At 65.4% G+C, this 56,355-nt stretch carries 51 protein-coding genes and 1 pseudogene (2 of these 52 cut by a window edge); 19 read left to right on the top strand and 33 right to left on the bottom strand.

Annotated features, from left to right (window positions below):
- Positions 1-269 carry the 3' portion of a GNAT family N-acetyltransferase gene (locus tag JJB99_RS29240; RefSeq protein ID WP_200495700.1) on the top strand. The gene continues 262 nt to the left of window position 1, outside the view, so only the last 269 of its 531 coding nucleotides appear in the window; the start codon falls outside the window, past its left edge; its stop codon occupies positions 267-269.
- A 97-nt stretch (positions 270-366) separates the two neighbouring features.
- On the opposite strand, the gene JJB99_RS29235 is transcribed toward JJB99_RS29240, so the two are convergent.
- The 6 genes from JJB99_RS29235 to JJB99_RS29210 all read right to left on the bottom strand — a co-directional run bounded on the left by JJB99_RS29235 (position 367) and on the right by JJB99_RS29210 (position 10,591).
- Positions 367-2,727, bottom strand: coding sequence for a TonB-dependent receptor (locus JJB99_RS29235; RefSeq protein ID WP_200495699.1), 2,361 nt, complete (start codon positions 2,725-2,727; stop codon positions 367-369).
- 145 nt (positions 2,728-2,872) lie between these two features.
- Complete coding sequence (locus JJB99_RS29230; RefSeq protein ID WP_200495698.1) at positions 2,873-3,277, bottom strand: DUF2946 domain-containing protein; 405 nt, start codon at positions 3,275-3,277, stop codon at positions 2,873-2,875.
- Positions 3,278-3,680: 403 nt separating this feature from the next.
- A complete protein-coding gene (locus JJB99_RS29225; RefSeq protein WP_200495697.1) occupies positions 3,681-5,744 on the bottom strand; it encodes a hypothetical protein in 2,064 nt (687 codons plus the stop codon).
- 94 nt (positions 5,745-5,838) lie between these two features.
- Positions 5,839-8,652, bottom strand: coding sequence for a DUF4159 domain-containing protein (locus JJB99_RS29220; protein ID WP_200495696.1), 2,814 nt, complete (start codon positions 8,650-8,652; stop codon positions 5,839-5,841).
- On the bottom strand, positions 8,649-9,593 hold the full coding sequence (locus JJB99_RS29215) for a DUF58 domain-containing protein (protein WP_200495695.1): 945 nt from the start codon (positions 9,591-9,593) through the stop codon (positions 8,649-8,651). Before JJB99_RS29215 ends, JJB99_RS29220 begins: the two co-directional genes overlap by 4 nt.
- Positions 9,593-10,591 carry an AAA family ATPase gene (locus JJB99_RS29210; protein WP_200495694.1) on the bottom strand — a complete coding sequence of 333 codons (999 nt, stop codon included), beginning with the start codon at positions 10,589-10,591 and terminating at the stop codon, positions 9,593-9,595. Before JJB99_RS29210 ends, JJB99_RS29215 begins: the two co-directional genes overlap by 1 nt.
- Before the next feature lie 301 nt (positions 10,592-10,892).
- On the opposite strand from JJB99_RS29210, the gene JJB99_RS29205 reads away from it, so the two are divergent.
- The 5 genes and pseudogenes from JJB99_RS29205 to JJB99_RS29185 all read left to right on the top strand — a co-directional run bounded on the left by JJB99_RS29205 (position 10,893) and on the right by JJB99_RS29185 (position 14,467).
- On the top strand, positions 10,893-11,504 hold the full coding sequence (locus tag JJB99_RS29205; protein WP_200495693.1) for a DUF1285 domain-containing protein: 612 nt from the start codon (positions 10,893-10,895) through the stop codon (positions 11,502-11,504).
- A complete protein-coding gene (locus JJB99_RS29200; RefSeq protein ID WP_200495692.1) occupies positions 11,501-12,172 on the top strand; it encodes a CoA pyrophosphatase in 672 nt (223 codons plus the stop codon). Before JJB99_RS29205 ends, JJB99_RS29200 begins: the two co-directional genes overlap by 4 nt.
- Positions 12,169-12,432, top strand: coding sequence for a DUF6111 family protein (locus JJB99_RS29195; RefSeq protein ID WP_200495691.1), 264 nt, complete (start codon positions 12,169-12,171; stop codon positions 12,430-12,432). Before JJB99_RS29200 ends, JJB99_RS29195 begins: the two co-directional genes overlap by 4 nt.
- 10 nt (positions 12,433-12,442) lie before the next feature.
- Positions 12,443-13,699: a CCA tRNA nucleotidyltransferase gene (locus JJB99_RS29190; protein ID WP_200495690.1), complete on the top strand. Its 1,257-nt coding sequence runs from the start codon at positions 12,443-12,445 to the stop codon at positions 13,697-13,699.
- Positions 13,696-14,467 (top strand): annotated as a pseudogene (locus JJB99_RS29185) (sulfite exporter TauE/SafE family protein). Before JJB99_RS29190 ends, JJB99_RS29185 begins: the two are co-directional and overlap by 4 nt.
- Positions 14,468-14,635: 168 nt before the next feature.
- Here JJB99_RS29185 and JJB99_RS29180 read toward each other — a convergent pair.
- Together JJB99_RS29180 and JJB99_RS29175 are read right to left on the bottom strand one after the other, a co-directional pair.
- Positions 14,636-15,202, bottom strand: a complete 567-nt coding sequence (locus tag JJB99_RS29180) for a hypothetical protein (RefSeq protein ID WP_200495689.1) — start codon at positions 15,200-15,202, stop codon at positions 14,636-14,638.
- Between the two features lie 33 nt (positions 15,203-15,235).
- Positions 15,236-16,837 carry a hypothetical protein gene (locus JJB99_RS29175; protein ID WP_200495688.1) on the bottom strand — a complete coding sequence of 534 codons (1,602 nt, stop codon included), beginning with the start codon at positions 16,835-16,837 and terminating at the stop codon, positions 15,236-15,238.
- A gap of 588 nt (positions 16,838-17,425) precedes the next feature.
- Between JJB99_RS29175 and dapD the strand changes: the two genes are divergently transcribed.
- Positions 17,426-18,397, top strand: coding sequence for a 2,3,4,5-tetrahydropyridine-2,6-dicarboxylate N-succinyltransferase (gene dapD, locus JJB99_RS29170; protein WP_200495687.1), 972 nt, complete (start codon positions 17,426-17,428; stop codon positions 18,395-18,397).
- Between the two features lie 250 nt (positions 18,398-18,647).
- On the opposite strand, the gene JJB99_RS29165 is transcribed toward dapD, so the two are convergent.
- From JJB99_RS29165 to JJB99_RS29135, 7 genes are all read right to left on the bottom strand, one after another.
- Positions 18,648-18,866: a YodC family protein gene (locus JJB99_RS29165; RefSeq protein ID WP_200495686.1), complete on the bottom strand. Its 219-nt coding sequence runs from the start codon at positions 18,864-18,866 to the stop codon at positions 18,648-18,650.
- A 124-nt stretch (positions 18,867-18,990) separates the two neighbouring features.
- Positions 18,991-19,896 carry a hypothetical protein gene (locus JJB99_RS29160; protein ID WP_200495685.1) on the bottom strand — a complete coding sequence of 302 codons (906 nt, stop codon included), beginning with the start codon at positions 19,894-19,896 and terminating at the stop codon, positions 18,991-18,993.
- 434 nt (positions 19,897-20,330) lie between these two features.
- Entirely contained in the window at positions 20,331-21,074 is a 744-nt protein-coding gene (locus tag JJB99_RS29155) for an HAD family hydrolase (protein WP_200495684.1), read from the bottom strand.
- A complete protein-coding gene (gene hemF / locus JJB99_RS29150) occupies positions 21,071-21,970 on the bottom strand; it encodes an oxygen-dependent coproporphyrinogen oxidase (RefSeq protein WP_200495683.1) in 900 nt (299 codons plus the stop codon). The genes JJB99_RS29155 and hemF overlap by 4 nt, the downstream gene beginning before the upstream one ends.
- Positions 21,971-21,974: 4 nt before the next feature.
- A complete protein-coding gene (locus JJB99_RS29145) occupies positions 21,975-22,340 on the bottom strand; it encodes a 6-pyruvoyl trahydropterin synthase family protein (RefSeq protein WP_200495682.1) in 366 nt (121 codons plus the stop codon).
- Positions 22,341-22,357: 17 nt separating this feature from the next.
- Positions 22,358-22,990 carry a 7-carboxy-7-deazaguanine synthase gene (gene queE / locus JJB99_RS29140; protein ID WP_200495681.1) on the bottom strand — a complete coding sequence of 211 codons (633 nt, stop codon included), beginning with the start codon at positions 22,988-22,990 and terminating at the stop codon, positions 22,358-22,360.
- A gap of 18 nt (positions 22,991-23,008) precedes the next feature.
- Complete coding sequence (locus JJB99_RS29135; RefSeq protein ID WP_200500344.1) at positions 23,009-23,467, bottom strand: tRNA (cytidine(34)-2'-O)-methyltransferase; 459 nt, start codon at positions 23,465-23,467, stop codon at positions 23,009-23,011.
- Between the two features lie 291 nt (positions 23,468-23,758).
- Here JJB99_RS29135 and petA point away from each other — a divergent pair, with 291 nt between their 5' ends.
- The 5 genes from petA to JJB99_RS29110 all read left to right on the top strand — a co-directional run bounded on the left by petA (position 23,759) and on the right by JJB99_RS29110 (position 30,188).
- The gene (gene petA / locus JJB99_RS29130; protein ID WP_200495680.1) at positions 23,759-24,289 is read left to right on the top strand and encodes a ubiquinol-cytochrome c reductase iron-sulfur subunit; all 531 of its coding nucleotides are present in this window, start codon (positions 23,759-23,761) and stop codon (positions 24,287-24,289) included.
- Between the two features lie 62 nt (positions 24,290-24,351).
- Positions 24,352-26,424, top strand: a complete 2,073-nt coding sequence (gene fbcH / locus JJB99_RS29125) for a cytochrome b/c1 (RefSeq protein WP_200495679.1) — start codon at positions 24,352-24,354, stop codon at positions 26,422-26,424.
- A 145-nt stretch (positions 26,425-26,569) separates the two neighbouring features.
- Entirely contained in the window at positions 26,570-27,244 is a 675-nt protein-coding gene (locus JJB99_RS29120; RefSeq protein ID WP_200495678.1) for a dienelactone hydrolase family protein, read from the top strand.
- Positions 27,245-27,473: 229 nt separating this feature from the next.
- Positions 27,474-29,639 (top strand): anthranilate synthase component I, encoded by a 2,166-nt coding sequence (locus tag JJB99_RS29115; RefSeq protein ID WP_200495677.1) that lies wholly within the window; start codon positions 27,474-27,476, stop codon positions 29,637-29,639.
- Positions 29,640-29,648: 9 nt separating this feature from the next.
- Positions 29,649-30,188, top strand: a complete 540-nt coding sequence (locus JJB99_RS29110) for an adenine phosphoribosyltransferase (RefSeq protein WP_200495676.1) — start codon at positions 29,649-29,651, stop codon at positions 30,186-30,188.
- 6 nt (positions 30,189-30,194) lie between these two features.
- On the opposite strand, the gene JJB99_RS29105 is transcribed toward JJB99_RS29110, so the two are convergent.
- The 9 genes from JJB99_RS29105 to JJB99_RS29065 all read right to left on the bottom strand — a co-directional run bounded on the left by JJB99_RS29105 (position 30,195) and on the right by JJB99_RS29065 (position 40,345).
- Positions 30,195-30,527, bottom strand: a complete 333-nt coding sequence (locus tag JJB99_RS29105; protein WP_200495675.1) for a GIY-YIG nuclease family protein — start codon at positions 30,525-30,527, stop codon at positions 30,195-30,197.
- Between the two features lie 89 nt (positions 30,528-30,616).
- Positions 30,617-31,285: a hypothetical protein gene (locus JJB99_RS29100; protein ID WP_200495674.1), complete on the bottom strand. Its 669-nt coding sequence runs from the start codon at positions 31,283-31,285 to the stop codon at positions 30,617-30,619.
- A 62-nt stretch (positions 31,286-31,347) separates the two neighbouring features.
- The gene (locus JJB99_RS29095; protein WP_200495673.1) at positions 31,348-32,100 is read right to left on the bottom strand and encodes a hypothetical protein; all 753 of its coding nucleotides are present in this window, start codon (positions 32,098-32,100) and stop codon (positions 31,348-31,350) included.
- A gap of 218 nt (positions 32,101-32,318) precedes the next feature.
- On the bottom strand, positions 32,319-33,524 hold the full coding sequence (locus tag JJB99_RS29090) for a M48 family metallopeptidase (protein WP_200495672.1): 1,206 nt from the start codon (positions 33,522-33,524) through the stop codon (positions 32,319-32,321).
- A gap of 32 nt (positions 33,525-33,556) precedes the next feature.
- Positions 33,557-34,117: a LemA family protein gene (locus tag JJB99_RS29085; protein ID WP_200495671.1), complete on the bottom strand. Its 561-nt coding sequence runs from the start codon at positions 34,115-34,117 to the stop codon at positions 33,557-33,559.
- Between the two features lie 139 nt (positions 34,118-34,256).
- Entirely contained in the window at positions 34,257-35,237 is a 981-nt protein-coding gene (locus JJB99_RS29080) for a small ribosomal subunit Rsm22 family protein (RefSeq protein ID WP_200495670.1), read from the bottom strand.
- Between the two features lie 129 nt (positions 35,238-35,366).
- Positions 35,367-38,831, bottom strand: coding sequence for a chromosome segregation protein SMC (gene smc, locus JJB99_RS29075; RefSeq protein ID WP_200495669.1), 3,465 nt, complete (start codon positions 38,829-38,831; stop codon positions 35,367-35,369).
- 217 nt (positions 38,832-39,048) lie between these two features.
- On the bottom strand, positions 39,049-39,720 hold the full coding sequence (locus JJB99_RS29070) for a DsbA family protein (protein ID WP_200495668.1): 672 nt from the start codon (positions 39,718-39,720) through the stop codon (positions 39,049-39,051).
- A 133-nt stretch (positions 39,721-39,853) separates the two neighbouring features.
- Positions 39,854-40,345, bottom strand: a complete 492-nt coding sequence (locus JJB99_RS29065) for a DUF721 domain-containing protein (RefSeq protein WP_200495667.1) — start codon at positions 40,343-40,345, stop codon at positions 39,854-39,856.
- A 106-nt stretch (positions 40,346-40,451) separates the two neighbouring features.
- Between JJB99_RS29065 and mutY the strand changes: the two genes are divergently transcribed.
- Together mutY and JJB99_RS29055 are read left to right on the top strand one after the other, a co-directional pair.
- Positions 40,452-41,570, top strand: coding sequence for an A/G-specific adenine glycosylase (gene mutY / locus JJB99_RS29060; protein WP_200495666.1), 1,119 nt, complete (start codon positions 40,452-40,454; stop codon positions 41,568-41,570).
- A 52-nt stretch (positions 41,571-41,622) separates the two neighbouring features.
- Positions 41,623-42,042 (top strand): PaaI family thioesterase, encoded by a 420-nt coding sequence (locus JJB99_RS29055; protein ID WP_200495665.1) that lies wholly within the window; start codon positions 41,623-41,625, stop codon positions 42,040-42,042.
- Positions 42,043-42,228: 186 nt separating this feature from the next.
- On the opposite strand, the gene JJB99_RS29050 is transcribed toward JJB99_RS29055, so the two are convergent.
- Complete coding sequence (locus JJB99_RS29050; protein WP_200495664.1) at positions 42,229-43,506, bottom strand: flavin-dependent oxidoreductase; 1,278 nt, start codon at positions 43,504-43,506, stop codon at positions 42,229-42,231.
- A gap of 139 nt (positions 43,507-43,645) precedes the next feature.
- On the opposite strand from JJB99_RS29050, the gene JJB99_RS29045 reads away from it, so the two are divergent.
- On the top strand, positions 43,646-44,266 hold the full coding sequence (locus JJB99_RS29045) for a glutathione S-transferase family protein (RefSeq protein ID WP_200495663.1): 621 nt from the start codon (positions 43,646-43,648) through the stop codon (positions 44,264-44,266).
- Positions 44,267-44,498: 232 nt separating this feature from the next.
- On the opposite strand, the gene JJB99_RS29040 is transcribed toward JJB99_RS29045, so the two are convergent.
- On the bottom strand, positions 44,499-45,413 hold the full coding sequence (locus tag JJB99_RS29040) for a LysR family transcriptional regulator (protein ID WP_200495662.1): 915 nt from the start codon (positions 45,411-45,413) through the stop codon (positions 44,499-44,501).
- Between the two features lie 91 nt (positions 45,414-45,504).
- Between JJB99_RS29040 and JJB99_RS29035 the strand changes: the two genes are divergently transcribed.
- Positions 45,505-45,948: a nuclear transport factor 2 family protein gene (locus JJB99_RS29035; protein WP_200495661.1), complete on the top strand. Its 444-nt coding sequence runs from the start codon at positions 45,505-45,507 to the stop codon at positions 45,946-45,948.
- A 326-nt stretch (positions 45,949-46,274) separates the two neighbouring features.
- Here the strand turns inward: JJB99_RS29035 and JJB99_RS29030 are convergent, their stop codons facing one another.
- From JJB99_RS29030 to JJB99_RS29020, 3 genes are all read right to left on the bottom strand, one after another.
- Complete coding sequence (locus JJB99_RS29030; protein WP_200495660.1) at positions 46,275-46,955, bottom strand: glutathione S-transferase family protein; 681 nt, start codon at positions 46,953-46,955, stop codon at positions 46,275-46,277.
- A gap of 130 nt (positions 46,956-47,085) precedes the next feature.
- Positions 47,086-47,412: a hypothetical protein gene (locus tag JJB99_RS29025; protein WP_200495659.1), complete on the bottom strand. Its 327-nt coding sequence runs from the start codon at positions 47,410-47,412 to the stop codon at positions 47,086-47,088.
- A gap of 174 nt (positions 47,413-47,586) precedes the next feature.
- Positions 47,587-48,717 (bottom strand): site-specific DNA-methyltransferase, encoded by a 1,131-nt coding sequence (locus JJB99_RS29020; RefSeq protein ID WP_283815998.1) that lies wholly within the window; start codon positions 48,715-48,717, stop codon positions 47,587-47,589.
- Positions 48,718-49,133: 416 nt separating this feature from the next.
- Between JJB99_RS29020 and ypfJ the strand changes: the two genes are divergently transcribed.
- Together ypfJ and moaB are read left to right on the top strand one after the other, a co-directional pair.
- Positions 49,134-50,072 carry a KPN_02809 family neutral zinc metallopeptidase gene (gene ypfJ / locus JJB99_RS29015; RefSeq protein ID WP_200495657.1) on the top strand — a complete coding sequence of 313 codons (939 nt, stop codon included), beginning with the start codon at positions 49,134-49,136 and terminating at the stop codon, positions 50,070-50,072.
- Between the two features lie 163 nt (positions 50,073-50,235).
- On the top strand, positions 50,236-50,799 hold the full coding sequence (moaB, locus tag JJB99_RS29010) for a molybdenum cofactor biosynthesis protein B (RefSeq protein WP_200495656.1): 564 nt from the start codon (positions 50,236-50,238) through the stop codon (positions 50,797-50,799).
- 190 nt (positions 50,800-50,989) lie between these two features.
- Here moaB and JJB99_RS29005 read toward each other — a convergent pair whose 3' ends face one another.
- Both JJB99_RS29005 and JJB99_RS29000 read right to left on the bottom strand, forming a co-directional pair.
- On the bottom strand, positions 50,990-51,919 hold the full coding sequence (locus JJB99_RS29005; RefSeq protein WP_200495655.1) for a bifunctional helix-turn-helix transcriptional regulator/GNAT family N-acetyltransferase: 930 nt from the start codon (positions 51,917-51,919) through the stop codon (positions 50,990-50,992).
- Between the two features lie 63 nt (positions 51,920-51,982).
- Entirely contained in the window at positions 51,983-52,558 is a 576-nt protein-coding gene (locus JJB99_RS29000) for a glycosyl transferase (RefSeq protein ID WP_200495654.1), read from the bottom strand.
- Positions 52,559-52,821: 263 nt separating this feature from the next.
- Between JJB99_RS29000 and JJB99_RS28995 the strand changes: the two genes are divergently transcribed.
- The gene (locus tag JJB99_RS28995) at positions 52,822-53,661 is read left to right on the top strand and encodes an RMD1 family protein (RefSeq protein WP_200495653.1); all 840 of its coding nucleotides are present in this window, start codon (positions 52,822-52,824) and stop codon (positions 53,659-53,661) included.
- Positions 53,662-53,947: 286 nt separating this feature from the next.
- Here the strand turns inward: JJB99_RS28995 and JJB99_RS28990 are convergent, their stop codons facing one another.
- Together JJB99_RS28990 and JJB99_RS28985 are read right to left on the bottom strand one after the other, a co-directional pair.
- Positions 53,948-55,132: an acetate/propionate family kinase gene (locus tag JJB99_RS28990; protein ID WP_200495652.1), complete on the bottom strand. Its 1,185-nt coding sequence runs from the start codon at positions 55,130-55,132 to the stop codon at positions 53,948-53,950.
- Between the two features lie 7 nt (positions 55,133-55,139).
- Positions 55,140-56,355 carry the 3' portion of a phosphoketolase family protein gene (locus JJB99_RS28985; protein WP_200495651.1) on the bottom strand. The gene runs 1,199 nt beyond the window's last position, so 1,216 of the gene's 2,415 nt are visible here — the last part of the coding sequence; its start codon lies beyond the right edge, outside the window; it ends in the stop codon at positions 55,140-55,142.

Here is a 56,355-nt window from a genome sequence, read left to right as displayed (position 1 = left end):
GCGGCCGCAGTATCGGCCGTCAGTTGATGGAGCGCGCGCTGAACGACGCCAGGGAGAAGGGCCACGCCATCGTGCTGCTGGTCGGTGACGCGGCCTATTACAGCCGCGTCGGTTTCAAGCCGGTCCCCAAGGGCCGCGTCACCATGCCCGGCCCGGTCGATCCGGCCCGCGTCCTGGTATTCGAGCTCGTCGACGGCGCCTTCGAAGGCGTGTCGGGGCAGGTCAGCCCGGACTGGAGCCAGGCGCGGAATCGGCGGTCAGGCCCGTAGCCCGGATTTCGCTTCGCTCCATCCGCGCTACGGCTCGCCACAGCTTGCGCGCTCAAGGTGAGAAAGCCGGGGCCCGCAGCCCCCGACAGAGTCGCGGCTAGAACTTGAAGTTCGCGAACGCCCGCACGCCGATGCCGGGCATCAACACCTCGTCCTTGGTGTAGGACACCGAATTGCGGATCTTCTCGTTGAGAAGATTGTTGCCGACGAGACCCGCATACATTTCGCGCGCGCCGAACATGTTCGGGTCGAGCTTGGTCTTGTAGGTGACCTCCGCCTTCAACAGGTTGTAGCCGGGCGTCGGGGTCTCGGCGATTTCCGCGATGTTGCCTTGCGGGAAGGCGTGCAGCAGGTTGATGCGTGTCAGCCAGTTGGCGTCGCGCCAGAACAGGCCGGCACCGATGCGCGCCGGCGGAATCCGGGGAACGTTGGTCCCGTCGGTGAAGGTGGCGCGAACGATGTCGAACTGGTCCTCAAAACCCCAGATGCCGCCGTAGAGCTGCCCGACATCGACCTGGCTCTGGAATTCGCCGCCGCGGAAGATCGCGTTTTTCTGCGAATAGACGGCCTGGTTGAGTTCGGCACCGGGCGCTCCGCAGGAGGCAAAGTCGCCGTCGCACATGACGCCGGTCAGCCGCCGGTAGATGAAATTGTCGAAGCGGGTGTAGTAGGCGGTCGCTTCGAAACGAAGCGGCCCTGTCGCGCGGCGCAGGCTGGCCTCGACCGTCTTGGCGGTCTCGATCGTCAGGTTCGGGTTGCCGATGTCGAAAGTGGCGGTCGCATCGTGCCCGCCGCGGGAGAACAACTCGGCCGGCTTCGGTGCGCGCTCGACATACTGCGCCGTGAGGCTGCCGACGAGGTCGTAGGGCAGATTCTGGATCAGGCCGACGCTGCCGCTCTTCGGCGTGAAATTCAGATTGCGGCCGACGCTGGTCTGAGGGGCGCCATTGGGCAGGAAATCGGCCGGAAAATCCGGCGTGGATCCGCTCAAATCGACATGCTCGATGCGGCCGGCGATCTGCGCCTTGGTCGTGTCGGTGAACTTCAGCTCATTGAAGACATAACCCGCTTCGCGCATGTTCCGGTTCGGGTCCCAGAGGCCGTTGAAGAGCGCGCCGGGATCGTCAGGACTCGGCGCGGTCAATTCCTGATGCGCGGCCTGCAGGCCGAACGCGGTGGTGACTTCGGCAAAGCGCGCGTTGAACGGCATCAGCTGGACTTCGACGCGGACTTCCTGCTCCTTGTTCGTAAAGGTCTGCCGCACGCCGTCGGTTGTCGGGTCGGCGGGATCGGCAAGTCCGATCTCATTGTGCCGGTAATCGGTCGCGCCCGCCCAGAAGCGGACGGCGTCGATCGCCGCCGCATCAGGCCGGTACTCGCCCTTCATCGTGATCTTGGTCTGATGGGCGTCGATCCGGGTGTGGTGATCGGCGCCGTCGATGCCGGGGATGTGGTAGAGCGAATCGTTCTGCGTGATCGCCGCGCCGATGTAGCCACCTGTGAAGAAGTACGAGCCGCCGATCGAGGCGCCGTCCGATTGGGTTGCCGAATTCGGCTGATGGCTGCCGACAGGACGCGTGTTGTCGAAGCGATAGGGATAGCCCGGAATGTAGTAGTCGGAGGTGTTGCGGCCGTAGGCGTCGGCGTGGATGGCGAAATTGTTGCTGCCGCCGTCGAGCAGAATGCCGCCTTCGACGCCGCGGTTGACCGAGTCGAACGAGGTGCGCGTCTCGGCGGTGACGCAAGGCGACGTCGCGGCGGTCGCGAGCGGCGCCTTGGTCGGCATGCCATAGGTCTGGAACGACGGCGCGCAGGCAGGCAGCGCATCCGGAATCCGGTTGTTGGTGGCGGCGACGACGCCGCCGATCGACTGCGATCCGTAGCGCAGCGCAGCAGGTCCGCGGATCACCTCGACCTGGTTGGTCGCGAGCGGATCGACGGGAACGAAATGATCCTCGCCGAGGTCGGAGGCGCCGCCGGCATTGGTGCCGTTCTCGACGATTCCGACGCGGTTGACGTCGAGGCCCCGGATGATCGGCCGGCTGGAGGCGCCCGGCGCAAAGCTCGAGCCGGTGATGCCCGGCTTGGAGAACAGGAGATCGCCGAGCTGGCCGCCGCCGGCGCGGCGGATCTCCTCGTTCGGCACCACGGTGACGGTGGCGAACTGGTCGGTCACGACAGGCAGCACGCCTTGCTGGGGGACGGGCGCCGCGGCCACCGCCGGAGCGGGTGCGGCGGCGGGTGCCCGCACGTGGCTGCGCGACCGCCCGGTGCGCGCGACCCGCACCGGGCTGCGGGTCGGCACCGCCCTGCGCACGATCGGGCTCGGGGCCGTCACGGTGACGGCCGGGATCTCGGTCGAAGACTTGTCTTCAGCGAATGCCGAGGTGGCGGCGGCGCCGAGCAGGAGCAAGCTCGCTCCGCTAAGGCGCTGCGCGCGTCGCAGTTGAAATGACATGGTCCTGATTCCAGTCAGGCGCCGTCCGGATGATTGTCTGTTGATCGGAGGCGGCCTGCCGTCGCGGCGCGACGGAATTCGACTTCAACTTCTCCCGGGCATTCGCCTGAAAGCGGCGCGCCCGGGCGTGATCAGACGTTGGAAGTCAGGATGCGGGAGGCGCGCGCGGCTGGAACGCCGTGCCAGCCGATTTCAAATGGATGAACTCGGCATCGGTGGTGCGATAAAGCAGCTCGATGGCCTGCGGCAGTTGCAACAGAGGCGGCGTCGCGAACAGAACGGTGCCTGCCATCGCGAAGACGGCGCAGATCGCGCAATTGTCCTCGCCTGGCTGCTCTCTGTGGGGGCTCGCTGGCGATTGCTTCTGGACCGCCGCGCGGTCGGTCGAAGCGCTTCTGTTGCTGCTATCCGTCTGCTGGAGCGAGGCTGCCGCGAGCGGCGTTGCCTGCGCGAACCAGTGGCTGTGGCCGAAGGTCAGCGCGAACTGCACCAGCATCGCGAACAACGCGAGCCGGGCGCCGTGCCTGATATTCGACCGGAACCACTTCATCTGGAAACGCCACCCCACATCGCGAGGCGCCAATTGCGGGCGGTCGCGATGTTATAGTGTAACATCGCAGGGTCGGGGAACGGATGTCAACGGCGTACGGCCCTGCGGGCGAAGGCAGCCGCCCCGATGTGTCGTTCGGGCAACTAGATCATTATGGGCTGAAGTCGATTCGAGTTGGGCCAACAGCGTTGCTCTCCCCGTTCCCTCCCCCCTTGTGGGGGAGGGGCAGGGAGGGGGGTGCCACACGGGGGTTCTTTCCGTCGCGCACCTACGTGTGATGCATCGCCAATAACCGGCACCACTTGCTGGGCCACCCCTCTCCCTAGCCCTCCCCCCACAAGGGGGGAGGGAACGCACCGCCGTTGCGGCGCTGGGCGAGCTCATCTCACCAAGCTCTAGGAATTCACCGCCCCTCGCGGACCCAGGTCGCGGCAAAGGCGCCGAGCAGCAGCAATAGCCCGATCAGGCCGGCGAAGATCGGCAGCACGCCGACGCCCTTGACGACGCTGGCGTCGCGCATCCGCACGCCCATCCAGCCGTCGCCGTGGAACACGCTCGCCGAACGCGACGGCACGATGCGCGGCAGCTCGACGCTGGAGCCACTCGCCACGCGCACGGCGTCGCCGCCGGTGGCCTGCGTCAGCGGCTTCAGGGTTTCGGTGGTCGAGGTGACTTCCGAAAACTCCTTCGGATTGGTCGGGCCGACATTGATCAGCGCCTTCAGCGTGCCGTCGGTCGCCTGCCACAGGCCGAGTTCGTTGGCCGGCAGGCTGGCGCGCCACTCGCCGGGATCGCCGGCGGCGAGCGTCAGATCGTGCGACACGCCCGACGGCGAGGTCACGCTCACAGGCGGAACGCTGTCGGCCATGGTCTGGCGCACCACGATGAGATCCTTGCCCTGCACCTGGAGGCGCAGCGCCTCCTCGTCGAGATCCGGCTGCTTCATCAGCCAGTGCGACATCCGCCTGAGCAGATCGAGATGCGGGCCGCCGCCCTCATAGCCGCGCGCCCACAGCCAGATGTGGTCGGAGAGCAGCAGCGCGACGCGGCCCTCGCCGAAGCGTGACAGGAACAGCAGCGGCTTGCCGTCGACGCCGGTCATGACAGGCGGGTTGACGGCATTGCGGGTGTCGACGGTGCGGAAGAAGCGGCTCCAATGCGGCGGCTCGCTGGCGGAGCCTTCCAGCCCGCGCGTGACGGGATGGCGTTTGCCCAGGTCGGACAGGTGCGCATAGAATGGCTTTTCGGTCACGCCGACCGGCTCTGCCGGCAGCACCGAGTCCAGCGGCGTGCGCCAGATGCTGGTGTTGGACGCATAGTCGGGACCGGCCGAGACCAGCACCGCGCCGCCCGCGCGCACATACCGCGCGATGTTGTCGAAATAGGCGATCGGCAGCACGCCCTGGCGGGCATAGCGGTCGAAGATGATCAGCTGGAATTCGTTGATCTTCTGCTGGAACAGCTCGCGGGTCGGAAACGCGATCAGCGACAATTCGTTGATCGGCGTGCCGTCCTGCTTCTCCGGCGGCCGCAGGATAGTGAAATGCACGAGATCGACGCTCGCGTCGGACTTGAGCAGATTGCGCCAGGTGCGCTCGCCCGAATGCGGCTCGCCCGAGACCAGCAGGACGCGCAGCTTGTCGCGGACGCCGTCGATGGCGACGACGGCGCGGTTGTTCACCGGCGTCAGCTCGCGTTCGAGCGGGGAAGCCTCGATCTCGACGATGTTCGGGCCGGCATGCTTGATGTCGACATCGACGCTCGCGGTCTGACCGCTCGAGAGGGTGCGCTCGTTGATGGTCTCGCCGTCGCGGCGGACCGTGACCTTGGCGCGCTCGCCGGAGACGCCCTGGTCGTCGAGGCGGTAGGTGATGGTCTGGGTCTGGCCGACGATGCCGAAGCGCGGCGCCGCCGTGATCGCGATGCGGCGGTCGCGCTCGTCCTTCTGCCCGGTGATCAGCGCGTGCACCGGCGCCTGGAAGCCGAGCGCTGTGGCGTTCGCGGGAATGTCGTGGACGCGGCCGTCGGTGATCATGAACGCGCCGGCGACGCGGTCGACCGGCACGTCCGCCAGGGCCGAGGCGAGGGCGCCGAACAGCCGCGTGCCGTCGGTCTCGCCGTCGGCCTGTCCGGCGTCGACGACACGGACTTCCAGGCCCTTGATCTTCTTCAGGCTGTCGACCAGCGCTTCCTGCGCCTGGGCTGCCTCGCGGGTGCGGTTACCGAAATTCTGGCTCGGGCTCTTGTCGACCACGACGGCGGCGACGGAGGTGAGGGGATCGCGGTCCTCCCGGGTGAAGGAGGGATTGGCAAGCGCCAGCAGGAACAGCGCCAGCGCCGCCACGCGCACGGCTGCGCCCCGCGCGCGCGCCAGCAGCAGCACGATCGCGATGACGACGATCGCCGCAAGCGCGAGCCACAGCACGAGCGCAGGTACCAGCGGCGTGAAGGCGATGCCGTAATTCATATCGATCTTCTATTCAGTTTGAGCATGATCTCCGCGCAAACGCGTTCCGCGTTTGTCGCGAGGGAAAACCGGCTTCCACTTTTCCGGATCATGCTCATTGCCCCAACCGTTCGATCAGGGCCGGTGCGTGCACCTGGTCGGCCTTGTAGTTGCCGGTCAGGGTGTACATCACGATATTGGCGCCGGCGCGGTAGGCGAATTCGCGCTGGCGGGGGTCGCCGCCGGTCACGGGCAGCATGGCCTGGCCGTCGGGCCGCACCGCCCAGGCGCCGGCGAGATCGTTCGAGGTGATGATGATCGGCGAGACGCCATCGCCGCCGCGCGCCGGCCGCTGCGCGCTGTCCTCGTCCTCTTCGCGCGGCAAGGTCTCGACCCAGGTCTGGCCGGTGTTGAAGCGGCCGGGGAAGTCGCGCAGCAGATAGAAGGTCTTGGTCAGCACGTGCTCGCGCGGCACCGGTTCGAGCTCGGGGACATCGAGCGAGGACAGGATGTCGCGCAGCGTCTGCATGGCCGGGGTCTGCGCCGCGCCGTTGTCGCCGGGCGGCGCCTCGATGGCGTCGCGGGTGTCGAACAGCACGGTGCCGCCCTGCTTCATGTAGGCGTCGATCCTGTTGATGGCGTCCTGAGGCGGCTTGGGCGCGCCGGGCACGATCGGCCAGTAGATCAGCGGGAAGAAGGCGAGCTCGTCGCGCGCCGGATCGATGCCGACGGGATCGCCGGCCTCCAGCGCCGTGCGCTGCGCCAGGAACAGCGTCAGGCCGTTCATGCCCGCCTTGACGATGGAATCGACGTCGGCATTGCCGGTGACGACATAGGCGAGACGGGTCTGCGAGGTCGCCTTCATCGCGAAATCGTCCGCGGCGCTGTCGGCGCGCGACGGCGTGGGGACGAGGCCCGCGGCGCCTAGCAGCATCAGCCCGAGCACGATCATCGCCGGCGCGGCGCGGCGGCGCAGCAGCGCGGCGATGCCGCCGCCGAGCACGGCGACGATGACGGCGTCGATCAGGAACAGCGCGAGCGCCGTCGACAGCAGCCAGCCGCGCAGGTCGCGCGGCTCGGCATTGGTGTAGGTGGCATGCCGGGCGCGCAGGCTCGCGGTGTTCAGGGCTGCGATGCGGTCGGCGCTGGCAAGCGTGTTCACGGCGAGCGGTCCTTCTGCCGGACCGTAGAAGCCGGGCGGATGATCGGGCGTGGCGCGGTCGCGGTAATCCGCAGGCAGCGGCTTTGCGGTCGCAGGCGGCGGGCCGAACGCGCCGAAGCCGTCGAGGATGTGCAGCGGCGCCACCGTCTCGGTGGTGGCCTCGGCGGCAACCCCGGCGCCGGGCTTGGCGGTGTAGCCGGACATGTCGACGACCCGCCGCAGCATTTCGACGAAGGTGCCTGACATCGGCAGATCCGACCAGCGCATGTCGGCGCTGACGTGGAACAGGCTGACGAGGCCCTTGCCGCGATGCTCGCCGGTGACCAGCGGCGTGCCGTCTTCCAGCGACGCCCAGCTCTTGGTGGCGAGCACCGCGTCGGGCTCGGCCAGCACCTGCCGGCTCACGGTGACATCCTTGGGGACCGCGACGCCTGCGAACGGGCCGTCGGCCGCAAAGGAAGCAAGATGCTGCGGCTTCTCCCAGGTCAGGCTGCCGCCGAGCGTGCGGCCGCCCTTGCGCAGCTTGACCGGCACGAGATCGTCCTCGGCCTGCGCCAGGCGGGGGCCGGCGAACCGCACCAGCACGCCACCCTGGTCGATCCAGGCATTGAGGCGCTCGCGGATGTCAGGCGCGATGGTGCCGACATCGGCCAAAATGATCATCGGCAGCTTCTGGTCGAGAAACTGCGTGATGCCCTGCTGCGGCGAGCCCTTGTCGGCCAGCCGCACATCGGCGAATGGCGCCAGCGCGCGGGTGAGATAGAAGGTCGGCGCCAGCAGCGGCTGTGCGGTCTCGCTGGTCGCGCCCGAGACGATGCCGATGGCGCGACGGCGCCAACGCTTGTCGAGCAGCTGCACCGCGCCGGCGGAGCGCTCGCCCGAGATCTCCAGCCGCGTGATGTCGTTGCGCAGCTCGACCGGCAGGTCGAACGCGGCGTCGGTCTCCTTGTCCTGCGGACCGAAGGAGAAGCGCGCTTCGCCGATCGGCGAGGCCTTCTGGTCCAGCGCACGCACGGTGCCGGCCGCGATGCCGCTGTCGGTGCGCAGCACCTTCACCGTCATCTTCGCGGCGGCGTTCTCGGCCGCGACGAGCGCCAGCGGCGCGGAGGTGCCGCCTTCGAAGATGGTCAGGCTGCGGTCGCCGATGGTCTTGCCGAGACCAGCCACGAATTCTTCGCCGCGACCGGTGTCAACGCCGTCTGACAGCCAGGCAATCTCGCAGTCGCCGGTCGCCTTCAGGAAACGGTCGATGGCGACAAGGGTTTCAACGCGGTCGATCGAATAGGGTTTTGGCGCGAGCTGCCGCAGCGCGACGCGCGCCGCGCCCGCCGGCATCAGGGTGATGTCGCGGGTCGGCTCGGACAGCGGCACCAGCGCGATGGCGCGGCGGTCGTTCTCGGCATTGGCGATCAGCTCGTCGGCGGCCCTGATCCGGATGTCCCAGTTCGACGCCGCGCTCCAGCCGTCGTCGAACATGATCATCAGCGGCGCCTTGCTGCCGGCAAGCCCGGTCTGCGGATTCCAGATCGGGCCGGCGGCAGCGAAAATCACGAGCGCCGCAGCGAGCAGGCGCAGCGCGGTCAGCCACCACGGCGTCCGCGACGGCGTCTCCTCCCGCGGCGCGATGTCGAACAACAGGCGCGTCGGCGGAAACTCGATCCGGCGCGGCCGCGGCGGCATCACGCGCAAGAGCCACCACAGCACCGGCAGGCTGATCAGGCCGATCAGGAGCAGCGGTTCGGTGAAGGCGAGCGGCAATCCCATCATGCGGCCGGCCCCGCCTTGATCGTCGTGGTGCGGGCGCCGGACTTGCTCACCTGCATGCCGGCATGCAGGAACAGCAGCAGTTCGGCCGCGGAGCGGTCGGTCGCATGGGTCGTGAACAGCCAGTCGAGCTTGCTGGTCTCGGCGCGGATCTGGTCGCGGTGCAGCGCGAGCCGCGCGGTGTAATCCTGTGTCCAGCTTTCGGCCCGGCCGGCGGTGATCATGCCGAAGCCTTCGGGCTCGACGAACTCGACGCGTCCTGAATAGGGGAACGTCTCCTCGGCGGGATCGACGACCTGCACCAGCGTGCCATGCGCGCCGGAGCCGGACAGGCCCGCGAGCGTCGTCCTGATCTCCGAGATCGGCGACCAGAAATCCGACAGCACGATCGTCTCGGCGAGCGCGGAAGGGACGAAGGACGGCGGCAAACTCAGGCGGTCGCCGCCGTCATGCAGCATCGCCTGCGCCATCTTGTCGATGACGCTCCTGCTCGCGGTCGGCGCCATCAGCCCGGGAATGCCGACGCGCTCGCCGCCCGCGACCAGCAACTCGGCCAGCGCGAAGGCGACGATCAGCGTGCGCTCGAGCTTGGACTCGCGCGCGGTCTTCGAGGCGAACGCCATCGACGGCGAGCGGTCGGGCCAGATCCAGATCGTGTGCGAGGCTTCCCATTCGAGCTCGCGGACATAGAGATGGTCGTCCCGCGCCGAGCGGCGCCAGTCGACGTTCTGCGCCGGCTCGCCGGAGACGAAGCGGCGGTACTGCCAGAAATTCTCGCCGGAGCCGGCGCGGCGCCGTCCGTGCAGACCGTGGATCACGTTGGCGGCGATACGGCGTGCTTCCAGCACCAGGCGCGGCAGCGACGCGGCGAGCGTACGGCTTTCGCCATCGGCACGTCGGATCGCGATGATCTCCTTTGCTGTGTGCCCGGTCTCCGCGGCCATCAACCGATCCGTGTTTTCAGTTGTTTGATCACGTCCGGAATGGTGCGGCCTTCGGCGCGCGCCTGGAACGTCAAGGCCATGCGGTGCTTGAGCACGGGCTCGGCGAGGTCGAGCACGTCGTCGATCGAGGGCGCAAGACGGCCGTCGATCAGCGCGCGTGCGCGCACAGCTAACATCAGCGATTGGCTGGCGCGCGGGCCGGGGCCCCAGGCGATGAACTTGCCGGCTTCGCTGCTCCCCTCGCCCGGACGGGCCGAGCGCACCAGCGACAGGATGGCTTCAACAACGGAATCGCCGACCGGCAGGCGGCGCACCAGCCGCTGCGCGGTGATCAGCGCATCTGCGTTCATCGATCCCTTCGCCAGCGTCTCTTCCGCGCCGGTGGTCTCGAACAGGATGCGGCGCTCGGCGTCGCGATCGGGATAGTCGACGTCGATCTCCATCAGGAAGCGGTCGAGCTGCGCCTCGGGGAGCGGATAGGTGCCTTCCTGCTCAAGTGGATTTTGCGTCGCGAGCACGTGGAACGGTTTCGGCAGATCGTGACGGGCACCCGCAACCGTGATGTGCTGCTCCTGCATCGCCTGCAGCAGCGCCGATTGCGTGCGCGGGCTGGCGCGGTTGATCTCGTCGGCCATCAGCAGCTGCGCGAACACCGGACCTGCAATGAAGCGGAAGGCGCGCTTGCCGGCGGTGCTCTCGTCCAGCACCTCGGCGCCGAGAATGTCCGACGGCATCAGATCTGGTGTGAACTGGATGCGCTTGGCATCCAAGCCGAGCGTGACGCCGAGCGTCTCGACCAGCTTGGTCTTGGCAAGGCCCGGCACGCCGATCAGGAGCGCGTGGCCGCCGGAGAGGATCGTCACCAGCGTGTTCTCGATCACGCGGTCCTGGCCGAAGATGACGGAGCCGATCGCCTCTTTCGCCGCGCGAATCTGGCTCGACACCTGCTCGGCCGAACGGACGATCCCGTCCTCGAGTTTCTCGACACTCTCCGCCATTCGCTCGCTCCTTCAGCCTGCCATGCGGCTTGCTTGCGTCGTCACTTCAGCACATCGGCTGGATCATCGGACGTCAGCTCATGGGCCCTATGCTAGGCTTGCAGGAAGGCCAGCAGGAAGACCATGTATTCGTTGAATTAACCTATCCCCACCTTATCGGCTTCGGGTTATGTACGGCATCACGAAGTGGCGACCTCCACACCCGAGTTGTCCGGAGTGGAACCGAGCGCCAACTTACAACGTAGACCTGCACCAATCGTGCCAATTGATATCGTGCCAAATGACAAAGTCAGGGCAAACCATGGCGAACCAAGGGCAGAGTGCCGATCGCGGACTTGAGGGGCTGACTGCCGCCGCCAAAAGTGCTGCCAGTGCCGAGGGCGCCAAAAAGGGCCTGCCTCCGGTGCATCTGTGGAATCCGCCGTTTTGCGGCGATCTCGACATCCGAATCGCCGGTGATGGCACTTGGTTCTACATGGGGACGCCAATCGGCCGTCACGCGCTGGTCCGCCTGTTCTCGACCATCCTCAAGCGCGAAGGCGACAAGCATTTCCTCGTCACGCCGGTGGAGAAGGTCGGCATTCGCGTCGACGATGCGCCGTTCATGGCGGTCGAGATGCGTGAGGACAGCGAGGACAACCATCGCGTGCTGAGCTTCCGCACCAACGTCGACGACTGGGTCATTTGCGACGCCGCGCACCGGCTGCGCTTCGAGCAGGCGCAGGATGGCGGGCTGACGCCGTATCTGCACGTCCGCGCTGATCTCTGGGCCAAGGTCACCCGCGCGCTCTACTACGATCTGGTTGACATGGGCGAGGAGCGGATGGTCGATGGCCAGCCGATGTTCGGCGTCGAATCATCAGGCGAATTCTTCGCCATGGCCGACGCGGAGCAGGTGAGGGCCGCGCTTTGAACAAGCCTATCCTGAGAAACGAGCCCGTCGCGATCGGCGCTGCGGATTTCTTCACCCGCTCCAGGGCGCGGCTCGGCTTCGACGTGCCGCCCGGCCTCTATGATCCCAACATCATTCCCGCCTCCGGCGATCCCGGCACCGACAAGATGCTGGAGATCGTCGCGCGCGAGCAGCCGGTTCGGCCCGCGGCGGTGCTGATCGCCGTGGTCGACCGTCCCGAGCCGACGATCTTGCTGACGCAGCGCTCGGCGCATCTCAACGATCACGCCGGCCAGATCGCTTTCCCCGGCGGCAAGATCGACGCGACCGACTCCTCGCCGCTCGACGCGGCACTGCGCGAAGCCGAGGAGGAGGTTGGCCTGTCCAGGGACTTCGTCGAGCCGATCGGCTATCTCGATCTCTACGGCACCGCCTTCGGCTTCCGCATCCTGCCGACGGTCGCGAAGGTCCGGCCCGGCTTTGCGCTCACCATCAACCATTCCGAAGTTGATGACGCCTTCGAGGTGCCGCTGTCCTTCCTGATGAATCCGGCCAACCACCAGGTGCACAGCAAGGAATTCCGCGGCATGGAGCGGTTCTACTACGCCATGCCGTTTGCGGAGCGCTACATCTGGGGGGCGACGGCCGGAATGCTGCGTGTGCTTTATGAGCGGATCTATGCGTCATGATCCGGCCGGTCCTGACCGAGATCGGCATCTTCCTCATCCCCTTTGCCGTCTATGCGCTGTTCCTGGCCGCAACCCGCTCAGGCTTGTTTGCGCGCTCGTCCTGGCCGGTTGCCATCGTTGCGCGCCTCGTCCTGTCGGCGCTGGTGCTGGTGATCGCGGGGCTGATTGGGCTGGCGCAATTCTCCGGCGCCGCGCCGGATTCGACTTACACTCCCGCCCATATCGAGAACGGCCGGCTCGTGCCGGGCGTGGAAAAATAGGGGCAGGCCGATGAGCGCGGAGCCGTTACTTGCGCAAGCGCCCTGGCTGACTTCAGGCGGCACCGCGCGCGTCCTCGAGCTGCTCAACGCCGATGGCGAGGAGGCACGGGTGGTCGGCGGCGCCGTGCGCAACGCGCTGCTCGGTCTTCAGCCCGGCGACATCGACATCGCGACCACGGCGCGGCCTGAGGAGGTGATGCGCCGCGCCAGGGCGGCGGGCATCAAGAGCGTACCGACCGGCGTCGACCACGGCACCGTCACCCTCGTCATCGACAGCAAGCCCTATGAGGTCACGACGCTGCGCGAGGACACCGAGACCTTCGGCCGCAAGGCCAAGGTCGCGTTCGGCCGCGACTGGGTCAAGGACGCCGAGCGGCGCGACTTCACCATGAATGGGCTGTCGGTCGATGCGCGAGGTGTCGTGTACGACCATGTCGGCGGCATTGCCGATGCGAAAGCGCGGCGCGTGCGCTTCATCGGCGATCCCGACCAGCGCATCGCCGAGGATTATCTGCGCATCCTGCGCTTCTTCCGCATTCACGCCGCCTTCGGTGCCGGCGAGCCCGACCGCGACGGCACGCTCGCCTGCATCCGCGGCCGCGCCGGCCTGGCTCACCTCTCGGCCGAGCGGGTGCGCATGGAGATGCTGAAGCTGCTGGTGGCATCAGGCGCATCCGCCGCGGCGCTGGCGATGGCGGATGCTGGCTTGCTGCAGGCGCTGAGCGGCGGCGTCGTCTATAGCGGTCCGCTCACGGCGATGATCGCGATCGAGCGCGAGCTTGGCCTGCCCCCAAGCAGCACGCGGCGTTTGGCCGCGCTGACGGTCGCCGTCACTGAAGACGCCAAGCGCGTCGCCACGCGCCTGCGGCTCTCCAACATTGAGGCCAAGGCGCTGGACTCCATGGGGCATCGCTGGTGGCGCCTTGCGACCAAGGACGAGGCCAGCGCGCGGCGGCTGCTCTACCGGCTCGGCGCGGAGCGCTACCACGATCGCGTGTTGCTGGCCTGGGCGCGATCCAGCGGTGATGTCGGCTCCTCACGCTGGCGCGCACTCGCCGAGCTGCCGCAGCGCTGGACCGCCCCGAAATTTCCGCTGCGTGCCGCCGACTTCATCGCACGCGGCATGGCGGAAGGACCTGCGCTCGGACATGTGTTGACGCTCGCCGAGGACGCCTGGCTTGCGGCGGATTTTCCGCTCGACGAAGCCGCGCTCGCCTCCATCGCCGATCAAGCGGCGGCACGCATCAGCCGCGATCAGACAAATTGACCATCGTTTCAGGTTTCGCCGATATCTCGCTCTTTCAGCTTTTGCTGGTCGCAACGATGGCGTTGTTTGCTTCGATCATCGGCGGTCTCGCCGGCTATGGTACCGGCGCCCTGATGCCCTTGGTGCTGGTGCCGCTGGTCGGCGCCGAGCCGGTGGTGCCGATCATCGCGATCTCCGCGATGCTGACCAATGCGAGCCGTGCATTCGCCTATCTTCGTTATGCCGACCGGCGCCGTGCCCTGATCGTGCTCGCCTGCGCGGCGCTGACGACTGGGCTCGGCGCCTACGGCTACACGCGCCTCACCAATGCGGGCGCGGCCATCGTGATCGGCGCCATGCTGATCCTGAGCGTGCCGCTGCGCCGCGTGCTCCGCCGCCGCGAGGTCAGGATCGGCGACACCGGTCTTGCCGCGGGCTCCGTCGGCTATGGCGTGCTGGTCGGCGGCACGTCGGGCTCCGGCGTGATTTTGCTTTCGCTGCTGATGGCGGCCGGCCTCGAGGGCGCCGCCGTGATCGCGACCGACGCGATGATCTCGCTCGGCACCGGCCTTATCAAGATCGCCGTGTTCGGCCTTGCCGGGGGCGGTGACGGCGCAGGTGCTCGCCTTTGCGCTCCTGATCGGCGGCATCGCGATCCCCGGCGCGTTCCTGGCAAAAGCGTTCGTCGAGCGGATGCCGGTGCACATCCACACCGCGATCCTGGATGTCGCGGTGATCACCGGCGGGCTGGTGATGATTTCGGCGGCGGCGAGGCAGCTGATCGGATAGGTGAATCTGGTCCAATCGGCACTCGCGCCGATCCCTCAGCTCAATGGCGGCTTCGACCGAAAAGAGAGAAAGCTGCACAAATCTTCTGAAAATCTCTCCAAGGGGGAATTGCGGCGACAGTGCTGGATTGGCACCGTGGTTCGACGACGGGAGCCGAGTTGCTTTGAATCATAACCCAAGCGCGATCTCGGCCCATTTCAACATGCGATCGCTATTGAGGAACGCCAGCACCTCCGATTCCAGTGACGCGGGCGCGCCCGGTCCAATCGAAGCCGTTGCGGCCACCATGTCGCAGCGCTGGTTGAAGGCGAGTGAGAGCGCGGCGTTGTGATGTCCCTCGACGCGGTAGGCCCGGCTGCGGCCGCGCATCGGACCGACGACGATCTCCCGGCCGGCACCGATCGGCGTTGCCTTGCCAATCAGCGCGAGGTCGCCCATTTGCTCGAGGTCGCCGTCATCGGCGACCCCGGTGGTGCAATTGCAAAAGCCGAGCTTGGCGCGAACGTAGAGCTGGACCTCGCCGCCGCAATCGTCCGCCTTGCAGCGGAATGCCTTTCCTTTGCCCCAGGGATCTGCGCCAAAAGGCCACTCGATTTCCGTCCACACCGGGCGGATATCGCCGGATGCCGCCGTTGCGCGCGCCGGTCCGCCGGCTCGCAATATCCAGACCGCAGCGGCTGCGCAAAGCAGTATGATGGCTGCGCCGATCGCGACGAATTTGCTTGTCAGGCGCATGGAAGCTGCCGCGGCATGCTTGCTAGTTCTGAGCTAATTCTGAGCCATGAACTTTCGCGCGGCCGCGAGGTCCTCCCGCGAGGAGTCGCCATCCCGCGCCATATCCACAACTTTCGCGTAGTACTGGCGTGCCTTCACAGTGTCACCCGCTTTCTCGGCGGCGTGAGCGGCACCGATCGTCGCGCCAAAGCGGTTCGGCTCCTTGCGCATCGTGCTTTCGAACGCGGCCAAGGCCTCCATCGGCATGCCGCGTTCGAGCAGCATGGTTCCGTAAAGCTCGCGTGCCGGGGCGAGCGGTCCGGGCGTCACGATGGATTTTTCGGTCTTGTCTTCGGCATCGGCGGCAAGGCGCATTGCTTCCAGCGCATCCGCCTGTTTTCCCTGGGCATTGAGCTGCCAGGCCGTGGCGACCTGCCGCTGAATGTCGACGATCTCGGCCCAATAGGCGTCCTTGTCCTGCTGCAGCTTGTCCCGCAGCTCCGCCAGCTTGGCGATGTCCGCCGTCGCTGCGTCTGCATTGCCGGAGCGTGCGGCGCCAAGGGCGCGGGCGAAATAGGTGATCGCATCGACATAGGCGAACCGGCTCGGCTCGACCTTCAGCGCGGCAGCGCCCTGCCAGTCGCCCCGCTCGACCATATAGCGCGCCTGACTGGCCGCGATCGCGTAAGGACCGGCGCGGACGGCCGGCGCATAGCCCGTGGTCGCAACCATGTCTGCGATGACGTCGCGGGCCCGGCTGTCCTGCGCGAGCTGGAGCAGGGCGTAGACCATATAGTCGTCGGCGTGCAGCTGCTCGCTGGGGTCCTTGCCCTCCTTCGCAGCCTTGGCGGAACGGCTATTGGCGTCGATGGATTCGTTCCAGTAGCCAACGCGCGTGAAGATGTGCGACGGCATGTGCAAAGCATGCGGTGCCGCCGGCGCGATCTCGGAATAGCGTTTGGCCGCGTCGAGGCCTTGCGCTGCGATCGCCGGATAGTCGTAGAGGTGGATCAGATAATGCGCGACGCCGGGGTGCCGCGGCTGCCGCTTGAAGATCGGCTCAAGGATGGCGGCGCCCTTGAGCTGGTTGGCATAGGTCTTGTCGTTTGGCGATGCCGTGACGTTCAGCGTGATGGCGTAGGCGATCTGCGCCTCGTCATCATCGGGATAGCGCGCGGCAACGGCTTCGGTTGCCTTGAGATAGGCCTGCGTGCGTTGACCAAACGTCGTTTTCTCGTCGCCCGTATAGAACGCCAGCAGCGCATCGATATAGTCGCGCTCGCGGTCGGTCTTGGCGCCGATCGCCTTGGCCTTCTGCAGCGCGGCGAGGCCTGAGACGAGGTTTTCCTTCGGCGCGGGAAAATGCGGGTTGTACAGCAGGCTCAGGGCAATGCCCCAATAGGCGATCGCGCAGTCAGGATCCGCCTGCAATGTCTCCTCGAAAATCTCTTTCGCGGGCCGGTACCAGAACGAGTGCTGATAGCGCATCCCGCGGTCGAAGCGGCGCTGCGCCACCTCGTTGCAGGACGTCTGGAAGTGAACCTTGCCAAACTGCTCGTCGGTCCCGTCCTCCGCGCGTGCGGCGGGCGAGGCGGAGATCGAGCCGAGGATAGCAAGGGCGAGAAGAGAGACGGTTCTCAAGGCGAGCGCGCGCATGGGCCCCTCCGTTTCCGTTCAGAAAAATTTGGTCAATGGCGCCGATAAAGGTCGGAGCGCCGAATTTCGTACTGCTGAGATTGACAATGGCAAATCGCGTTGACGGAAGGATTTGCCCATTCGCAATGCGAGTCAATAGGAAGCGGGTGGATTTGCGTTAGGGAAGCACGCCTGTCAGGCTCCATCCGCCCCGCGAAAGTTACATTGGGCAATCATGGTCCAACCTCCTTCTCTTGGGATTGCAATGCGATATCCAATAATTTCTTTCGTTCTTGACCGCCGGTATTGCCGGTGCAGTCTGAAGAACAGCTGCAAGCGATCCGTGACGTTGGAGTATGATGATTGCGACCTGACTCTGAGCACGAACATGGTTCAGTGCTCAACAAAGACGCTTTCGCTTTCGCCGCGCAGTGAATTCGGCCCGACGCCCAACCACAAGCACCCGCTCAACGCACGCAACTTCTGCTAGCAGCATCTTGGCCCGCGAGGGTGACGCCCAAAGCGGACGCGTTTGAGCGCGCAGAGGTTGCCAATTCTGCGAGAACTCGCGTATGCACTATCTGTGGGATCGCAGTGTGAGCAATTCAAATGACGATGGAACTGAGAGGCGCGAGAGGCGAGGGATTTGCGACCATTGCCGCTGACGGTCGCGTGTTGGATTCGTGGTTTCTTCGGCTGAGCCTGGTTGTGGAGGCCGGCAAGGCGGCAACGGTGCGACTGGCAAAGGAGGAGATCGAGAGATCGTTGGGTGAGTCGGCGAACGGATATGCGCGCCACGACGACATTCGCAATGTCGACATCGTTCCGATCCGTACAGAAATTGACTCCCTTGCATCTGCGCCGGCCGATGTGCACGACGCATATCTTCGACTCCATCTCCTGAGCCACCGGCTCGTTCAGCCCAATTGCCTGAATCTTGACGGCATTTTCGGTCTGTTGCCTAACGTTGCCTGGACGACCCTCGGGCCCTGTGAATGCTCTCGTGTACCGGAAGCGCAAATGATCGCGCGCAAGCGGGCCCTCGCGTTTGAGGTGACAGGCGTGGATAAGTTTCCGCGCATGACTGACTATGTGACGCCTGCGGACGTGCGAATTGCAGATGCGGATCGCGTAAGGCTCGGAGCCCACCTGGCGCCCGGCACGACCGTTATGCACGAGGGCTTTTGTAATTTTAATGCGGGTACGCTCGGTCCCTGCATGGTCGAAGGTCGGATCAGCGCAGGTGTGGTTGTCGGGAGTGGCAGCGACGTTGGTGGCGGAGCATCGATCATGGGCACTCTGTCCGGAGGCGGGAAAGAGAGGATTACGGTTGGTGAGCGCTGCCTGATCGGAGCCAACGCCGGTATCGGCATTTCGTTAGGTGACGATTGTGTCGTCGAAGCGGGCTGTTACGTCACAGCAGGCGCGCGCATCCTTTTGGAAGATGGCCGGGTCCTGAAAGCCAAGGAGCTTTCGGGCCAAAGGGGCCTTCTTTTTCGTCGTAACTCGCAGAGCGGCGCCCTTGAGGCAACCAGGCGCGCACCCAATTGGGACGGCCTCAACGCGCAGCTTCACGGCTAGGTCGTAGGATGGGTTGATCTCTTGCGAAACCCATCGCCCTGATGGGCGAACGCAGCATCCGGTAGTTTGAACCTCCTCCGCGCCGACGACGTGATCGAATAGCGGCGTCTTGCGGTGATGTATCGGCCAGGAAATGGCCCTTCTGGTATCCAGCGATGTCCGCTGTCGCGCCGCTATTGGCGAAGAAGCGGACATCAGGAGCGTCGGAGCGGAGCGCTCCGATCCAACGAGGATGCGGCCCTAGCCGTACCTACTCGTCGTCTTCGTCCTCATCCTCGTCTTCGTCGTCCTCTTCCTCGTCGGGGTCTTCTTCCACCTGCACCAGCGTGGCGAGCGGCAGCGTCTCGCGGAACAGGTCGCCCTCGATGCCCATCCACAGGCAGAGCACGTCGTCCTCCTTCACCTCCGCAACGGTCAGCGGCTGGCCGCCGGATTTCAGCATCACCACATCGCCGGCTTTCAAGTCCATGGATTGTCCTTTCGAGTTGATCGATCCGGAGGAGGCTAGCAGGCGGTCATGACAGGGCGATCACCGACGGCTGTGCTCGGCCGGTGATACGGAACGCGGGGCCGCCTGAAGTTCCGGTGCGATATCAACGCCTGGTGACGATGATCGGCGTCGTCTTGATCGGTGTGCAGGAATCGTTGAAGAGGCCCACCACGGACGTGACGATCGGGACACGGCAGGCAAAGCTGTCCGGACGATAGCTCTCCCGGATGCTGTCCATGTCGAAGGTCGCAAGGTTCATGAAGGCATTGAGCCGCTTGGCCTGGAGGTCGATCGCCAGCTGGATGCTGTCCCGGTCGACCGGCGGTGAAGCCTCGCTCGCGGTGGCCTTCACTTCGGGTTGCGAGGCCCAGTGGCGCACTGGCGCCAACCTTTCGTGCAGGTTGCGGAGACAATAGTGCATCACCAGCACCTGGTGCTTGGCGCTGTACCAGTGAATCGTGACGGACTCGTTCGTGCCGGCCTTCTCGCGGTTCTTGGGACAGATATCGACGTAGGAATAGGCCGGGTCCCAATTGTGCCGGGCATCGATCGTGCACGCGTTCTCCTTGGGCACGCGCGGGGCGGTGGCCGTGCTGTCGTTCGCGGGCATGAATTGCGGCAAGTTGTGATCGCAATCGAAGTCATAGGCGCGCAGCAGGGTCTGGTCGAGCGGGTCGCTGGTCGGGGCAGTCTGTTCGGTCGGGTCCCGCCTGAAATTCGTCGCCCAGTCGATGTAGATCTGGGCATTGCGCGCCATCAACTCGCCGGTTTCGAACAAAGTCAGCTGGGCGTCTTCGCAGACCTTGAGGATCTCCTGAGCGCTCTTGACGGCAAGAGCCTGCTCACTCGCGTCGGTGCGATCGTCGCGTGCGGCCGCGTAGTCGGACAACAGCTGCTGTTGCAGGGCCTGCACCTGGGAAAACTTTGTCGAGATGTCGTCGAACGTCTTCGCCGCGGCTTGCATGTTTTCCTTGGCCTGGGCGCTCACCTTCTCCTGATAGGAGTTCATGTATTGAAAGGATCCGACAAAGAGGCTGCTCAGCACCGTTACGACCGAGAGACTTTTGACGAGGGTAAATCTGCGATCGAACTTGGCCAGCCAACCCAGCGGTGCTTCGGCCGGAGGCTGCGCGTGCGCTGTTTCCTGCTCCATTGTCATTGTCGCTTCCAGCTCACTTCACACCACCCCTGATACAGCGAGGGTAACGCAATCCGGGATTGCGGACTGTGAGGCATTTCACTTCAAGTGGGGCAGGGGAGCTGTCGGGAATCGCGGCGGCAGCATGCAGAAGCCGGCCGATCGCAAGCCCCGCGACGATGGCATCATGCGCCTGTCTTGCCCGACGGGTCAAGTGAATTTCGGTAAATCAGTAAGCTATTGATTTTGCAGCAGCCGGCTACTGTGCATGGGGTTGTTTTCGATTTTTTGTCGTCGTGCCTCGATCACGGCCGATGCGGCACGAGCTCGCTCAGCGAGCGGATGATGCGGTCGGGCCTGACGGTCGAGCCTGCCGGCAGGCCGTCGCCATGCACGTCGATCCAGATCGCATAGATGCCAAGGCGCTGCGGGGTCACGACTTCCCATTCCAGATTGTCACCGATCATCCAGGTGTCTTTTGCGGTGACGCCGAGCGCCTCCATCGCGTGCAGATAGGCGCGCTCCTCGGGCTTGCCAAAACCGTGCTCGCCCTCGATCTGGATGTGGTGGAAGCGGTGCGCGAGCTCGAAGCGCTCGACCTTGGCGCGCTGGGTGTCGGCCGCGCCGTTGGTCACCAGCGCCAGCTTGATGCCAAGCGCCTTCAATTGGTCGATCGCGTCATGCGCGCCGGGGAAGACGAACATCTCCTCCTCGCGATAGGCGGTGAAGCGGTCGGCGAGGCGGATGGCGAGATCGTCTGATAGTGCGCGGTGGCCGGCCGCGGCGAGCGCGGCGAAGCCGCCCTTGACCGAGAGGCGCCGCGCTTCGGCGAGCTTCATCCGCCACGAGGCATCCGCATTGGCCCAGAAATTTCGCGCGAAGGCCAGCACCGCGGTTGCGACCTGCGCTGGCGGCAGCGGCGCCAGCTCTGCGGCAAACTCGTTCGCGATCGTGTTCCAGGCGATCTCGGGCCGGCCATAGGCCGACAGGATGGTGTCGTCCATGTCGATCAGCATCGCGCGCGGCAGCGGCGGCATTGCAGCGCTCATGGCCACTTCACCTCCGGCGGCAGCGACGACAGGATGGAGTCCACATTGCCGCCGGTCTTCAGCCCGAAGATGGTGCCGCGGTCGTAGAGCAGGTTGAACTCGACATAGCGGCCGCGGCGGATCAATTGCTCCTCGCGATCCGCGGCCGTCCAGCTGGTGGCGAAATTGCGCCGCACGATCTCAGGATAGATCTTCAGGAAGGCGCGGCCGACGCCTTGCGTGAAGGCGAGATCGGCGTCCCAGTCGCCGCTGTCGTGCCAGTCGTAGAAGATGCCGCCGACGCCGCGGGCCTCCTTGCGGTGCGGCAGGTAGAAATATTCGTCGCACCATTTCTTGTACTTGTCGTAGTCGGCGACGCCGCTCGCTTGGGTGCAGGCTTGTTTCATCGCAGTGTGGAAGGCGATCGTGTCGGCATCCTCCTGCGTCCGCCTTCGCTCGAGCACCGGCGTCAGGTCCGCGCCGCCGCCGAACCAGGCTTTTGTGGTGACGACGAAGCGCGTGTTCATGTGCACGGCGGGCACATGCGGATTGCGCAAGTGTGCGATCAGCGAGATGCCGGAGGCCCAGAATTTCGGATCCTCGTCCGCGCCGGGAATCTGCGCCCGAAACTCGGGTGCGAACTCGCCATGCACGGTCGAGCAGTGCACGCCGACCTTCTCGAACAGACGGCCATGCATCATCGACATCACCCCGCCACCACCGGCCGCGCCGGTATGATCGGTGCGTTGCCACGGCGTGCGCTTGAAGCGGCCGGCCTCGCCGGGATAGAGGCTTTGCGGCGCGTCGTCCTCCAGCCGCTCGAGGCTTGCGCAGATGTCGTCGCGCAGATGTTCGAACCAGCTGCGGGCGCGCGCCTTGCGGCCTTCGATTGTGCTCGGATCCAATGCGGATGTCATGCCGTCAGCCCTGTGGACCGTAATAGGTGCAGCTCTCGTTGCAACTGTCGCGGTGGATGCTGACGCGCGTCAGCTGGCCGATATGGGCCAGCCGCTCCCAGACGAAGCGCGAGAGGTTTTCCAGCGTCGGGTTGCCGAGCGCCTCGATCTTGTTGAGGTACTTGTGGTCCAGCATCAAGCGCGCATCTTCAATCGCGCGCTGGACGAGGCCGAGGTCGACCACCATGCCGGTCGCAGGGTCCGGCGTGCCGCGCAGCGTCACCTCGGCGCGGAAGGAGTGGCCGTGGATCTCTTCGCTTGCGGCACCGAAGGTCGTGCCCGACAATGAATGCGCCGCCTCGAAGCGGAACGATTTGGTCAATTCCCACATCTGTCCGAAAACCAGTCCTATCTGATGCCGAGCGATTTATGCGTCTGCACGCTCAGCCGCCATTGCGGATGGCGCAGGCAATAGTCGATCGCGCGCGCGGTATTCTCTATGACCTCAGGTCCGTCCATCGGCTGCAGCGAGAAGCGCTCGAAGGCGAGGTCCGCGAAGACTTCAGGTGCGGCGAGGGCCTGCGGATAGACCAGCTTCAGCTCATGGCCGCGGCGCTGCACGAGCTCGCTGCCGCCCTTGGGGCTGACGCAGATCCAGTCGAGGCCGTCAGGCGCAGCGATCGTGCCGTTGGTCTCGACGCCGATCTCGAAGCCGCGTGCATGGAGCGCGTCGATCAGGGCGGCGTCGACCTGGAGCAGCGGCTCGCCGCCGGTGAGCACCACATAGCGGTTGTCGGCCGACCCGGTCCACTGGGCGGCGATGGTGTCGGCGAGGTCCGCAGCCGAGACGTAGCGGCCGCCGAGCGTGCCGTCGGTGCCGACGAAATCGGTGTCACAGAATTTGCACACGGCCTGGGCGCGGTCGGCCTCGCGGCCGCTCCACAGATTGCAGCCGGCAAAACGGCAGAACACCGACGCACGCCCAGCATGGGCGCCTTCGCCTTGCAGGGTCAGGAAGATTTCCTTGACCGCGTAACTCACTGGTCTCTCCTCAAACTGTCAAACTTGCGGGTTCCGGAGCTGCCGCAGCGCTTCGCCGGCGGCCATCGCCGCGGTCATGGCGACATTGAGCGAGCGCAGCCCCGGATTGATCGGGATCACCAGCCGCGCGTCCGCGGCCTCGACCACCGCCTGGGTGACCCCGGCGCTCTCGCGCCCGAATAGCAGGATGTCCGTCGTCTGGTAACGGAAATCGCGGTAGTCGGTGGCGGCCTTGGTGGTGAACAGCAACAGGCGGTAGCCCTGTGCCGCGCGCCAGTCCTCGAATTTCGAGAAGGAGTCGTGTCTGACGATGCTGACATGGTCAAGGTAATCCATTCCCGCCCGGCGGAAATGTCGGTCGGAGACCGGGAACCCTGCCGGCTCGATGATATGGGCAGCCAGCCCCAGGCAGGCGCAGAGCCTGAGAATCGTCCCGGTGTTCTGGGGGATGTCGGGCTGGAAAAGCGCTATCTGCATGGCTTGCTGCATGGCTTGGCGTCGGGTTGGGCCGGGACCGAATTGTCTCAATAAAACATCGCTCGTCCGGGAATTCGTGCATTGCACGCATCCCCGCCGTTAGCGGGCTTGCGCTCGCCCGGCAAGGGTGCCAATAGAACGATTCTGGACTGCTGTTTTCGCCCTTGTTTTGGTGGGGACAAGTGAAGTTCTGCCGCCGCGGGGGGCCGCGGGCGCCGGCAGGCTGTTTCGGGGACCTTGGGGGCTCCCGGAGCGGTTCCGCCGGCAGCATAAGAAGAAAGGGTTGGAATCGTGACGACAGCGTCTTCGGCGGACCATCCGACACGCCGTGATTTCTTATTCGTTGCAACGGGGGCAGCTGCAGCAGTGGGGGGCGCAGCCGCGCTCTGGCCCTTCATCTCCCAAATGAATCCGGATGCCTCGACCATCGCCGCCGGTGCGCCGATCGAGGTCGATCTCAGCCCGGTCGCCGAGGGCCAGGACATCAAGGTGTTCTGGCGCGGCAAGCCGATCTACATCAGCCACCGCACCAAGAAGCAGATCGACGAGGCGCGCGCCGTCAATCCGGCGAGCCTGCCCGATCCGCAGACCGACGAGGCCCGGGTCAAGTCCGGCCATGATCAGTGGCTGGTCGTGATCGGCATCTGCACCCATCTCGGCTGCATCCCGATCGCCCATGAAGGCAATTACGACGGGTTCTTCTGCCCCTGCCATGGTTCGCAGTACGATTCGTCCGGCCGCATCCGCCAGGGGCCCGCGCCCGCGAACTTGGCCGTGCCGCCGTACCAGTTCGTTTCCGACACCAAAATCCAGATCGGCTGAGCTTCGGACCCGCGTCCGAAGCTTCGCGCCATCTCGTCGTATTATTTCCTCAGGATCGCATCATGAGCGGACCATCCGACTACCAGCCGAGCAATCCGGCCCTGCAATGGATCGAGCGGCGTTTGCCGATCATGGGTCTCATCCATTCCTCGTTCGTCGTCTATCCCACCCCGCGCAATTTGAACTACTGGTGGACCTTCGGCGCCATCCTCTCCTTCATGCTGGGAATCCAGATCCTGACCGGCGTGATCCTGGCGATGCACTACACGCCGCATGCCGACCTCGCCTTCAAGTCGGTCGAGCTGATCGTTCGTGACGTCAATTACGGCTGGCTGCTGCGCAACATGCACGCGGTTGGCGCATCGATGTTCTTCGTCGCCGTCTACGTCCACATGCTGCGCGGCCTCTATTACGGCTCCTACAAGGAGCCGCGCGAGGTGCTGTGGATCCTCGGTGTCATCATCTATCTCCTGATGATGGCGACCGGCTTCATGGGCTACGTGCTCCCCTGGGGCCAGATGAGCTTCTGGGGTGCGACCGTCATCACCAATTTGTTCTCCGCCATTCCCTATGTCGGCGAGAGCATCGTGACGCTGCTGTGGGGCGGCTATTCGGTCGGCAACCCGACGCTGAACCGCTTCTTCTCGCTGCACTATCTCCTGCCGTTCCTGATCGCAGGCGTCGTCGTGCTGCACGTCTGGGCGCTGCACGTCGCCGGCCAGAACAACCCCGATGGTGTCGAGCCGAAGACGGAAAAGGACACGGTGCCGTTCACGCCGCACGCGACCATCAAGGACATGTTCGGCGTCTCCTGCTTCATGATCCTCTACGCCTGGTTCATCTTCTATATGCCGAACTATCTCGGCGACGCCGACAACTACATCCCGGCGAACCCCGGCGTGACGCCGCCGCACATCGTGCCGGAATGGTATTACCTGCCATTCTACGCGATCCTGCGCTCGATCCCGAACAAGCTCGCGGGCGTCATCGCGATGTTCTCGGCGATCATCATCCTGTGCTTCCTGCCATGGCTGGACAGCGCGAGGACGCGGTCGTCGAAGTACCGTCCGCTCGCCAAGCAGTTCTTCTGGATCTTCGTCGCGGTCTGCATTCTGCTCGGCTATCTCGGCGCGCAGCCGCCGGAGGGCATTTACGTGATCGCCGGCCGGGTGCTGACGGCCTGCTATTTCGCCTACTTCCTGATCGTGCTGCCGCTGCTCTCGCGCATCGAGACGCCGCGGCCGGTGCCGAACTCGATCTCGGATGCCGTGCTTGCCAAGACCGGCAGCCGGTCGACGCCGATGGTGTCGACGGCGATCGTGCTGGCGCTCGCCGGTTCGTTGTTCGCGGGTTCGGTCGACAGCGCCCGTGCCTCCGAAGGCAGCGACAAGCCGCCGGGCAACAAATGGTCGTTTGCCGGTCCGTTCGGCACGTTCGACCGCGGCGCGCTGCAACGCGGCCTGAAGGTCTACAAGGAGGTCTGCTCGAATTGCCACGCCTTGTCCTACGTCGCCTTCCGCAACCTCGCGGAGCCCGGCGGACCCGGCTATTCCGTGGCGCAGGCGGCCGCCTTCGCCTCGGACTACAAGGTCAAGGACGGTCCCAACGATGCGGGTGACATGTTCGAGCGCCCGGGCCGGCCGGCGGACTATTTCCCCTCGCCGTTCCCGAACGAGCAGGCCGCCCGCGCGGCGAATGGCGGCGCGGCGCCGCCCGATCTGTCGCTGATCACCAAGGCGCGCTCCTACGGCCGCGGCTTCCCCTGGTTCATCTTCGACTTCTTCACCCAGTACCAGGAGCAGGGCCCGGACTACGTCGCAGCGGTGCTCCAGGGCTTCGAGGAGAAGGTGCCGGAGGGCGTGACGATCCCGGAGGGCTCCTACTACAACAAGTACTTCCCCGGCCACGCGATCAAGATGCCGAAGCCGCTCAGCGACGGTCAGGTGACCTATGATGACGGCTCGCCGGCCACGGTGGCCCAATACGCCCACGATGTCACCACGTTCCTGATGTGGACCGCCGAACCGCACATGGAAGCGCGCAAGCGCCTTGGCCTCCAGGTGTTCGTGTTCCTGATCATCTTCGCGTTCCTGATGTACTTCACCAAGAAGAAGGTCTGGGCCGACTCCCACTGAGCGGCGCGCGGCGAGAAATGAAGAAGCCCCCGCAAGGGGCTTTTTTGTTGGACACGAGCGTGTGTTGTTTGGCGCGATTGCCTATCGGTCGCCGAAACGCCAAAATGGCTCCACCGCTCCCCCTACAGACGCGTCGGAGGACACCATGGGAACCACCATCACCTTCAAGCGCCCGGACGGCAAGGACGCCTCGGGCTATCTCGCCAACGCCGCGCGCGGCAATGCGCCGGGCGTGGTCGTGATCCAGGAATGGTGGGGCCTGTCGGAGCAGATCAAGGGCCTATGCGACCGCTTTGCGCTTGCCGGTTTCGATGCGCTCGCGCCCGACCTCTACAAGGGCAAGGTGGTGCCGTACCACGACACGGATGCCGCCGGCAAAGAGATGAACTCGCTCGACTTCATGGACGCCACCACGCAGACGGTGCGCGGTGCCGCGCAATATCTGTCGCGCAACGGCGCCAAGGTCGGGCTGACCGGCTTCTGCCTCGGCGGCGCCGTGACGATCATCGGCGCGGTGCATGTCCCGGAGCTCAGCGCCGGCGTCGTGTTCTACGGCATCCCGCCGGAGCAGGCGGCCAAGCCCGCAGACGTCAAGATCCCGCTCCAGGCTCATTTCGCCAACAAGGACGATTGGTGCACCCCGGAGCTGGTCACCGGCTTCGAACACGCCATGAAGGCCGCCGGCAAGTCGCTCGAGCTGTTCCGCTATGACGCCGAGCACGCTTTCGTCAACGAGCAGCGCCAGGCCGTCCACGACCGCGAAGCCGCCGAGCTCGCCTGGGGAAGGGCGACGGAGTTTTTCAGGAAGCATCTGGGGTAGTCACCATCGTCCAGGTCGCGGGGCGTGCCCTTGACGCCGTCCTCGCGCCATGGTGAAAGTTCCGCCATGAGCACCGCCGTCCGCCCAGCCCGTCTTTGGTGGCGCACCTCCTGAGAGGTGGCCGGTGCGATTTCTTTTCCCAAAATCGTCGAAGGTCGCCAGCACAGCGCGGCGGCCTGATCGTTTGTCCTGTGTGGCGTTTCCTCGGCAAGTTTCGTAAGAGGACGACATGAACAGGACAGTCTTTGCCCTCCCGGCTCGAAGCGAGTACGTGACCCGCGCAGGTCTCGCGGTCACGCGCGTGGCGGAGCAATTCACCGGCGGCGCCAACCGGCTCGACGATCTCGTCAATCTGCTCGACCGTCGCCGCGGCGTCGTGCTGTCCTCGGGCACGACCGTGCCCGGCCGCTACGAGAGCTTTGACCTCGGCTTCTCCGACCCGCCGCTCAAGCTCGAAACCACGGGCGTCAATTTCAAGCTGGAAGCGCTCAATGAGCGCGGCCGGGTGCTGATCGCCTTCCTCGCCGACGTGCTGCGCGAGCCAAGCGTGGTGATCTCCGAGAGGAGCGCCACGCGCCTTGCCGGTCACATCATCCGCGGCGATGCGCCGGTGGAGGAAGACCAGCGCACGCGCCGCGCCAGCGTGATGTCGCTGGTGCGCGATCTCGTCGCTGCGTTCTCCGCCAATGACGACGGGCTGCTCGGGTTGTTCGGCGCCTTCGCCTACGACCTCGTGTTCCAGATCGAGGACCTCGTCCAGAAGCGTCCGCGCGAAGCCGACCAGCGCGACATCGTGCTCTACGTCCCCGATCGCCTGCTCGCCTATGACCGCGCCACCGGCCGCGGCGTGGTGCTCAGCTATGACTTCGCCTGGCAGGGCAAGTCGACCGAGGGCCTGCCGCGCGACACCACCGACAGCCCGTACCTGAAGACACCGCGCCAGGGCTTTGCCGATCACGCGCCCGGCGAATATCAGGCCACCGTCGAGACCGCGCGCGCGGCTTTTGCACGCGGCGATTTGTTCGAGGCCGTGCCCGGACAGCTCTTCGCCGAACCGTGCGACCGCTCGCCCGCCGAAGTCTTCCAGCGCCTCTGCGTTATTAACCCGTCGCCCTATGGTGCACTGATGAATCTCGGCGAGGGCGAGTTTCTCGTTTCGGCCTCGCCAGAAATGTTCGTGCGCTCCGACGGGCGCCGCGTTGAGACCTGCCCGATCTCGGGCACGATCGCGCGCGGCACGGACGCGATCGGCGACGCCGAGCAGATCCGTCAGCTCCTGAATTCGGAGAAGGACGAGTTCGAGCTCAACATGTGCACCGACGTCGACCGCAACGACAAGGCGCGCGTCTGCGTCCCCGGCACCATCAAGGTGCTGGCGCGGCGCCAGATCGAGACCTACTCAAAACTGTTTCACACCGTCGATCACGTCGAGGGCACGCTGCGCCCCGGCTTCGACGCGCTCGACGCCTTCCTCACCCACGCCTGGGCGGTCACCGTCACCGGTGCGCCAAAGCTCTGGGCGATGCAGTTCGTCGAGGATCACGAGCGCTCGCCGCGGCGCTGGTATGCCGGCGCGATCGGCGCTGTGAATTTCGACGGCAGCATCAACACCGGCCTTACCATCCGCACGATCCGGATGAAGGATGGCCTCGCCGAGGTCCGCGTCGGTGCCACCTGTCTGTTCGACTCCGATCCCGCCGCGGAAGATCGCGAATGCCAGGTCAAGGCTGCGGCCCTGTTCCAGGCGTTGCGCGGCGATCCGCCGAAACCGCTCTCGACCTTTGCGCCCGATGCGACCGGCTCGGGCAAGCAGGTGCTGCTGATCGACCACGACGACAGCTTTGTCCACATGCTGGCCGATTATTTCCGCCAGGTCGGCGCCGATGTCACCGTGGTCCGCCATGTGCATGCGCTCGACATGCTCAAGCAAAAGCGGTGGGATCTGCTGGTGCTGTCGCCCGGCCCTGGGCGCCCTGAGGATTTCGGGATCAGGAAGACCATCGATGCGGCGCTGGAGAAAAAGCTGCCGGTGTTCGGCGTCTGCCTCGGCGTGCAGGCGATCGGCGAATATTTCGGTGGCGAGCTCGGTCAGCTCACCCATCCCGCCCACGGCCGGCCCTCGCGGGTGCAGGTGCGCGGCGGTCGGTTGATGCGCAATTTGCCGAACGAGATCATCATCGGCCGCTATCACTCGCTCTTCGTCGAGCGCGACAGCATGCCGGAAGTCTTGTCCGTCACCGCCAGCACCGAGGACGGCGTCGCCATGGCGCTGGAGCACAAGACGCTGCCGGTCGGCGGCGTACAATTCCATCCGGAATCGCTGATGTCGCTCGGGAACGAGGTGGGCTTGAGGATTGTCGAGAATGCGTTCCGGCTGGATGCGCGCGCTGATTGAGAGGCACCAATGACCTTTGACCACGACATCAAGGCGAGCGTCCGGACCATCCCCGACTATCCCAAGCCGGGGATCATGTTCCGCGACATCACCACGCTCTTGGCCGACGCGCGCGCCTTCCGCCGCGCGGTCGATGAGCTGGTGAACCCCTGGGCCGGCAACAAGATCGACAAGGTCGCCGGCATGGAGGCGCGCGGCTTCATCATCGGCGGCGCCGTGGCGCATCAGCTCTCGGCCGGCTTCGTGCCGATCCGCAAGAAGGGCAAGCTGCCCCACAAGACGGTGCGGATCGCCTATTCGCTCGAATACGGCATCGACGAGATGGAGATGCACGTCGATGCCATCTCGCCGGGCGAGCGCGTCATCCTGGTCGACGATCTCATCGCCACCGGCGGCACCGCCGAAGGCGCGGTGAAGCTCTTGCGCCAGATCGGCGCCAACGTGGTCGCCGCCTGCTTCATCATCGACCTCCCCGAACTCGGCGGCGCCGCCAAGCTGCGCGCCATGGACGTGCCGGTGCGCACGCTGATGACGTTCGAGGGGCATTGAGCGCTTTTAGATCGCCTCCGCCTTCAGCTCGGCTCGCCAATGCAGCACGCGCTCCTTCAGGAGAGCGTTCCTGACGTAAGCAGTCTCCTCGTCCTCCAGCCGCTCGCACTGGCTGAACGTCAGGCCTGCTTCGCCATACGCATTCCAGGCGGCCTGGAGGCTGCGGCACATATGATTGCCCTGGCGCAGCGAGAACCAGATGCGGTTCTGGATCGTCTCCAGGCTCGGAGCTTGGCCGACCCAGGCCTCGCCCGAGGCCGCGCAGCGCACGACGTAGATGCCCGCAATGGTCTTCCGCTCCTTGTAGGCGGTGATGGCTGCCTTCCGGTGGATGCTCACAGTGAGGACCTTTGCTGAGGGACGCCGACGGGCGTCTTCAATAAGCGAGGTCCTGGTTGCCGTCAATATTGTCCGGGTAAAATTGTCGCCTAGGATCGTTGCAAAATCAAGCTAAGCTCGAGCTCGCGGAAGGCGAGATAGTTCCGCCGGGTCCACTGATGCAGCTCGGTCGAAGAGTCCCTTTCCTGGCGCAGATAGCCGGTGAAGGAGAAGTTCAGCCGGTCGATATAGGTCTTGAGGAAGCCGGGCAGGGCCGGCAGGCGGAGCAGCCGGCCCCCTTCCATCGCGGCCGGCAGCTCGCCGCGGATGACGTATTCATTGTCCACCGTGATCAGGGTCATCCGCGGGATCCGGGCGCGCAGCATCTCATGGGCGCGGACCGAGACCCGGTCGGTGTCGGCGACGAACAGGATCTGTGGCGCGACATGCCGGCGCGCGGCCTCTTTCAGGAGGCCGATCTCGTCGGTCATCTTGAAGAACTCGTCGAAGGCGTGGAAGCCGAGGTCGATCACCTTGGCGAGCCCGTCATCGACGATGACCCGGTCCATCAGCTGCATCTTGCCGTAGGTGTCGATCACGTCGGCGGTCTCGGTGATGCCAGGCAGATAGTCGAGCAGCGACGGCTCCTTCAGATTGACGTCGAAGGCCGCGACGTTGCCGTTCTTGAGCAGCAGGAATTCGGCGAGCAGCCGCGCCAGCAGGGTCTTGCCGACCTGCGGGCGGGGCGAGCAGATGATGTAGACGGGTGTCGCGGCCATTGCGGCTATTATCTGAGCGAACTCTCCGCTCCAATCCAGCCGTATCAGCCCGGGCCGTGCAACTATTTTTCGCTGTTGCGGGTCACGGGCTTCGAACCGACGATGTCGGTCAGGCGGATGCGGTCGAACTCGCTCCAGACATTGGCCAGCCAGTGCCGGACATAGCCGCGCAGCACGAACGAATAGTTCGCGGCCTCGTCATTCATGCGCTTGTTGGCGACGAATTTGAGGAACGGAACGGACGACACTTCGACCTGCTCATAGGCCATTTCGTTGAGCTTGGGGATGGTCAGCTCGGTCGCATCCTTGATGCGGTGGAAATAGGAATTGTAGGTCGCCTGATCCCACTGGAAGAACTGGGTGTCGTTGATGAAGTTCTTCACCAGGAAATATTTCGCGCCGCCCATGAAGCCAGCGGTCTCGGCGATCTCCTCCAGCGAGGCGATCGAGGGGCCGAGGATATGAAACACCGCGAAGGTGATCTGGCCGGCCTTGGCGGCGTCGAGGAAACCGATGTCGCGCAGCGAGGCCAGCGCCGGCGAGAGCAGGCCGGCGCGAACATCGATGACGGTCACCGACGGGCTCACCGCGTTGAGCGTGTCGAAGATCTTCATCTGGTCCGACGTCGTCGTCATGTCGACGATCTCGGTGATGTCGGGGTGGAAGCGCTTCAGGGTTCCGCGCGGCGACTCCGTGTCGAAGGCGCGCGTCGGCACGTTGTTGGCTGAGAAATAATCGAGCAAGGTGCGCGACACCGTGGTCTTGCCGACCCCGCCCTTGTCCGCGCCCACCACAACCACTGCCGGCTTTGCCATTTAAGTCCCCTCACGCGCGCCCCCGATCGCGAGGTCGCAATCGGCCGGGCCCCAAATCGATGTCCAAGGATGTCCCGAGGATCGTCCCAAGTCTGCTGTTGGGCGCGAACATGGCAGAAACAAGGGAGAATTCAATTCCGCAGGCTCCCGTTGCGCCAATTCCAGAGGTTTTTCCCGATCGTTGTGAAACCGCCGCAAACCGCAGCCAGCCGGGTGCCTCAGCGGTGGCCCCACGGTCCTATGGGATTCGCTGCCGGGGTTCCTGAAGGATTGGGTGCAGGCACGGGCGGCGGATTGGATGGACCCGCTGAATCGCTCCACGGTCCCTGCGTCTTCGGCGGCGGATTGTCTTGCGGATCGCGCGGCGCTTCGGACTGTTCCGTTTCGTCGGCAGGGTCCGGCAGCGGACCGGGATCATGGCCACCGGCAAACTTGACCAGTGCATCGACCCGCGACTGCACCGAGGGGTGGGTCGCGAACAGATCGGCAAAACCCTCGCGCGGATTGTCGACGCAGAGCTCCATCACCGCCGAGGTCGCGCCCGGCAGCTCGCCCCGGTTCTCGATCTTGCGCAGCGCCGAGATCATCGCGTCCGGATTTTTGGTCAGCTCGACCGAGCCGGCGTCGGCGAGAAATTCGCGCGAGCGCGACAGCGCGAGCTTCACCACCTGGGACAGCAGCCAGGCCACCACGATCAGCACGATCGCGATGATGATGACGATCACCGCGCCGCCGCCAGAGTTCTTGCTGTCGCTCGATGAGGACGACCGCGACGACGAGGACGATCCGGAGGACCATGATCCGCCGCCGGAACTCCAGCTGAAATTGGTGAACAGGCGGAAGAACAATTCGCCGAAGAAGCCGACCACGCCGGCGATGATGACGGCGACCACCATCAGCTGTACGTCGCCGTTCTTGATGTGGGTCAGCTCGTGGCCCAGCACCGCCTCGATCTCCTTGTCGTTGAGCGCATTGAGGAGACCGGTGGTGACGGTGACCGAATATTGCCGCGGATTGAGGCCGGTCGCGAATGCGTTCAGCGCCGGGCTTTCCATGATCTTCAGCTTCGGCATGGTGATGCCGCGCGAGATGCAGAGGTTTTCGAGCAGGTTATACAGCCGCGGCGCCTCCTGCCGGGTGACGTCGTGGCCGCCGGTGACGGCGTCGATCATCGACTGATGGAAGAAATAGGCGATCACGACCCAGGCCGCCGTCACGATCGTGGCAACCGGTGCAGCGACGATCAAATCGTGGAAGGCGCGGTTCAGATAATAGGCGACGGTCTCGTTGCCGTTGATGACGACTTCGGCGATCAGTGCGCCGGCATAGACCAGCACATAGACCAGCGCGAACAGGCCGGCGAGCAGCACCATCGAACGAAACTTGTTCGAGGCGATGTGCGTGTAGAGACCATACGCGGCCATGACGCGTTGCCCTGCCGGCCTATCGGCTCAAATCAGAATTTCACCTGCGGCGCCGCCTCGACCTCGGTGCGGCTGGTGCCGAGATCGAAGAACTCCTTCCTGGTGAAGCCGAACATGCCGGCGAACAAAGCCGCGGGCATCTGCTGGATGCCGGTGTTGTATTCCTGGACCGCGTTGTTGAAGAAGCGGCGGCTTGCGGCGATCTTGTTCTCGAGGTCGGAGAGCTCGGATGCGAGCTGCTGGAAATTGGCGTTGGCCTTGAGGTCAGGATAGGCCTCCGACAGCGCGATCAGCCGGCCGAGCGCGCCGGAGAGCTGGTTCTCGGCCGCGGACACCTGCGCCGGGCCTTGCGCCGACATCGCCGAATTGCGTGCCTTGATGACGTCGTCGAGCGTGCCGCGCTCATGCGAGGCATAACCCTTCACCGTCTCGACCAGGTTCGGTACCAGGTCGTGACGTTGCTTGAGCTGCACGTCGATATCGGCAAAGGCCTGTCCGACGCGCTGGCCCAGCGCGACCAGGCGGTTGTAGGCGCTGAAGGCCAGGAACACGAGGACGACGATGACGCCGAGAACGATCCAGCCGGTCGACATGGAGAGACTCCTGAAGGGAATTTGAGGCGGGCGCGAGGGTAGACCAAATTGGCGCAGGACGAGAGCCCCGGCGCAGAGAAAGGTAAGACTTGGTCGGGCGAGGAACCATCCGAGTTCAAGGCAAAAGCGCCGATCGAGGTTAACTTTCCGCAATGACAGCATCGCCCCAGCGCCAGCGCCGGGCGCTCGCGTAGGCTGCCTTGTCGCGGCGTGGCACTTTCGCAAACTCGACCCCGGCCTCGGTGCAGAGCTTGGCCGCGATCTCGGCCTTGCCGACATCCGGCGGCGCCAGCACGCGTGAGGCACGCGTTGCCGGCGGCGCGCGGGTCAGCGCGACATAGATAAAGCGCTCGTCCTCGAACGGGACCTCGGCGCCCTTGATCTGGCGGTGCGCCTGCGAGCGCGGCAGGCGCTGGCTGAAATGGCACCAGTCGGGCGCTGTGAGCGGGCAGGGTCTTTCGTGCGGGCAGGGCGCACCGACGAAAGCGCCTTGCGCGATCAATTGTTGGCGCAACGCAAGAATGCGGGCGTAGCCGGCGGGCGTGCCGGGCTCGATCACGACCAGCGCATGGCGTGCCTTCGCCCACATCGCTTCCGTCAGCTTACGCTGATCGGCCTCGCCGAGCTCGCCGATGATGTAGTTGGCGATGACGAGATCGGCCTGCAGGACTTCGGCGAGGTTGACGCCGGCATCGCCCGGCAGATAGCGGCAATCCGAGAGCCGCGTGCTGTCACGTGCGAGGTCGAGCGCGAGACGGCTGAGTGTGCTGTTGGCATCGAGCAGGGTGAAATCCTGCAGCGACGGAAACGCCTCCGCAGCGGCCCAGCTCGCGGTGCCCGGGCCGGCACCGACGTCGAGCAATGTCTCCGGGGCGAGATTTGGTGCGATCTCGGTCAGCGCGTTGAGGCTTGCGGCCACGGCCGCGTAGGTTGCCGGCATCCGCGCCAGCGCATAAGCGAGCGCATCGGCCTCCGACTTGATCGTGCCGGAGCCGCCGCCGGCGCGATAGGTCGTCGAGATTCTCTGCGATCGCTGCGCGGCGTCGGTGCGGGAGAAGCCCTGGAGTCTGGCGTCGAGGGCGGCTTTCAGTTCGGCGGGGAGGGTGGGGGCTATCATCATCCGCAGTCATGCCCCGCGAAGGCGGGGCATCCAGTACTCCGAGACAGTGCCGTCAACCGAGAAGCCGCGGCGTACTGGATCATCCGCCTGCGCGGATGATGACGTCAATGGCTATGGAGGGATCGCGCCTCAAGCCACGTTCTGGTCGAGAATGTCCACCGCCTCTTGCAGGCTGACCGACACCAGCTGCGAGACGCCGCGCTCGGCCATGGTGACGCCGAACAGGCGGTTCATCCGCGCCATCGTGATCGGGTTGTGCGTGATGATGATGAAGCGCGTATCGGTCGACCCGGTCATCTCGTGCAGCAGGTTGCAGTACCGCTCGACGTTGTGGTCGTCGAGCGGTGCGTCGACTTCGTCCAGCACGCAGATCGGCGAGGGATTGGTCAGGAACACCGCGAAGATCAGCGCCATCGCGGTCAGCGCCTGCTCGCCGCCCGAGAGCAACGACAGCGTCTGCGGCTTCTTGCCCGGCGGTTTTGCGATGATCTCGAGGCCGGCCTCCAGCGGATCGTCGCTCTCGATCAGGTGCAGCGCGGCTTCGCCGCCGCCGAACAGCTCGACGAACAGGCGCTTGAAATGGTTGTTGACGACCTCGAACGAGGTCAGGAGCCGCTCGCGCGCCTCCTTGTTGAGGCTCTGGATGCCCTGACGGAGCCGCTTGATGGCTTCGACCAGGTCGTCGCGCTCGGTGACGAGACCCGTGTGCTGGGTCTCGACCTCGCGCAGCTCTTCCTCGGCGCGCAGATTGACGGCGCCGAGGCGCTCGCGGTCGCGGCGCATCTTTTCGAGGTCTTCCTCGATCTCGTGCAGCGGCGGCAGCTCGGCGCCGGGCTCGATCTCGGCAAGGCCCGCGACGGCCTGCGGCTCGACCTCCAGCATGTCGCGAATCTCGCGCTCGATGTCCTCGAGCCGGCGCCGTGCGCTTTCCATGCGCTCCTCGGCGCGCGCGGTGGCCTCGCGGGAGCTGGAGAGCGCCTCCAGCGTCAGCTTGGCAACGCGGTCGGTCTCGGCCATCGCGGTCTCCGCGGCGGCGAGCGCGTCGGCGGCCATGCGGCGGTCGTTTTCGGCGTATTCGATCTCGGTGATCAGCGCGCTGCGCTTCTCGGCGAAGACGGCGGGCGCGTTTTCGAGATCGCTGCGCTCGATCGTGAGCTCGGCAATACGCGCCTGGATGGTGTCGATGTGAGAGGCCGCGCTCTCCTTGCGATTCTGCCACTCGGCGCGCTCGGCGAGAATCGCCTGGACGCGGCGATCGGCGAGCTCGGCCTCGCGCGCCAGCGCCTGCGCCTCGGCGCGGACCTGGGCGGCGATGCGGCGCTGGCCTTCGATGTCGCTGCGGACGGCGGCAAGACGGGTCTCGGTGTCCTCGCTCGATGGCAGCTCACTGATGCCGGCTTCGGCGTATTCGTAGGCGGCTTCGGCTTCGGCGCGGTCGGCGGCGAGACGGCTGTGCGCTTCCGACAGCGTCGCCTTGCGCGCGGCATGGCGGCTGATTTCGCGCTCGGCGGTGGCGTGGCGCTCGCGCGCGACGTTTAGCTCGCGCTGCGCGGCGCGCCAGGCTTCGCGGCTGGCGCCTTCGGTGCTGGCCGCCATCTGCAATTCGGACTCGGCATTCTCCAGCGCCTGCCGCTTGATCTGCGCGTCGATACGCGCCTGCTCGAGCTCGTTCTCGATGTCGACGAGGCGGGCGCGTTCGGCCAACCGCCGCGCGGCGCCGGTCGGGGCGTGAGCCGCCGCGACAAAGCCATCCCAGCGCCAGACGTCGCCCTCGGGCGAGACCAGCCGCTGGCCGGTCTTGAGCTGCGAGACCAGCTCGGCGCCGCGCTCGCGCGGTACCACGCCGATCTGCGCGAGGCGGCGCGCCAGCTCGGCCGGCGCCTGAACGTGATTGGCGAGCGGGGTGACGCCTTCGGGCAGTTCCGGATCGCCATCGGTGACGCCGGCATTGGTCCAGCGCATCGGCGCGGAGGGATCCACGGGCGCGTCGAGATCGTCGCCGAGCGCGGCGCCGATCGCCTTCTCAAATCCCTTGTGGACGGTGATGCCGTCGATGATCGGCGGCCACAGATTCTTGGTCTCGCCATTGACGATCTTGGAGATCGTGCGCGCCTCGGTCTCCAGCCGCTGCACGCGCTTGTCGGCTTCGACGAGCGGCGAGCGCGAGGATTCCAGCGTCTGACGGGCGGCGACGTGCGCGGCTTCGCTGGCTTGAGCGGCAGCTTCGGAAGCGGCCAGCGTCTGCTCGGCGGTCTCGACCGCCGCGGTCAGCTCGTCGAGGTCGCCGAAGCCGCCGGTCTCGGCGGCGAGCTTCTGCTCTTCCGCGGTGACGTTCGCGATCTCCTGGTCGAGACGGGCGAGCTTGTCGCGGTGGGTGCGGACGTTGGCCTCTAACTGGTTGCGCTTGGCGGTGAGGTCGGCGAGCGCTGTGGTGAGCTCGGCGAACTGCTGCTCGGTTTCGGTCAGCACCGCCTCGGCTTCGGCGACGCGCTCGTCGACGCCGGAACGCTTCTCGACGCGCGACTTGATCTCTTCCTTCAGCTCGGCGTCTTCGGTATCGAGCCGCTGCAGCGCGACGTCGGCGTCCATAGTTTGTTGCTGAGCACGGGAAATGTCGCCTTCGAACTGGGCGAGGCGCCGCTCGAGCTCGGCGACGCGCTCCTTGGCGCGCTCTTCCTCGCGGTCGAGCTGCTCGCGCGCATTGGTCAGGCGCTGGAGACCTGCGGCGGCGCGTGCTTCGGCATCGCGCAGCGCCGGCATTTCGGCGGCGCGGATCGCCTGGATGCGGGCGGCTTCGGCCTGGTGCTGGGTGCGCTCGGCCATCTCGCGGACGGCGAGATCGTGGGTCTGGCCGGATTCGTTGACGTCGGCATGGGCGCCGATCCAGCGCAGATGGAATAGCGTGGCCTCGGCCTTGCGGACCTTCGCCGCGACTTCGCGATAGCGCACCGCCTGGCGGGCCTGCTTCTTCAGGCCTTCCATTTGCCCTGCGAGCTGGCCGATCACGTCCTCGACGCGGGTGAGGTTGGTTTCGGCGGCCTTGAGCCGCAGCTCGGCTTCGTGGCGGCGGGCGTGCAGACCGGCCACGCCGGCGGCGTCTTCCAGCACGCGGCGGCGCTGCTCGGGCTTGGCCTGGATGATCTCGCCGATCTTGCCCTGGTGGACGAGCGCGGGCGAGCGCGCGCCGGTGGCGGCGTCCGCGAACAGGATCTGCACGTCGCGCGCGCGCACGTCGCGGCCGTTGATGCGATAGACCGAGCCCGCTTCACGCTCGATGCGGCGGGAGATTTCGAGCAGCTGGCTGTCGTTCATCGCCGCCGGCGCGGTGCGATCGGCGTTGTCGATCGTCATCGTCACTTCGGCGTGGTTGCGCGCGGGACGGTTGCCGGAGCCTGCAAAGATCACTGCGTCCATGTCGGCGGCGCGCAAGCTCTTGTACGAGGTCTCACCCATCGCCCAGCGCAGCGCTTCGACGAGATTCGACTTGCCGCAGCCATTGGGGCCGACCACGCCGGTCAGGCCGGGCTCGATGACGAAGTCCGTGGGCTCAACGAAGGACTTGAAGCCGTGAAGGCGCAGGCGGGTGATTTTCATAAGCACGCATCTCTTTTGGCAGGCGCGAATCCCCCTGCCGGGACAATACCATGGAAGGCAATGTCGCTATCCGGGCGAGTCGCGCGAGGCGCCTCATGCGGCTGGACAATGGCCGCGATGCGCTGCGAGGACAACCGGCGAAAGCCGCTTTTCCCAAGGGATTTATGACGGGAATGATACGGCTTTCGAGGCGCGAATCAGGCTGCGCGCGAGCGAATCAGCTCTTCAGCAGCGGATTGATCTTCTTGGCAAATTCCTCGAAGGAGGCCTCGCCCTTGATCTTCTCGCCGTTGATGAAGAAGGTCGGCGTCGAATCCACCTTCAAGACGTCGCTGGCGTATTTCTGGTCGGCGGCGATCTTGTCGAGCAGCGCCTGGTCTTTCAGGCAGGCCTCGACCTGCTGCTGGGTGAGGCCGGCCTGCTTGCCGATCCGCGTCAGGGTCTCGGTGGTGTTCTTCACCACCCAATCGGTCTGCTGGCGGAACAGCATGTCGGTGACCGCAAAGTATTTCGGCGCGTCCCCATTGGCGATGCAGCGCGACAGCATCGAGCCGGCGGCGGCCTTGATGTCGAGCGGGAACTCGCGGAAGACGTAACGCACCTTGCCGGTGTCGATGTATTCCTTCTTGATCTTGGGAAACACCTGCTCGTTGAAGGCCGCGCAATGCGGGCAGGTCATCGAGGCATATTCAGTGATGGTGACGGCGGCGTCCTGCGGGCCGAGCGCCATGTCGGGCAGCGACACCGGCTTGGCGACGTCGGCGGCGGACTGTGCCTTTGCTTCAGGGATCATGGCGTCCGAGATGAACCGCAGCGGCGAGAGCCCGGCGAGCGCGGCCAGCCCGGTCAGCGACAGCATCGTGGTGAAGGCGCGGCGGGTGATGATCACGGTTGGCTCCCGAACTGGCGTTGTCGCGCCCAGGCGGTATCGCTGTTCCCGGGCGGCCTGTCGCTAGCTTGAAACGTCGCTTGAGGCAATGGCGAGGGACAAGAACGGGTCCAGAATAGCCAGGGAATGAGGCTCAATTTCGCTTGATGGCGGCCCCGAGCCGCGCCAGTGCCGTCTTCAATTCTTCATCTTCAATGTCCCCGAGCCGCTCGACCTCCTTGGCAACCGCCTTCGGGTCTGGCGGGCCGGGCCGTTTCCGGGTCCGGGGCCGCGATAGCGGAGCCTGACGGAAGGCCAGCTTGCCGACCGCGCTCCAGCCAAAGAAGCGGTTGACGCGTTCCAGGATGACGTCTGCGGAGTGCTGGATCTCCAGCGCCATCGGGCCCTCCACCCGCAGCACCAGCGTCGCCGGTTCCTGCGGCTGCCCCTCTACCGGGCGCGGCCATTGCATCTTGAGCGGCTCGGCGTGCGCCGCGATCTCCGGCCCGGCAATCTGCGCCCACCGCGTCACCAGCTCGCGCGCCGCAAAGCCCTGCTTGGCATACGCCTCGGCGAAAACGTCATTGAGCAGGATCCCGAGCGGCTTAGCGCTGATGGGGCCGGGCTTGGGAGGGAATTTGGACATGAGACCTTATAGCACTCCGGGGCGATCCACGAAGAAAGACGTGGATGCCCGCGACGGGCGCGGGCATGACGTGGAGAGATCGGCGTGACGCCGCTACAGTGGGAGCATGAGCTCCAAATCCGCCCTGAAGCCGAAATCGGAACCCAGCCCGGCGGAGACCTCGTCGCGCCCGATCGCACTTCTGCAATGGTACGACCGCCACCGACGCCGCCTGCCCTGGCGCGCGGCGCCCGGGGAGGCATCGGACCCTTATCGCGTCTGGCTCTCGGAGATCATGCTCCAGCAGACCACGGTGAAGGCGGTCGGGCCTTACTTCGAAAAATTCGTCGCGCGCTGGCCTGACGTCACGGCGCTGGGGAGCGCTTCGCAGGACGACGTGCTGCGAATGTGGGCCGGGCTCGGCTATTATTCGCGCGCACGAAATCTCTACGCCTGTGCGGTCGCCGTGACGCGGGAACATGGCGGCGTGTTTCCGGACACGGAGGAGGGGCTGCGGACACTGCCGGGCATTGGCCCTTATACAGCGGCCGCGATCGCAGCGATCGCCTTCGATCGCCGCACCATGCCGGTCGACGGCAATATCGAGCGCGTGGTGTCGCGCCTGTTCGCGGTGGAGGAGGGGCTGCCGCAGGCAAAGCCCTTGATCCAGCAGCTGGCGGCGACGCTTCTGGCCGACTCCCGCGCCGGCGACAGCGCGCAGGCCCTGATGGATCTCGGCGCCTCGATCTGCACGCCGAAGAAGCCGGCCTGCTCGCTGTGCCCGTTCACTGAGGATTGCACTGCGCGTGCGCAAGGCACGCAGGAAACGTTCCCGCGCAAGGCGCCGAAGAAGAGCGGCACGTTGCGCCGCGGCGCGGCCTTTGTGATCACGCGCGGCGACGAGCTGCTCGTCCGCTCAAGGCCCGAAAAGGGCCTGCTCGGCGGCATGACCGAGGTGCCGGGCTCCGACTGGCTCGCCGGCCAGGAGGATGCGACGGCGAAGCAGCAGGCGCCGGAGTTGACGGGGCTGTCGCGCTGGCAGCGCAAGGTGGGCGTCGTCACCCACGTCTTCACGCATTTTCCGCTGGAGCTCGTCGTCTACACGGCGAAGGCCGAGCCCCGCGCGCGCGCACCCGAGGGCATGCGCTGGGTGCCGATCGCAACCCTTGCCGGAGAGGCACTGCCGAACGTCATGCGCAAGGTGATCGCACACGCATTGGACCTTTCATCCAGGCCATTCTCCTGACAGCACGCTGGCAGCAGCGCCGCGCTATCAAAGCGCGACACGGAGGCTGCCAATGGTCCAGACCGCACTCGACAACTTTCCAAGGCCGCCCTGCGCCGAGCTGCTCGGATGGCGCCTGCTCGATGCCCGTCCCGAGGAAGGCTGGATCAAGCTGAGCTTCGAGGGCAAGCCGGAGTTTTGCAACCCGGCGGGCTTCATCCAGGGCGGCATGCTCTCGGCCATGCTCGACGACACCATGGGCCCGGCGGTGCTGGTGATGAGCGAAGGCCGGCTCTACACCACGACTATCAGCATGACCGTGAATTTCCTGGCGCCGGCAAGGCCCGGACCGATCATCGGCGAAGCGAAGGTGACGCAGCTCGGCAGGACGATCGCCTTCGTCGACGCCAAGCTGATGGCCGAGGACGGCACAGTGCTGGCAACGGCGAGTGCGAGCGAGCGGCTGCTGGAGGCGGCGAGGGTGGTGAAGTAAGGCGGGCACCCGTCTCTCGCTCCCTCGCCCCGTTCTTACGGGGAGAGGGTGGGGTGAGGGGCTTCTCTCAGCACGGGCGGTGGACGTGAGACCTGTACCCCCTCACCCGGATTGCATCTCCGATGCAATCCGACCTCGCCCCGCAAGCGGGGCGAGGTGAAGAGGAGTTCGCGGCTCGCTGAGTGGTTAACTCACCCGCTTCGCACCCGCGCTCACGATCGGCGGCTTCGCATTCAGCGCCTCGACCTGGAAACCCGCGACGCGCTTGTAGTTCGCCGCGATGTCTTCCAGCTCCTGCTGCGACAGCACGTCGGTGACGATCTCAAAGCCGTCGGGCGCGCGCTCCTCGACGAGCTGCATCACCTGTTCGGGGCCGTTCTTGCGGTTGAGCAGGACGAGGTCGGTGGTCGCCGGCCTGCGCTCGGCTTCATAGGCGAGCAGCGCGGCCTGCGTCGGGCCATGGGCCAGGATCTCGCGCGTGATGACGCGGGCATCGAGGATCGCCTGCGAGGCGCCGTTGGAGCCGATCGGATACATCGGATGCGCGGCGTCGCCCATCAGCGTGACCTTGCCGAAGGTCCATTGCGACACCGGATCGCGGTCGACCAACGGGTATTCATAAGCATGCGGGCAGTTCCGGATCAGGCCGGGCACATCGAGCCAGTCGAACTGCCAGCTCTCGAACCACGGCAAAAATTCTTCCAGCCGCGCGGTGCGGTTATAGTCCTCGCGCCGCCACTGATAGGTCGGCGGCATGTGGCGTTCGGCGACCCAGTTGATCAGATGGTTGCCCGATGAGTCCGGCTCTTTCGAGATCGGATAGCAGACGAACTTCAGGATCTCGTGGCCCGCCATGATCATGGTGCGGCCAGTGAGAAAGGCCTTCGATGGCGTGACGCCGCGCCAGAGGATGCGGCCGTTCCAGATCGGCGGACCTTCGTTCGGATAGAGCTTTTCTCGGGCGGCGGAATGGATGCCGTCGGCGGCGATCATGATTGCACCTTCGTAGGTACCTGCGGCCTTGCCGGTCGCCCGGTCGATGAAATCGGCGCGGACGCCGCTCGCGGTCTCGGTCCAGCCGGTCAGATGATGGCTGGTGAGGATGTTGTCGCGGCCGAGCCGCTCGACCGCCGTGTCGAGCAGCAGCTGCTGGAGCGTGCCGCGGTGGATCGAGAACTGCGGCCATTTGTAGCCGGCTTCCAGCCCGCGCGGCTCGCTCCAGATCGGCTTGCCATACTTGGAGAAATAGGCGAGCTCGGCCGTCCGCACGCCGCTGGCATCGAGCTTGTCCATCAGCCCGAGCTCGATCAGCTCGCGCACCGCATGCGGCAGCACGTTGATGCCGACGCCGAGCGGCCTCAGTTCCGCGACGCTCTCGAACACTTTTACGGGAACGCCGATCCCATGCAGGCTGAGCGCAAGCGTCAGCCCGCCGATGCCGCCACCGGCGATGAGTACCGTCATGACAACCCCCTCCAATTGCAGGCGTCTTGGCACAGGCGGGCGGCGGTGGGCAACTGCGAAGAGCGCAAGGCAAGAGAACGTCGTGCTATGGACCTTGCGGCCGACAACCGCTAATTTCCAATTTTCCATGAGGTCCGACATGCTCAAGCTCTACTACGCCACCGGCACCTGTGCGCTCGCCACCTACATGACCCTGGAGGAGGCCGGCGCCGACTACACGGCCGAACGGTTGAGCTTCAAGGACAACCAGCAGAACAGCCCGGACTATCTCGCGATCAATCCGAAGGGACGCGTGCCGGCGCTGGTGACCGATCGCGGCGTCCTCACCGAGACCCCGGCGATGCTGGCCTACATCGCGCAGACCTTCCCGAAGGCGAAGCTCGCCCCCCTCGACGATCCCTTCGACTTCGCGCAGGTGCAGTCGTTCAACTCCTATCTCTGCTCGACCGTGCACATCAACCATGCCCACAAGATGCGCGGCGCGCGCTGGGCGACGGAAGAGAGCTCGTTCGCCGACATGAAGGCGATGGTGCCGAAGACCATGGCCGCCTGCTTCAAGCTGATCGAGCAGAAGATGTTCAAGGGACCATGGGTAATGGGCGATCAGTTCACGATCTGCGATCCCTATCTCCACACGCTCTCGCACTGGCTCGAAGGCGACAGCGTTGACATCAACGCCACGCCGAGGATCGCCGACCACTTCAAGCGCATGTCGGACCGCCCGGCCGTGCGCAAGGTGATGGATGCGCAGAAGGCGTAACAATACGCCGGTCACATATTCCGCTGTCGTCCCGGGCAAGCGTAAGCGCAGACCCGGGACCCATACCGCGGAATCTATCGATCGCGATCGGTAGAAGTACCAAACGACCGGTCTTCGCCAAATCACGTCCTGTGGTTATGGATCCCGGATCAGCGCTCCGCTCTAGACAATGCTGCGTGTTGTCGGGAGCTGCGCTTGTCCGGGACGACACCGAGATTGCCGATGGTGCATCCTACGACCCTTTCTTCTCCAGCTCCCGCCCCGTCGCCAGCATCAGCCGCCGCAGCCAGATCGATCCCGGATCCATCTGTGCCCGCGTCGGATGGAACATGAACTGCTCGTCGATCCCCGGGTCGAGCGGCGGCGTCACCGCGACGAGGCCGAGTTGCTTCGACAACGCCGCGATCAGGCGGCGCGGCACGAAAGCGACGAGGTCGGTGCGCGCGGCGACGTGCAGCGCTTCGAGATAGCCCGACACCACCAGCGCAATGTGCCGCTCGATGCCCTTGGTGCGGAGCCAGGTGTCGATCAGATCCTCGCTGTTGCCGCGGATGATCACCCCGACATGGCGCGCGGCCAGGAACGCCTCGCGCCGCTTCAGCTTCGCGGCCATCGGATGGCCGCGTCGCACCGCCAGCGCGTCGCGGTCGGTGTAGAGCAATTGGCGGTGAAAGCCCTTGAAGGCGTTGCCGATCGAGATCACGAGGTCGATGGTGCGGGCGAACTCGGCGTGGAAGATCGCAGGTCCCCGCCATGGCACCACGTCGATGCGGACGTTGGGCGCAAGACGCGTCACCTTTTCCATCAGCGGCGGCATCAGCAGCTCGACCGCGAGATCCGGCATCATCAGGCGGAATGGCCGCTCGCTGCGCGCGGCGTCGAATTCCTCCGGCGCGAACAGCCCGCGCACCTGGTCCAGCGCCTGCGCCAGCGGTGCGCGCAGCGCCTGTGCCCGCGGCGTCAGCTCCATCCGCGCGCCGGTGCGCACCAGCAGCGGGTCGCCGAAGATGTCGCGCAAGCGTTGCAGCGCGTGGCTCGCGGCTGGCTGCGACAGGCCGATTCTCATGGCCGCGCGGCTGACATTGGCCTCGCGCAGCAGCGCGTCGAGCGCGGTCAATAGATTGAGGTCAAGCGAATTCAAATTCATGAGGTGAATAGATATCATATTCTCTATCGATTTGAAGAATTCCATTCGCGCGGCAATGTTCTCCGCGTTGCCACCAAACGGAGATGCCGCCATGAGCGCGAGCGCCAACAAGAAACTGATGCAGGACATTTTCGCCGCTGCCGCCAACCCCGATCCGGCGGCGCGCGACCGCGCCCTGTTCACCGCAAGCCTTGCCGACGACGCCAGATGGGTCGTGACCGGGCAATATTCCTGGTCCCGCACCTTCACGGGCAAGGAGTCGATCCTCAACGATCTGCACGGCTATGTGCGCACCCGCCTGCGCGACCGCACGCGCACAGTCGCTCATCGCTTCATTGCCGACGGCGACATCGTTGTGGTCGAGGCCAAGGGCGACAACGTCACGCCCGAGGGCGTGCGCTACGACAACGACTATTGCCTGGTGTTCCGGCTCGAGGACGGCAAGATCAAGGAGATCCGGGAATACTGCGACTCGGTCCTGACCGAGAAGGCGCTCGGCCCGTTTCCGCAAGCCGGTGTGAGGGCCGCGAGCTGAGCGGCTCGAACGACGTCGCGTCCACGGCGCGATCCCATCGGTCACGGCCGGGGCTTGCCGTGCGGGCCTGGCGGATGCTGATGGACATGATGCGGGTCCGGCGAGAGCAGGCCCGGGCCCGGTGTCACCTCGCCGCGATGACCGAACGGGAGCTTCAGTACTGCGGCATGACCCGGTCGGAGATTGCCTACGAGCTGAAGAAACCCGTTCGACGGAAATAGAACGACAGCGCGGGGCCGAAGTTCCTGGAGTCGGTCCACGCGGCCTGAGCTGAAAAGCAAAAGGCCACGCGCATCCGCGTGGCCTTGAAGCATGGTGTGGCGAGATCACGCCACCTTGGTCTGCATGTGCCTGAACATGTTGGCTCTCGCCTCGTCGTCCATCTCGGCCTTGAAGGTGAACTTGTCCTTCAGCGCGATCGCGCGGCCAGCTGCGGGGCGCGCCGAGATCTCGTCGACGAGCCGCTTCACGTTGGGGTAGCGCGCAAAGGCGTCGTCGCCGAGCTTGAACGGCACCATCCGCGCCCAGCCCCACAGCGCCATGTCGACGATCGAATAGGCATCGCCGACCATGTAGTTGCGGCCCTGGAGGTGACCATCGAGAATCTTGTAGTGACGGTCGGTCTCGTACTGGTAGCGGTTGTGGGCGTAATCGTGGCTCTGGTCCTTCGGCGCGAAATGCTTGAAGTGAACGGCCTGACCCGAATACGGCCCGACCCCGGTCGCCACGAACATCAGCCAGGACAGCAATTCGGCGCGGCTCGCCGGCAGGAATTTTCCGGTCTTCTCGGCGAGATAGAGCAGGATGGCATTCGAGTCGAACACGATCGTGCCGTTGTCGTCGATCGCCGGCACCTTGGCGTTCGGATTGATCTTCAGATAATCCGGCGTGAACTGCTCGCCCTTGCGGGTGTCGACCGCGATGGGCTCGAACGGCAGTCCGGACTCCTCGAGGAACAGCGCAACCTTGGTCGGGTTCGGCGATCCATTGAAGTAGAATTTGAGCATCAATCATCTCCACAGGTTGGTGGCCGAGAGCGAACGCAGCGTTGGAGCCGCAGGCGGTCTTCTCTTGCCTGAACCTGCTCGGAGAGGGCAACCGGCGAGTTTGCCGGGCGGTATCTGCGCGCCACGCAGATCAGCCGGCGTAACAAAGCCCGATCGCCGCCGTAATGACCATCGCCGCGCCGATCCCTTCCAGCCTCAGCCCGAGCTTGGCGGCGAGATGCATGTCGGAGGCCCGCGCGGCGCGCTCCGATCCGCGCGCATAACCGTGCACGATGACGTCATGATTGAAATTGTCATGCGCCTCGTTGCTGCTGGCGAGGCCGACACAGACCACCAGCACGCCAAACAGCGCGAGGCCGAAAAAGCCGAGCAGCGCGATCAGGAACATCGGAAACATGCCGATCAGGAAGATCGGCAGCAGCGGCACCAGCAGCAAAGTCTCGGACTGTCGTCGCATGGGCCCACCGGTGAGGACGGGGCTGATCGAGGGAATGTAGTTCCGGCCATTGCTTCATTCAAGGAGCCCGTAGGATGGGCAAAGGCGCGAAGCGCCGTGCCCACCAGCACTGCATCCCGAGAGGGATGGTGGGCACGCTGCGCTTTGCCCATCCTACGGGATCGGAGTGCTAGGCTACTCCGCCGCCATGCCTGCGCGGATCTCGGCGCGGAGCTCGTCGATCAGCTTGAGACCCTTCTTGGTCTCGACGTGCCAGAAGGTCCAGCCGTTGCAGGCCTGCGCGCCTTGCGCGACCGCGCCGATGCGGTGGATCGAGCCGACCTTGTCGCCGAACATGATGGCGCCGTCGGCGCGCACCAGCGCACCCAACTTCTTCTTGGCGTCGAACAGCTTCGTGCCGGGCATGATCATGCCGCGCTCGATCAGCTCGGAGAACGCGACGCGCGGGGCTTCGCGCGCCGTCATGAACGGGGCGAGGCTCTCTTCCGGCAGCGGCTCGACCTTGGCGATGCGCGCTTCCGCCGCCTTGGCATACGTCTTGTCCCGCTCGAAGCCGATATAGGAGCGGCCGAGGCGCTTGGCGACGGCGCCGGTGGTGCCGGTGCCGTTGAAGGGATCGATCACGAGATCGCCGGGCTTGGACGAGGACAGCAGCACGCGCGCGAGCAGGCCTTCCGGCTTCTGCGTCGGATGCACTTTCTTGCCGTCGGCGCCCTTGAGGCGCTCCTCGCCGGTGCAGAGCGGGATCAGCCAGTCGGAGCGCGCCTGCACGTCCTCGTTGGCCGCCTTCAGCGCCTCGTAGTTGAAGGTGTAGCCCTTGGCTTTTTCGTCGCGCGCGGCCCAGATCATGGTCTCGTGCGCGTTGGTGAAGCGGCGGCCGCGGAAGTTCGGCATCGGGTTCGACTTGCGCCAGACGATGTCGTTCAGCAGCCAGAAGCCGAGGTCCTGCATGATCGCGCCGACCCGGAAGATGTTGTGATACGAGCCGATCACCCAGATCGTCGCCGAGGGTTTCATCGCGCGGCGGGCGGCCAGCAGCCAGGCGCGGGTGAAATCGTCGTAGGCGGAAAACGAATCGAACTTGTCCCAGTCGTCGTTGACGGCATCGACATGGGATTCGTCGGGGCGCTTGAGATCGCCCTTGAGCTGGAGGTTGTAGGGCGGATCTGCGAACACCAGATCGACGCTGCCGGCCTGAAGCTTCGACATCTCGGCGACGCAATCGCCGAGAATGATACGATGCGAAGGGGACTCAAAATTTGTGCGGGGCGCCCTTGCAGACGCCCCGCGACGCGACTCTACCATGACTCAAGAACTCTGACTCAGGCGACGCTGTCGGCGACGCGGGACCAAACAACCGACTGGCCGCTACATTGCAGCGGCAAAGTAAAAAACGACTTAACCCGCTACTTTTCCAAGCAAGCCTCGCATCGCCCGTCGCGCGCGTCGTGGTGCGCGCAATCGCTGTGTTTTACGGTATATTTCGCATTCGTCCGCGGCGCGGCGGCCGTTGCGGCGGCAAATGTCTCTCGGAAAAAATTGCACGCGGACGGAAAAAATTGCTGGCACGGGCGCGCTGTCGCCCTAGGCAATTTTTGCCGAGCGGGATATTGATTAACGCAATGGAAATTTTACCTGTGTGGCGCGTTGGAGTTTGGCGCTCTTGCGCGCCGACGAGCTAAAGCCGACACACTGAATCGGGACGTTGAGGGAAAGCCGCCATGCGCTACGATGATTTCCGCCGCAGCGACGACATCGAGGATCGTCGCGACGACGGCGGCGGCGGGTTTGGCGGTGGAGGCGGCGGGTTCGGCCTGCCGATGGGCGGCGGCGGGCTCGGCATCGGCACCATCATCGTGCTCGGCCTGATCGGCTACGCTTTCGGCATCGATCCGCGCATCCTGATCGGCGGCGCCGAGATTCTCTCCGGCGGCGGCGCTCCGAGCTACCACACTGAGCGTCAGGCGTCCTCGGGCAAGCGCGGCGCGCCGGCCGACGAGATGGGCAGTATGATCTCCGGCATCCTCGGCGAGATCGACGATCGCTGGAGCGAGATTTTTCAGGCCAGCGGGCAGTCCTACACCGGTCCGAAGATCGTGCTGTTCCGCAACGCCACCAATGGCGGCCGCTGCGGCATGGCGCAGTCGGCGATGGGGCCGTTCTATTGCCCGCCGGATCGCACCATCTTTCTCGACACCTCGTTCTTCCGCGAGGTCGAGACGCGCTTCCGCGGCTGCTCCGGCAAGTCGGCGTGCAACTTCACCACCGCCTACATCATCGCGCATGAGGCCGGCCATCACATCCAGAACCTGCTCGGCATCATTCCGCGCGTGACGCGGCTGCAGCAGCAGGCCGGCAGCAAGGCCGAGGCCAACGCGCTCCAGGTCAAGGTGGAGCTGCAGGCCGACTGTCTGTCCGGCGTCTGGGTCAACCGCGAGGCCAAGAAGCGTCCGAACTTCCTCGAACCCGGCGACATCGACGCCGCACTGACCACGGCAAGCGCGATCGGCGACGACACGCTGCAGCGCCAGGCCACCGGACGCGTCGTGCCCGATTCCTTCACCCACGGCTCGGCCGCGCAGCGCAAGCAATGGTTCATGACCGGCTACCAGCAGGGCACGGTCCAGGCCTGCAACACGTTCGGGGCCGGAGCATTGTAAAGAAGGTCTCGTGCCCCGGACGCGGCGCAGCGCTTCTCTAGCGGTGCGCTGCAGAGCCGGGCCCACATTGCCGGTGGCTCTGAGGTCTCATAAGCATGGGTCCCGGCTCTGCGATGCATCGCTCACGCGCTGCATCGTGTCCAGGACACGAGAGGAAAAAGCAATGGCCTCGATCGACGAAACCAAACAGTTCATCCCGCTCAACATCGCGGTGCTTACCGTCTCCGACACGCGCGCCCTCGCCGATGACAAATCGGGCCAGACGCTCGCCGACCGCCTCACCTCAGCCGGTCATCATCTCGCCGCGCGCGAGATCGTCACCGACGACGTCGAAGCGATCCGCGCCGTGATCCGCCGCTGGATCGCGGATCGTGACATCGACGTCGTCATCACCACCGGCGGCACCGGTTTTACCGGGCGCGACGTCACGCCGGAAGCGATCGAGCCGCTGTTCGAGAAACGCATGGACGGTTTTTCGATCGCGTTTCACATGCTGAGCCACGCCAAGATCGGCACATCGACGATCCAGAGCCGCGCCACTGCCGGCGTTGCGGGGGCGACCTACATCTTCTGCCTGCCGGGCTCGCCCGGCGCCTGCCGCGACGGCTGGGACGGCATCCTCGCAAGCCAGCTCGACTACCGCACGCGTCCGTGCAATTTCGTCGAGATCATGCCAAGGCTGGACGAGCATCTGCGCAGGCCGAAGGCGCAGGGCGCGACGGTGTAGGCGCGGACGTTGGTGCCTTCTTCCTTCTCCCCTTGCCGGAGAAGGTGGCGCGAAGGCGGTTCTATCGGCGTACGCCAGTGTCGGTTGGAGCATACCCCTCGCCCAAGTGAGCCCGTATCTGCCAGCGCAGATGCCCTCTCCCGCAAGGGGCGAGGGCACATTCATGCGCATCCCGCTCGTGGCCAAACAATCAGAGGTCCAGCTCCCAGGTCTCCCCGACCAGATCGGCACCGAAGCTATGGTGCTTCTCCGCCTTCACGAGCTTGAAGCCTGCACTTTGATAGATGCCGCGCGCGGCGACCAGGATGCTCTGGGTCCACAGCGTCATCCTCTTGTAGCCTCGCTCGCGGGCGCCCTGGATGCATTGCTCGACCAGTGCGCGGCCGACACCGAGCCCGCGCGCTTTCTTCTCCACCTGCAACAGGCGCAACTTGGCGATTTCGTCCGTGGCCTTGACCAGGAAGATCGAGCCGACCGGCTCGCCATCGACTTCGGCGATCCAGCAGTGCTCGCGCGCGGGGTCGTAATTCTTGATGAACTGCGCGCAAATCTCGGCGACCAGCGCCTCGTAGCTGATGTCCCAGCCATAGTCCGCGGCGTAGGCGGCGCCCTGCCGCGAGATGACCCAACCCATGTCACCGACGCGATGGCTGCGCAGCATGAAGGAGGCGGGCTGGGTCCGGCGTTGCTCCAGCACGGCCTCGATCGTCGCCATGGCCTGCGTGAGCCGCCCCGCATCTCCGGGCGAAAGCTGCGCCAGCATGGCGGCGACCTCGTTTTGCGAGGCGAGGTTCAGCTTGGCGAAGGCCTGGCGGCCCTTGGCGGTGAGGCTGAGCTGGTATTGCCTGCGATCCGCGGGCAGGGGTTTTCGCGTGATCAGCCCCTTTTCGTCAAAACTCTGGACGATGCGGCTGAGATAGCCGGGATCGAGCCCAAGCTCGTTGCCGATCTCCTTGGCTGCAAGGTCGTTGCGCTGCGCGAGCTCATAGAGCACGCGGGCCTCGCTGAGCGAGAACGGGCTCTTGCCAAGGTGCTGGTCGAGCACGCCGAGCTTGCGGGTATAGAAGCGGTTGAAGGCGCGGACTGCCGCGATCTGGTCGTCGGGAGCGTCAAGTGACATCGGGACACCTCAATAATTGCCATTGTCAAATAATTGTTTGACTTTGGCAAGTATTTGGTGGCCTCAGCCGACCATGACGATCCGGCTGCGCAGCATGGTGCGGGACGAGCGGCCGAGCCGCCGCAGCAGCCGCGCCTCGGAACGGCGGGCCTCGGGCGGATAGCCGCCGATCCGGTCGTAATGATCACGCGCGATCAAAAGTCCCTGATCGCCGAGCGGGCCGACCAGCTTGCGCGCGACGGCCCGAAACATGTCGCGCAGGCCGGTATCGGCGTAAGGTGAACGGGCATAACGAAACACCGCTGCACGATCTCGTCCGCTGGTCGAGACGGCCTCGATGAATTGCGCGGTCTCCTCGATCCAGCCGGTTTCCAGCACCGCACCGGCGGGCAGGAACATCAGCCAGGGCGAGCGGGCCCGGAGCGCGCCGGCGGCGAGCGCCGCGCCCTGCGAGGAGCCCTCGAAGCCGATGAAACGGCAGCCTGCGACGTCGGCAACGCGCTCGATGACGCCGTTGCGGGTGCCGTCGACCAGCAGCACTTCGCGGATGATGCCGGCGGCGGCACCCGGTACCAGCGCGGCCAGAGTTGCGACGGCCGTCTGCTCGACGCCTTCAGTCGGAATGATGACGCTCAGCATGATTGAGGCTTCGATGTCCGCAATTCGGGAGAAGCGTAGCTTGTTATGATGTTGTCATAAACATGCGACCTCGCCGAGTGCAACTTTTTGGCGGCTCTTTGGTAGCCAATGGTAAACCACGGAGCGCCTATGGCATGCGAATGTGTCGCGTGCGGGATGGCCCAATTGCCAAATGTTTCGGCGAATCTCGCTTGCGAGGGCTTCAAACGGGGCTCTTTCCGCCGGTATGATCGAGGCGAGGGCGCACAGAGCGAGATGGTCCAGTGAACGCCGATCAACTTTCCGTTGGCACCCCGCCAACTTTGCCGAAGCAGGACGCCGCGGCGACCTTGCGGATCCGCGCGCTGATGTTGGGCGACCGCATCAACGCCTCCAGCCTCGAGATCGGTACTCTGGTGTCATCGACGCCGGCCGCCTTTCGCGTTCATGCCGGCCTTGCCGTGATCTTCCGCTACGGCGTCGTGGTGCTGATCGGTCTGTTGCCGTCGGAAGAGAAGGTGCTGATCGACAGCCTCAACTCCCGCGTCATCGGCCCGTTCAGCCCCCATGAGGAAGAGACCGCGCAGGCCCAGCTCTGCAAGGACGAAAACGCCGAGGTGATCCAGCCGGGCGGGCCGATCTGTCTCGCAAAATTCTCCGACGACCGGCTGCTGCTGATTGCGGACGCACTTGCCAAGAGCACGTCGCTGGCGCGCGACGAGCGGCGCGTTGCGGCGGTGTTCGACGTGATCGAGCCCTTCGCGCGCAAGCTCGCCGAGCAGGGCCGCACGCCACCCCAGCGCAAGGGCATGCTGCAACTGATCGGCAATGCGCTTCTGGTGCAGCAGCGCGTCGCCGGCCGCGTCGCGGTGGCCGACAAGCCGGATGTGCTCTGGGAAAAGCCCGAGCTCGACCGGCTCTACGCCCGTCTCGAGGATGAGTACGAATTGAAGGAGCGCCTGGACACGCTCGAGCGCAAGCTCACCGCGGTGTCGGAAACCGCCAACGCGCTGACCGACATCATCGACACCCAGCGCTCGCTGCGTCTGGAAATTGCGGTGGTGGTGCTGATCGTGATCGAGGTCGCGATCGGGTGTTTTCAGATATTGGCCGGCATCCACTAGAGAAGGTAAGTTTTGGTTCGCCACAACGCGCCGCGAGCGAGATGCGCATGACTGTGCCCTCGCCCCTTGTCGGAGAGGGCAGCACCGCTGGTGGATGCGGGCTCACTGGGGTGAGGGGTCTGTCTCCTCATCCTCTCACGCACATGTGCGCCCGGACAAAACCCCTCATCCGGCGCCATAGCCGAAGCTTCGCTGCGGCGTTCTTAAGAACGGCGGCCGAAGGCCGGCTATGCCACCTTCTCCCACAAGGCGGAAGGGAAGTCAGGGCCGATCGTTCTTCCAGACCTCAAGCTCCCATTCCTAACAGCGCGGCGCAATGTCGTGCGATCGTGAGTTCTTCGTTAGTCGGAATGACGAACACATCTACGGTGCTGTCGCTGCCGCTGATCCGCTCGCGCATCGCATCATTCGCCGCCGCATCGATGCGCACGCCGAGCCAGCCAAGCCGTTCGCCGATCGCGCTGCGGATTTCCTTAGCATGCTCGCCGATGCCGCCGGTGAACACCAGACATTCTAGCCCGCCGAGTGTGGTCGCCATCATCGCGACCTGCTGCGCCGCACGAAGCGTGAAGAGATCCACCGCCTCCCGCGCGGTCGCCTCGCGGCTCGCGAGCAGCGTGCGCATGTCGGCGGAGATGCCGGAGACGCCGAGCAGGCCCGACTGATGATAGAGCAAGTGCTGGACGTCTTCGGCCGACATGTTCTCGTGTTGCAGCAGATAGAGCAGCACGCCGGGATCGAGCGTGCCGCAACGCGTGCCCATCACGAGGCCATCGAGCGGCGTCAGCCCCATCGTGGTATCGATGCTGCGACCGTCGCGAAGTGCGCACAGGCTGGCGCCGTTGCCGAGATGCGCGACGACGGTGCGCCTGGCCGCAAGCTCCGGCGCGATTTCAGCAAGGCGCCGCCCGACATATTCGAACGAGAGGCCGTGAAACCCGTAGCGGCGGATACCACGCTCGTCATAGCGTCGCGGGATCGCAAAACGGCTGGCTGGTGGCGCCATGCTGTGATGGAAGGCGGTATCGAAACAGGCGATCTGCGTGAGGTCAGGCCTGATCGCCGCGATGGTGCGGACCGGCTCCAGGCACCGCGGCTGATGCAGCGGTGCCAGCGGGCTCAATGCCTCCAGCCTTGCATAGACATCATCCGTCAGTTCGACCGGGCCGGAATAATCCGGTCCGCCATGGACGATGCGGTGACCGGCGGCGCGCAAGCGATGGCCGCCAAACCGGTCCTCGACGAACCCGAGCACATCGCTGAACAGGTGACCGCTGTCCGCATCGGACACTTCCCGGTGCGTCTCGAACAGATTTTCGCCGGCGGGGCTCTTCATCACGAGCCGCGGCTTTGCCTCGTGCTCGTCGAGCAGGCCCTTGCAAAGAAGGGTGGGCTCGGCCGCGGAGATATCGAACAGGCCGAACTTGATGCTCGACGAGCCCGAATTGAGGACGAGGACTGCCTCCGACATGGCGGCCTCAGTCGCCGGCTTCGGCTGGCGTGTTACCGCCAGCGCTGTTCTGCCAGACCCACTTTTGAATCTCCGGCATGTCCTCGCCGTGCTCGCGCACGTAACGCGAATGCTCGATCAGCTTGTCGCGAAACTGCTGCTTGACCTGTGCGGCTCTGGTCGCAAGCCCCGGCACGCGCTCGATCGCCTCGATCGCGAGGTGATAGCGGTCGAGCCCGTTGAGCACGACCATGTCGAACGGCGTCGTCGTGGTACCTTCCTCGGCAAAGCCGCGCACATGCATGCCGGCATGGTTGGTGCGGTTATAGGTGAGCCGGTGGATGAGGTAGGGATAGCCGTGATAGGCGAAGATGACCGGCTTGTCGCGCGTGAACAGGCTGTCGAAATCGCGGCCGGAGAGCCCGTGCGGATGCTGTTCGTTCGGCTGCAGCGTCATGAGGTCGACGACGTTGACGACACGGATCTTCAAGTCCGGCAGCGCCTTGCGCAGCAGGTCGACGGCGGCGAGCGTCTCCAGGGTCGGCACGTCGCCGGCGCAGGCCATCACCACGTCGGGCTCGCCGTCCCCGGCGTCGTTGCTGGCCCAGGTCCAGATGCCGATGCCGGCATCGCAATGCGTCGCCGCCTCCTGCATCGACAGCCATTGCGGCGCCGGCTGCTTGCCAGCCACGATGACATTGATGCGATTGTAAGTGCGCAGGCAGTGATCGGCGATCCACAGCAGCGTGTTGGCATCCGGCGGGAAATAGATGCGGACGATGTCGGCTTTCTTGTTGGCGACGAGATCGACGAAGCCCGGGTCCTGATGGCTGAAGCCGTTATGGTCCTGGCGCCAGACGTGCGAGGTCAGGAGATAATTGAGCGAGGCGATCGGCCGCCGCCACGGCAGGTCGCGCGTGACCTTCAGCCATTTGGCGTGCTGGTTGAACATGGAATCCACTATGTGGATGAAGGCCTCGTAGCAGGAGAAGAAGCCGTGCCGTCCGGTGAGCAGATAGCCCTCGAGCCAGCCCTGGCAGAGATGCTCGCTCAGCACCTCCATGACACGGCCGTCTTCGGCAAGATGCACGTCGTAAGGTCTTGTCGGCTCCATCCAGACGCGCTCGGTCGCTTCGAACACCGCATCCAGCCGGTTTGATGCGGTCTCGTCCGGGCCCATGATGCGGAAATTGCGCTCCTGCGCGTTGAGCCGGATGACGTCGCGCAGAAATTTGCCGAGCTCG

The sequence above is a fragment of the Bradyrhizobium diazoefficiens genome, from assembly GCF_016616235.1.
Lineage (GTDB): Bacteria > Pseudomonadota > Alphaproteobacteria > Rhizobiales > Xanthobacteraceae > Bradyrhizobium > Bradyrhizobium diazoefficiens_H.
Note: the sequence above shows the minus strand (reverse complement) of the source record. Positions and strands in the feature narration are given on the sequence as shown.

Bases quoted from the DNA above. Each gene is read 5' to 3' on its own strand.
- JJB99_RS29080 (WP_200495670.1), bottom strand. From the start codon at position 35,237: ATGATGATAGCCCCCACCCTCCCCGCCGAACTGAAAGCCGCCCTCGAC.
- JJB99_RS29205 (WP_200495693.1), top strand. From the start codon at position 10,893: ATGGCGAACCAAGGGCAGAGTGCCGATCGCGGACTTGAGGGGCTGACT.
- JJB99_RS29090 (WP_200495672.1), bottom strand. From the start codon at position 33,524: ATGGCCGCGTATGGTCTCTACACGCACATCGCCTCGAACAAGTTTCGT.
- JJB99_RS29190 (WP_200495690.1), top strand. From the start codon at position 12,443: ATGAGCGCGGAGCCGTTACTTGCGCAAGCGCCCTGGCTGACTTCAGGC.
- moaB (WP_200495656.1), top strand. From the start codon at position 50,236: ATGGCCTCGATCGACGAAACCAAACAGTTCATCCCGCTCAACATCGCG.
- JJB99_RS29005 (WP_200495655.1), bottom strand. From the start codon at position 51,919: ATGTCACTTGACGCTCCCGACGACCAGATCGCGGCAGTCCGCGCCTTC.
- JJB99_RS29195 (WP_200495691.1), top strand. From the start codon at position 12,169: ATGATCCGGCCGGTCCTGACCGAGATCGGCATCTTCCTCATCCCCTTT.
- JJB99_RS29210 (WP_200495694.1), bottom strand. From the start codon at position 10,591: ATGGCGGAGAGTGTCGAGAAACTCGAGGACGGGATCGTCCGTTCGGCC.
- JJB99_RS29120 (WP_200495678.1), top strand. From the start codon at position 26,570: ATGGGAACCACCATCACCTTCAAGCGCCCGGACGGCAAGGACGCCTCG.
- JJB99_RS29180 (WP_200495689.1), bottom strand. From the start codon at position 15,202: ATGCGCCTGACAAGCAAATTCGTCGCGATCGGCGCAGCCATCATACTG.
- JJB99_RS29220 (WP_200495696.1), bottom strand. From the start codon at position 8,652: ATGATGGGATTGCCGCTCGCCTTCACCGAACCGCTGCTCCTGATCGGC.
- JJB99_RS29230 (WP_200495698.1), bottom strand. From the start codon at position 3,277: ATGAAGTGGTTCCGGTCGAATATCAGGCACGGCGCCCGGCTCGCGTTG.
- JJB99_RS29065 (WP_200495667.1), bottom strand. From the start codon at position 40,345: ATGTCCAAATTCCCTCCCAAGCCCGGCCCCATCAGCGCTAAGCCGCTC.
- JJB99_RS28990 (WP_200495652.1), bottom strand. From the start codon at position 55,132: ATGTCGGAGGCAGTCCTCGTCCTCAATTCGGGCTCGTCGAGCATCAAG.
- smc (WP_200495669.1), bottom strand. From the start codon at position 38,831: ATGAAAATCACCCGCCTGCGCCTTCACGGCTTCAAGTCCTTCGTTGAG.
- JJB99_RS29040 (WP_200495662.1), bottom strand. From the start codon at position 45,413: ATGAATTTGAATTCGCTTGACCTCAATCTATTGACCGCGCTCGACGCG.
- JJB99_RS29160 (WP_200495685.1), bottom strand. From the start codon at position 19,896: ATGAACTCCTATCAGGAGAAGGTGAGCGCCCAGGCCAAGGAAAACATG.
- JJB99_RS29035 (WP_200495661.1), top strand. From the start codon at position 45,505: ATGAGCGCGAGCGCCAACAAGAAACTGATGCAGGACATTTTCGCCGCT.
- JJB99_RS29235 (WP_200495699.1), bottom strand. From the start codon at position 2,727: ATGTCATTTCAACTGCGACGCGCGCAGCGCCTTAGCGGAGCGAGCTTG.
- JJB99_RS29020 (WP_283815998.1), bottom strand. From the start codon at position 48,717: ATGGTAGAGTCGCGTCGCGGGGCGTCTGCAAGGGCGCCCCGCACAAAT.
- dapD (WP_200495687.1), top strand. From the start codon at position 17,426: ATGACGATGGAACTGAGAGGCGCGAGAGGCGAGGGATTTGCGACCATT.
- JJB99_RS29155 (WP_200495684.1), bottom strand. From the start codon at position 21,074: ATGAGCGCTGCAATGCCGCCGCTGCCGCGCGCGATGCTGATCGACATG.
- JJB99_RS29045 (WP_200495663.1), top strand. From the start codon at position 43,646: ATGCTCAAGCTCTACTACGCCACCGGCACCTGTGCGCTCGCCACCTAC.
- mutY (WP_200495666.1), top strand. From the start codon at position 40,452: ATGAGCTCCAAATCCGCCCTGAAGCCGAAATCGGAACCCAGCCCGGCG.
- JJB99_RS29085 (WP_200495671.1), bottom strand. From the start codon at position 34,117: ATGTCGACCGGCTGGATCGTTCTCGGCGTCATCGTCGTCCTCGTGTTC.
- JJB99_RS29050 (WP_200495664.1), bottom strand. From the start codon at position 43,506: ATGACGGTACTCATCGCCGGTGGCGGCATCGGCGGGCTGACGCTTGCG.
- JJB99_RS29055 (WP_200495665.1), top strand. From the start codon at position 41,623: ATGGTCCAGACCGCACTCGACAACTTTCCAAGGCCGCCCTGCGCCGAG.
- JJB99_RS29095 (WP_200495673.1), bottom strand. From the start codon at position 32,100: ATGGCAAAGCCGGCAGTGGTTGTGGTGGGCGCGGACAAGGGCGGGGTC.
- JJB99_RS29100 (WP_200495674.1), bottom strand. From the start codon at position 31,285: ATGGCCGCGACACCCGTCTACATCATCTGCTCGCCCCGCCCGCAGGTC.
- JJB99_RS29165 (WP_200495686.1), bottom strand. From the start codon at position 18,866: ATGGACTTGAAAGCCGGCGATGTGGTGATGCTGAAATCCGGCGGCCAG.
- JJB99_RS29135 (WP_200500344.1), bottom strand. From the start codon at position 23,467: ATGCAGATAGCGCTTTTCCAGCCCGACATCCCCCAGAACACCGGGACG.
- JJB99_RS29175 (WP_200495688.1), bottom strand. From the start codon at position 16,837: ATGCGCGCGCTCGCCTTGAGAACCGTCTCTCTTCTCGCCCTTGCTATC.
- fbcH (WP_200495679.1), top strand. From the start codon at position 24,352: ATGAGCGGACCATCCGACTACCAGCCGAGCAATCCGGCCCTGCAATGG.
- JJB99_RS29225 (WP_200495697.1), bottom strand. From the start codon at position 5,744: ATGAATTACGGCATCGCCTTCACGCCGCTGGTACCTGCGCTCGTGCTG.
- JJB99_RS29030 (WP_200495660.1), bottom strand. From the start codon at position 46,955: ATGCTCAAATTCTACTTCAATGGATCGCCGAACCCGACCAAGGTTGCG.
- JJB99_RS29000 (WP_200495654.1), bottom strand. From the start codon at position 52,558: ATGCTGAGCGTCATCATTCCGACTGAAGGCGTCGAGCAGACGGCCGTC.
- JJB99_RS29025 (WP_200495659.1), bottom strand. From the start codon at position 47,412: ATGCGACGACAGTCCGAGACTTTGCTGCTGGTGCCGCTGCTGCCGATC.
- JJB99_RS29215 (WP_200495695.1), bottom strand. From the start codon at position 9,593: ATGGCCGCGGAGACCGGGCACACAGCAAAGGAGATCATCGCGATCCGA.
- JJB99_RS29145 (WP_200495682.1), bottom strand. From the start codon at position 22,340: ATGTGGGAATTGACCAAATCGTTCCGCTTCGAGGCGGCGCATTCATTG.
- ypfJ (WP_200495657.1), top strand. From the start codon at position 49,134: ATGCGCTACGATGATTTCCGCCGCAGCGACGACATCGAGGATCGTCGC.
- hemF (WP_200495683.1), bottom strand. From the start codon at position 21,970: ATGACATCCGCATTGGATCCGAGCACAATCGAAGGCCGCAAGGCGCGC.
- JJB99_RS29115 (WP_200495677.1), top strand. From the start codon at position 27,474: ATGAACAGGACAGTCTTTGCCCTCCCGGCTCGAAGCGAGTACGTGACC.
- JJB99_RS29110 (WP_200495676.1), top strand. From the start codon at position 29,649: ATGACCTTTGACCACGACATCAAGGCGAGCGTCCGGACCATCCCCGAC.